Source organism: Nisaea sp. (assembly GCF_039990255.1).
In the GTDB taxonomy this organism is placed as follows: Bacteria; Pseudomonadota; Alphaproteobacteria; order Thalassobaculales; family Thalassobaculaceae; genus Nisaea.
In genome coordinates this window covers 114,512-172,182 of record NZ_JBDXGG010000023.1, presented here as the reverse complement: position 1 = coordinate 172,182, position 57,671 = coordinate 114,512, and the positions used below count along the sequence as shown (strand labels likewise).

The following is a 57,671-nucleotide window of genomic DNA, read 5'->3' as shown; positions in this document are numbered from 1 at the left end:
GTCGACAAAAGACGCCGGTCTACGTTTATCCAGGTCCCGGCTCTCCGTCCGGGATGACGACATTGATGAATGGCTGGAAGGGTTTCGACTCAAACTGGCAGCGCCGCGCTCTCCTTAGGAGATTTCAACGCGATCACCGTCTGGCTACGCGTCACGCCGGGCAGCAGCTTGATGCGGTTCGAAATCACGTCTTCCAGCGCGTCGTTCGAGCGGGTGCGGATTTTCAGCAGGTAGGACCAGTCGCCTGTGACGTGGTGGCATTCGAGCACTTCGGGCATGGCGAGGACAGCGTCCAGGAAGGCGTCGTTATGGGCGCTCCAGTCGATCAGTACGGAGACATAGGCCAGCACTTCGAGGCCTATTGCTGCCGGCTCCAGAATGGCTCCGTAGCCGCGGATGGCACCGGCGTTTTGCAGCTTCTTCAAGCGCTCGTTGACAGCGGAGACGGAAAGCCCTGCATGGGTGCCGATATCGGCATAGGCGGCGCGGCCGTTGCTCTGAATGAAGGTCAGGATGGCGCGGTCGATAGCATCGAATTTCGGCTCATTCATCTCAGCGTTCCGGAGGGCGCAGCGAGAGGGGCATAGAGCGCGCGTTCGCCCTTCACACCACGCAATTCAGTGCGGGTCAGCAGCCGGGTCTGTTCCGGCAGCAGCTCGGCGATCGTCTCCGACAGGATGATGTCGGTGCCCAGCGAACGGCAGAGGCTCTCCATCCGGCTGGCCTCGTTCACGGCGGGGCCGATCACCGTGAAGTCGAGCCGGTCGCGCGAGCCGACATTACCGAACATCACCTCGCCCAGATGCAGCGCCACGTTGAGGCCCATGGCAGGGCGGGCCAGATCCGCTTCGGTCTCGGCCAAGGCATCCACGGCAGTGAGTGCCTCGGTCGAGGCCTGCAATGCCTTGCGGGCGGTTTCCCGCTGCATGCCCGGATCGAACGGGAAGATGGCGAGGAACCCGTCGCCGAGGAATTTCAGCACCTGTCCACCAGCGGCCTCGACCGGTGCCAGCATGGCGTCAAAATGGCGGTTCAGCGCCGAGACCATCTCCTCTTTCGAGACAATGTCGCTGACGCTGGTGAAATCGGAAAGGTCGGCGATCATCAGCACGGCGTTCAGGCTCTCCGCCATGCCGCGCCGGATCTCGCCCTTCAGGATGCGTTCGCCGACCAGCGGGCCGACATAGGCATCAAGCAGGTTGGCTGCAATCTCCTGGTCGAGATGGGCTTGAATGGCCGATGTCAGGGCCGGGACGATGCTGTCGATGAAGGCGATATCATGATCGGAAAAGCCGTCGGGATGGCGGGTCAGCCAGCGCAGGAGCGCTCCGCAACTGCGTTCCCCGTCCCGGATAAGCTTCAGTGCCTCCTTGCCGCCGAACATGCAGGCGTAATAATCGGTGAAGCCCTCGTCATGATATTCTGCGAGTACCGGGAAATCGACTTTGGCATCGGGACCTGTCAGCCGCCGCCGGAACTGCATGGTGCCGGTCGCCATCATGTGATGCAGCGGGCTTGCTCTCCATTCCTCGGAATCTCCGTCGCTATAGGCGATCTCGTGGCGATGTCCGGACTGCGGCGCGTTTTCGGCACGATCCCAGTCGAACAGCAGCGAGCCGGTTTCCGGGTGCAGCGTGTACATCGCCACCCGGCAGCGATCGACCGGCACGCCGGCCTCGACGATCCGCTCGGCAGTCGCTGCAACCAGTGCCTCGTTTGGCGCTTTTTCCCATGCCTGATAGATCAGCCACTGGATCAGCTGCATTGCTTTTTCGTTCGGGATCGTGGGGCTCGCGAACATAATCTTCTTTCCTCGCTTCGGGCGGCGACAGAATGCAGGTTCGAAGCACTTCTGGCAAACCCGGCGCGGCCTTGATAAAGGGAGGGGATGACCTCCTCCGAGCGCGAGATTCGTATACCCTCATTGCCGAGCCTTGTCCTCGCCCCGCGTTTCGCGGTGTGGCTCGGGACGGACGGCGATCTGGAGCAGATCAGCCATGAGGAAGCGGCTGGCCGGCTGCGCTCGGGGCCGTGCCTCGTGGCCCATGCCCGTGCGATATCCCGGCGGCTCCGGCTCGACGGAATCGCGGTGGTCGATGTCCTTGAGCTCTTCGCCTTCGTCCGCCCCGCCCAGTTCTGCCTGCCGACACCGCGCGGCCTCGCCGAAGCGCTGATGCTGGCGCCTCCACAGGATCATGAGGACGAGGCGCTGGTGCTGTCATCTGCTGCCGCCTCTCTGTTGGCGGAACTTGCCGACAGGGACCGGGACCCGAGCGCGCGCCCGATTGCCGAGACCATGCGCAATTGCGGCTGGGGCTGGGGCGATGCGGTGCTGCATGCGCTGGGCGCCGGGGAATTGCCGCCGCCGGGCCCGGTGCGGCCGAGTGGGTTGCAGGTCTGGCGCCGGCTGGAGGAATGGTCCGAGCATGCGCCTGAGCCGCCCGCTGGAAACAAGCCCGTGGAAGATGCGGAAGCGCGCGAACGGCTGGCGGGATTGCTCGGAGACGGCGCTGAAGCGCGGCCGAGCCAGGCGGATTATGCCTCCGCCGTCTCCGGCGCCTTTATGCCGCGCGAGGAGGAACGGCGTCCGAATGTGGTGCTGGCCGAAGCGGGCACCGGCGTCGGCAAGACCCTCGGTTATATCGCGCCCGCCAGCGTTTGGGCGGAGAAGAACGAGGGGGCGGTCTGGGTCTCCACCTACACCCGCAACCTGCAGCACCAGATCGACGGAGAGCTTGACCGGCTTTATCCCGACCCAGTGCGAAAGGCGCTGAAGGCGGTGGTGCGCAAGGGGCGGGAGAATTACCTCTGTCTGCTCAATCTGGAAGAGGCGGTGAACACCCTGCCGACCATGCCGCAATTCGGCACCGCTCTCGGCCTGATGGCGCGCTGGGCCGAGGCAACGCGTGATGGAGACGTGCAGGGCGGCGACTTCCCGGCCTGGCTGTCCGACCTTCTCGGGCGCGGGCGTACTGTCGGGCTGGCGGACCGTCGCGGCGAGTGCATCTATTCCGCCTGCCCGCATTATTCCAAATGCTACATCGAAAAATCCGTGCGAAGGGCGCGGCGGGCGGAGATCGTCGTCGCCAATCATGCGCTGGTGATGATCCAGGCCGCGCTTGGCGGCATGGACGACGGCGCGCTGCCGACCCGCTATGTGTTCGATGAGGGTCACCATGTCTTCGATGCGGCGGACAGTGCTTTCTCCGCGCATCTGACGGCTGTTGAGACGGTGGAGTTGCGGCGCTGGCTGATCGGCGCCGAGGGCAGGCGTTCCGGCCGGGCGCGGGGCCTGAAGAAGCGCGTCGAGGATCTGATCGCGGATGACGAGAAGGCACTGGAAGCACTGGAAGCGGTGATGCATGCCGCCCGCGTGCTGCCGGGTGAGGGCTGGCTGACCCGGATCGCCGAGGGCGAGACTAAGGGCGAGACGGAGCATTTTCTGGCGCTGGTTCGCTCCCAGGTCTATGCCCGCACCGAGCAGCCGGACAGTCCCTATTCGATGCAGACGGATACGCATCCGCCGGTGGATGGTTTGCTGGAAGCGGCTGAAGCGCTCGACGCGGCGCTGGCCCGCATTCTGACACCGTTGAAGGAGCTGAAGAAGCGGCTGGAGAACCGGCTGGACGAGGATGCGGAGGATCTGGAAAGCGCTATGCGTTTGCGGCTTGAAGCCGTCGCCCGCTCCCTGCAGCGGCGGGGCGAGATGACGCTTGGCGCCTGGCGCGACATGCTGAAGGCTTTGGCGCACGAAACCCCGGCGGAATATGTCGACTGGCTGGAGATCGACCGGATGGACGGCCGGGACATGGATCTCGGCCTGCACCGGCACTGGATCGATCCGGGCCGCCCCTTCGCCGAAGCGGTCGTGAAACCGGCCCAGGGTGTGGTCATGACTTCGGCCACCCTGCGGGACGGCACCGGGAACGATTTCCGCGACTGGCAGGCGGCGGAGGAACGGACCGGAGCCGTCTGGCTCGACGCACCGGCGGTGCATGCCGCTGTTGCCTCGCCGTTCGATTATCCGTCCCGGACGCGTGTCTTCATCGTTAACGATGTGCGCAAGGATGATATGGCACAAGTCGCCTCGGCCTACCGGGAGCTGTTTCTTGCTTCGGGAGGTGGTGCGCTTGGCCTGTTCACCGCGATCCAGCGGCTGCGCGAGGTGCATCGCCGGATCGGCGGCGCCATCGATGAGGCGGATCTGCCGCTCTATGCCCAGCATGTAGACGGGCTCGACCTCTCCACCCTGATCGATATTTTCAGGGCGGAGGAGCATGCCTGCCTGCTCGGCACGGACGCGGTGCGGGACGGCGTGGATGTGCCGGGTAACGCGCTGCGCCTGATCGTTTTCGACCGGGTGCCCTGGCCGAGGCCGGATATCCTTTATCGCGCCCGCCGATCGGCCTTCGGCGGAGGTAGCTACACGGACATGCTGACCCGGCTGAAGCTGAAACAGGCCTTCGGGCGCCTTGTGCGCCGGGCGGACGACCGGGGCGTCTTCGTGCTGCTCGATCCGATGATGCCGACCCGGCTGCTAGGGGCCTTTCCGGACGGTGTCGAGGTGCGGCGCTGCGGCCTCGCCGAGGTGGTAGGGGAGACCCGTGCCTTTTTCGGGACGGCACCTGTTCCAACGCTGTCAGTTGACGCGCACGAGGTGCCGTTCTAACCCCATAATCAATCAATAAGGCCGTCCTCCCGGACTTGATCCGGGATGACGACCGATAAAATGATGGAGGAAGTGCGCGTGTCGGAACCAGTCGACGCAGTGGTGATCGGGGCAGGTGTGGTCGGTCTTGCGGCGGCGCGGGCGCTGGCCATGGCCGGGCGCGAGGTGATCGTGCTGGAGCAGCATGATCTGATCGGCTCCGAAACCAGCTCACGCCATTCCGAAGTTATCCATGCCGGTATCTACTATCCGCCGGGCAGCCTGAAGGCGGATGTCTGTGTGCGCGGCAAGGCCCTGCTCTACGATTTTGTCGAGAGCCATGGCGTGCCTAACAAAAAACTCGGCAAACTGATCGTTGCCACCTCCGAGGACCAGATCCCGGCGTTACAGCAGATCAAGGAGCGGGCAGACAAGAACGGCGTCCACGATCTCGAATTCCTGTCCCACAACGAAGTTACCGCGCGGGAGCCTGACCTGCGCTGCGTCACCGCGCTCTGGTCTCCCTCTACTGGCGTGATCGACAGCCATTCATACATGCTGGCCTTGCAGGGCGACCTTGAGGAGCATGGCGGCATGATTGCCTTCCTTTCCCCCGTCGAGGGCGGAAGGGTAACGGAAGAGGGTGTCGAGCTGCGCGTCGGCGGCCTGCACGGCATGACGCTGACCGCGAAGACTGTCGTGGTTGCCGCCGGTCTGCACAGTCAGAGCATCATGCGCACCATCGAGGGTTTCCCTGTGGAAGCGATCCCGGCGCAGCATTTCTGTAAGGGCAATTACTACCAGCTGACCGGCTGCACGGCGCCTTTCAGCAGCCTGATCTATCCGGCTCCGGAAGCGGCTGGCCTCGGCGTCCACCTAACCCTCGATCTCGGCGGACAGGCCCGGTTCGGCCCTGACGTCGAATGGATCGACGAGATCAATTACGATGTCGATCCACGCCGCTCCGACAGCTTCTACGCAGCGGTTCGGAAATACTGGCCGGGTCTGCCGGACAACAGCCTGACCCCTGCCTATTCCGGCATTCGCCCGAAAATTCAGGCCGAAGGCGAGCCTGCCGTCGACTTTATGATCCAGGGACCCGCCGACCACGGCGTGCCCGGACTGGTCAATCTCTATGGTATCGAGTCGCCGGGGGTTACCTCTTCACTGGCTATTGCCGAAGAGGTGATAGAACGGTTGCGCTGAAAGTGCCCGTTAATCGTAACACCCTATACCTCCCCTGGTCGTGGGGCGCATCCAATGGAGCGCTGTGACTAAGCCCACGCGACGGCGTTATGCGGGTGGAGACTTTCTAAATGACGCACATAAACACTTGCATGCCGATAGTCTCCGATCACTGCTTCAATACGCCGTGCGGCATCCTCGACAAACATCAGATTTTGTCCGTTGAGTGCTGCAAAGGCTTGCTCGTCAACACGCTTCACCGCCGTTTGCACCGGTGTATTGATCGCGGCCTCGACCCGCTCGATCAGCGCCAATAACCCAAGATCGATTGCATCACCTTCAATCTCCGCCGAGACATGGGCCTCGCTGCGCTGGCTGTGAGGGGTCGCTAGTGAGGCATTATCCCTGAGCCAGGTTGCAACATCATCCGGCGCAACATTGGCCTGCCTGTCAAACGCCTTGAGAAACGCTTGCTCAACCACCTGTCGTGACAGCGCGGCCGAGCATGGGCAGGTTGAGGAATAGCTAATGTTGACCTTGATCAGGCAGCTAAACACACCATCCATCAGAGCCGTGTCGATCTTGATCGGGTAAGACTTCCAGCCGGAAAGACCTTCCGTCAGAAGCGCGGATCGGCGCACGAGCAGATCGGTGGAGATGCGCAGGCGTGCATTACGGCTTCCGCAATCTTTCTGACTCTCGATCATCTTTTCGAGCAGTTGTTTAAGCGCGCCGGGGGTTAAAGCCCCGTTCTGGGAAATCGTGTCGAGCAACCGGTAGAGCCGGGACATATGTATGCCCTTGACCTCTGGTTTTGGCATATCGACCTGGACATCCACCCTGGCGTGGTGTTCACGCCTGTATCCGGCCTCGGCAATCTCAATTGGCAGGTCAATTCCCTGCATGCCAACCCACTCCAATGGGCTGTTGCCGGGTGCGGTTTCGGAGAATGAAACGTCGGGAAGTTCTGCAGTCATAATCGGTTCCGGTGATGCGTTTGTTTTGTGATCCGTGTGCGGAATTTCATGTCGCACGGCAAAGTCCGGAGGGCTCAAACTGTCTTTGTTGCCCAGTTGTGGGAAAGCCTGTCGCTTTGTCTGCGTCAGGGTGTTGATTCCATATGCTGATGACGCTCTTGCAGGCTGGTGCTTTCCTTGCCCTGCGCTTGTCGGGTTCGAAAATCGGCACTGAGATCGGCAAGAGTCACTTCACTGAAGCGTTGCAGCATGAGCGCCTCGACCGCTTCGAAGGTATCGGCCAAGGACGAATTCACGGCCTGCTCCATTACACAATCAGGCGCGTTTCTGCGGTTCCGCATGGCAATGATTGCCGGCTGGCCGAGTGCAAAATAGATATCTTTTAGTGTAGTGCGAGCGCAGTCGCATGTGATTGTCCAGCCACCACCGTTTCCGCGTTCTGCGCGCACATATCCCCGCTCACGTAACCCGGCCATCGTGCGCCGTATTGCTGCTGGATTAGTATTCATCGCACGCGCCAGGGCCTCTGAGGTGTGAGGCCCGGGGGCTTCGGCCATGTGCAAGAGGACATGGAGGATTCCGGACAGGCGGCTATCTTGGCTCATTTGTAACTAATTATGTTACAATAAATGGAGCGTCAAGATTACCGCCTGCTGTTCTCTTGTTTTCGATCATGAGAGATCGGTGAGTACGGCTGTTTAGGCTGCCTCCGTCCGGGCCCAGCGGGGAAAGGGATCGGTGAGGGAAGAGAGTGACGCGAGGTCGGCTGGATCTTGACAGATCTCTTCCGGAACCAGGCAGGCATCAAGTTGCTCCTTCAGCATCGCCCAGTCGATTCCGGTACCGATGAAGACGATCTCCTGGCGCCGGTCGCCAAAGGGTTCGGACCAGTTTTCCCGGATGTAATTTCGGAAGGGTGCACTCTCCGGCCAGCGTTTTTTCGGGACCGATGCCCACCAGGTACCGAGCGGGGATGTGCTCGAAAGGGCGCCGGCGAGCGAGAATTCAGCCAGCCAGTCCGGCCGCGTGGCGATCCAGAAATGACCTTTGGCACGTATCACGCCCGGCAGCGGACCGTTCAGCAGTTCGTGGATTTCGCTTGGGTCGAACGGCCGTCGCGCCCGGTAGACAAAGGAGGCAATGCCATATTCTTCGGATTCCGGAACATGGTCGGCGAAACCATAAAGCTCCTTGGCCCAGAGCGGATGATCCTGTGCCTTTTCGAAATCGAATAGGCCGGTATCGAGGATATCTTCCGGTGCAACGTTCGCGAAATCAGTCTCGATCAGCCGCGCATCGACATTAAGGCTCCGTACGATCTGGCGCGTCGCTCTGAGCCCATCCGGCCCGGCGTCGTGGACTTTGTTGATGACGATCACATCCGCGAATTCGATCTGGTCCGTCAGCAAGTGAACGAGGGTCCGTTCGTCCTCCTCTCCAAGTACTTCACCTCGGTCGGCGAGTGCATCGTGGCTGGCGAAATCCTTGGGCAGGTTAACGGCATCGACAACCGTGACCATTGTGTCGAGCCGGGAAATGTCGGAGAGGCTTTGTCCGGACTCGTCGCGGAAATCGAAGGTGGTCGCAACGGGTAGCGGCTCTGAAATGCCGGTGGATTCGATCAGGAGATAGTCGAACCGTCCTGCTTCAGCGAGTTTCCGAACCTCAAGCAGCAGATCGTCCCTCAGCGTGCAGCAGATGCAGCCGTTCGACATTTCCACCAGCGTTTCTTCGGTATGGCTGAGCTCGGCGCCACCCTCCCGCACCAGATCCGCATCGATATTCACCTCTGACATATCGTTGACGATCACAGCGACGCGGCGGCCCTCGCGGTTGTTCAGGACGCGGTTCATCAGCGTAGTCTTGCCGGCGCCGAGAAAGCCGGAAAGCACCGTCACGGGAAGACGGGTGTCGGGCACGGGAATCTCCAATATGTTATGTTATAATATAACATTATCAATTTCACGACTTGTGCGCAACCCGATACTTCGCGGTTGCGGGTTCCCCGTACCGTTCTGAGGCGTGGAAACGTATGCTGATCGCGTTTACTGTTCTCCGGTACCTTCCTCGTTTTCTCAAACCATACGGGATGGAAGCCGATGAGCAGGATGGCGGAAATCGACGCCAGCTCCTTATTTTCCCGCTGGATCACGGATCTTAATGCGGCGCTGTCGGCACCCGGATCCGGCGCTCTGACGGCGTGTTTCGATGTGGAGGCGCGCTGGCGTGACGTGCTGATCCTGTCGGGACGGCAGAGAACGATCCCCGGCGCCGAAGCAATCGCAGAAAGGCTGCTTTTCGAAGCGGCCAGTTCCGGTCTTGGGGCATTCTCGATTGCCGAAGGCCGTGCCGCTCCCCGGATTGTCGAGCGGGCCGGAACATCCGTGATCGAAGGAATTCTCTCCTTCGAAACGGCGAAGGGAATAGGCGTCGGTCTGGTTCGGTTGACATATTCAAGTGACCGGCCGCGCGCCTGGGTCTTTATGACGGCGCTGGAAGACCTGAAGGGGTTCGAGGAGGCGCGCTTGTTCGAACAGCGGGACGAACCCGCCTTCAATCCGGCATTCCATGGCCCCAACTGGGCTGACAAGCGTGCGGAGGAACGGGCCTATACGGGCCGTGACCCGGAGGTGTTGATCGTCGGCGGCGGCCATGCCGGGCTGACGGCGGCGGCCCGGTTGAACCGGCTGGATGTAGACACGCTCGTCGTCGACCGGATGAAGCGGGCCGGGGATAACTGGCGGCTGCGCTATCACGGCCTGAAGCTGCACAATTACATCCACAGCAACCATCTGCCCTACATGCCCTTCCCGGAGGGCTGGCCAACCTATATTCCCAAGGACCGCATCGCCAACTGGCTCGAGTCTTACGTCGACGCGATGGACATCAATTTCTGGACCGAAACCAGTTTCGAAGGCGCGGAATACGACGCGGATGCCGGATGCTGGATCGCCCGGCTGAAACTGGTCGACGGATCGGTGCGGGAAATGCGCCCTCGCCATATCGTCATGGCAACCAGTGTCAGCGGCACGCCGAACATTCCTGTCATCCCGACCCTCGATCAATTCAGCGGGCCGGTGCTGCATTCCAGCCAGTTCACGGCAGGCGCTGACTGGGCCGGCAAGCGGGTCACCGTGATCGGCACTGGTACCAGTGCGCACGACATCTCGCAGGATCTGGAAGGTAATGGCGCGGAGGTCACCATCGTGCAGCGCAGCCCGACCTTGATCGTCAATATCGAGCCGAGCGCGCAGCTCTATGACGGCATTTACTGGGGTGAGGGGCCGAGCTGGGAAGACCGCGACCTGATCAATCTCGCGACCCCCTTCGACATGATCCGCACCGCCCACAAGATCATTACCGACAAGGTGAAGGAGATCGACAAGCCGCTTCTTGATGGTCTGGAGAAGGTCGGCTTCCGGCTTGATTTCGGTGAGGGCGGCACCGGCTGGCCATTGAAATACCGGACCCGTGGCGGCGGTTATTATTTCAATGTCGGCGCCTCCGACCTGATGGCGGCGGGCCGGATCGGCCTGATCCAGCACAGCGACATCGACCATTTTGAAGCGGGCGGTCTGCGCATGAAAGACGGCGCGCGGCGGTTGGCGGACCTGATCGTGCTCGCCACTGGCTACAAGGGCCAGGACCACATGACCCGTGTGCTGTTCGGCGACACGGTGGCAGACCGGATCGGCACGGTCTGGGATATCGACCCTGAGATCCAGGAATTGAACAACATGTGGACCCCGACCCCGCAGCCCGGCCTCTGGTACACCGGCGGCAGCTTCGCGCAGGCGCGGATCTATTCGAAGTTCCTGGCGCGGGCGATCAAGGCGGAGCTGGTGGCATGATCGGCGGTTGAGTAGCTTGCCGCTTGTTCAGTTCGCTCTTCTGGTTAACTGACTGTCATCAGTTAACGCCTTCAAAAATATAGCCGTTTTCATCTTTTCTGTTGATCTGTGTCAAAGCCGCCAGCGAAGGCGGGGCGCAATTTGCCGCCATCATTATTGATACAAGAGGACGGACTGATGACATTCTCCGGGAAATTGATGGCGGCGGCAGCCACATTTGCTTTACTGGGCTCACTCATGACTGTCAGCGGTGCGGCACAGGCCCGGTCTGACGAATACAAACCCAAGCAGGCTGGTGACATCGTTATCCGTGCCCGTGGCATCGCCATGGTTCCGGATGAAGAGACGTCTTCCAATCAGCTTACGACCGGCGGTGGCGAGCTGAACAATGACTATGTTCCGGAGGTCGATTTTTCCTACTTCATCACGGATAACATCGCGGTGGAACTGATCGCGGCAACGACCAAGCATGATCTGAAGTGGCAAAACCCGGACGTCGATCTCGGCTCCGTCATGCTGCTGCCGCCGACCCTGACGCTGCAATACCACTTCATGCCCAAAGAGCGCTTCAGCCCGTATCTGGGTGCCGGTATCAACTATACTTTTTTCTATGACGAGAAGCCCGGTGCGGCGCAGTCGATCTCTTACGACGATGGCTTCGGCTACGCACTTCAGGCTGGTTTCGACTACGCGATCTCCGGCCCGTGGTCTCTGAACGTCGACGTCAAGAAAGTGTTTCTCAATACCACGATCACGACGAATGTCGGCAGTGGCCCGATCAATGTCGACGCGGACCTCGATCCGTGGGTGTTCGGTATCGGTGTCGGTTATCGTTTCTGATTGAGGCGCAGCCGCTTGATACGAAAACGGCCCTGCCAAGCAGGGCCGTTTTTATGTTCAGGGAGGCCGCGCTGCTTAAGCCGCCAGATCCTCACCAGCCAAAGCGCGTCCGATCAGCGTTACCGTTTCATCCCGTCCGTAGAGAGCGATGAAGCTGCCGAAGCGCGGGCCCTGGTCCTGGCCGAGCAGGACCTGGTAGAGCGCCTTGAACCAGTCGCGCAGGTTCTCGAAATCGTGGCGTTTGCCGACTTCATAGACCTGTGTCTGGATCGTCTCCGCATCGGCGTCTGCGGCGAGGGCTTGCAGCTCACCGACCAGATCCTCGAACGCGGCGCGTTCCATCTCAGATGGCGCGCGGTAGGTTTTGTTCGGCCGGGCGAAGTCCTGATAGTAATTCACCGCATAGCCAGCCATTCGGTCCAGAGCCGGGTGGCTTTCCGCTGTTGCGCCCGGCGCGTAACGGGCGATATAGCCCCAGAGGACAGAGGTGTCCTCCGCATGGCAGACCGATGCGAGGTTCAGCAGCAGGCCAAAGCTCAGCGGCACCTTCTCCTCGTTTCCGCGCCCGCGTCCCTGGGTGATGTGCCAGGCCGGGTTCTCGACCTTCTTGGCCTCGTCACTCTCGCCTTCCAGCTTGTCGAGAAACTGGAAATACTCGTCCGTGTTCTTCGGGATGACGTCGAAATAGAGCCGCTTCGCCCTTTTGGGCTGCTGGTACATGAACAGCGACAGGCTTTCCGGTGAGCCGTAGCGCAACCAGTCCTCTACGGACAGGCCATTGCCCTTCGACTTGGAAATCTTGCCGCCTTCCTCGTCGAGGAACAGCTCGTAGCTCAGGCTTTCCGGCGGCTTCGAGCCGAGGGTGCGGCAGATCTTGGATGACTGCTTGACGCTGTCGATCAGATCCTTGCCGGACATCTCGTAGTCGACGCCGAGCGCGTGCCAGCGCATGGCCCAGTCGCACTTCCACTGCAGCTTGCAATGCCCGCCGGTGACCGGCACCTCGACCTTGCCGCCGCCGTTCGGGTCTTCATAGATCACGGTGCCCGCATCAGTGTTGCGCTCGCTGATCGCGACCTGCAGGACGTTGCCTGTGGTCGGGCAAACCGGCAGGAAAGGTGAGTATGTCGCCTGACGCTCCTTGCCGAGGGTGGGCAGCATGATGGCCATGATCTCGTCATAGCGCTGCAGGGTTTCGAGCAGCGCCTTGTCGAACATGCCGCTCTTGTAGCATTCGGTCGAGGACAGGAACTCGTACTCGAAGCCGAAGCTGTCGAGGAATTCCATCAGCCGGTTGTTGTTGTGTGCGCCAAAGCTCTCATGCGTGCCGAAGGGATCGGGCACCTGGGTCAGCGGCTTGTTCAGATATTCCGCCAGCATTTCCTGGTTCGGCAGATTGGTTGGAACCTTGCGGAAGCCGTCCATATCGTCCGAGAAGGCGACCAGCTTGGTCGGCACGTCAGGCATGAGCTGCTCGAAGGCGCGGCGGACCATGGTTGTGCGGAACACTTCGCCGAAGGTACCAATATGCGGCAGGCCGGACGGGCCGTAGCCGGTCTCCAGCACAACATGACCTTTTTCCGGTTTTTTGCCCCCGATCCGCGCAACGATCTTTCGCGCTTCCTCGAACGGCCAGGCACGGGCGTTCTCGGCGATCTCGGTCGGGATAAGGGAGGTCATGTGTTTGATCCTTAGCTTGCGATAGTGCGCGGGAAGCTAGGGCGGTGCGTAGAGAAGGTCAACGATTCCCGGCACTCCACAGATGCATGACCGGTATCAAATACAGGCCCGGCTCCCGGATTGGGAGGTTGTTAGATCGGCGAAGTGACAAACTGCATTTCAGGCAATAGAAGTTAGCGATAAAGATTCTGTCCCATTCAGGACGGCGCCGGGGTCTGTGGCCCTTTCAAATATATCAAGGAAGATGAGATGACGGTCGGCCTCTGGCGTTCCGCTTTGGTGCTTGGATTGCTGTCTTTGGTCGGGCCGTTTGCGATCGACATGTATTTGCCGGCCATGCCGGAGATCGTTGTGGATCTTGCTGTTGACGAAACGGCGATCCAGGCGACGATTACGGCCTATTTCATTGGTTTTGGTCTGGCACAGATGCTCTATGGGCCGTGGTCGGATCAGGCCGGGCGGAAACTGCCGATCTATGTCGGGTTGGTGGTTTTCATTGTCGGTGCCGTTGGTGCCGCACTGGCCGGAACGGCGGTGGAGCTGACTGGCTGGCGGTTCCTTCAGGGATTAGGCGGCGCCGCGCTCATGGTGTTGCCGCGCGCCATCATCCGGGACCTGCATACCGGCCCGACGGCGACCAAGCTGATGGCGCTGATCATGCTGGTAATCTCGATCTCGCCGATGCTGGCGCCGCTGGCGGGCAGTGTCGTCGTGCCGGTTTTCGGCTGGCGGGCGATCTTCTTCATTCTCTGCGGCGGCGCCCTTCTGAGCCTGTTGTTGGCGGGAACGACGCTGCCGGAGACCCTGGCGAGGTCTGACCGGGTACCGTTTAATTTTCGGGCGTTGTTAATGGGAATGCGCACGCTCATCCTTGACCGGCAGTTCCTGGCGCTGACCTTCGTGGGCGCTTTCGGGATGGCAAGTTTCTTTGTCTTCATTGCCTCGGCCGCTTTTGTCTATCGCGATCAGTATGGCCTTGGCCCGACTGAGTTCGCGCTGGCCTTCGCCGTGAATGCTATTGGCTTCTTTGCCGCGTGCCAACTTGCCGGGCCACTGGCGGAGCGGTTTGGCCTGACTGTCGTGATCCGCCTGGGGGCGGCTTTCTTCGCCGCATCCGCGTCTATCCTGCTTGTCCTTCTGCTGACGACGGAAACACATTTGTTCGTGCTGATCGGATTTCTGCTGTGCGCGAATGCAGGCTTTGGTCTGGCCTTGCCGACGACGATGGTCATGGCGCTGGACGAACATGGCGCGATTGCCGGACTTGCCTCCTCCTTCGGGGGAACCTTGCAAATGCTGACAGGCGGTCTGATGATCGTTGCTACAGGACCGTTCTTTGACGGAACGGCCATCCCGATGGTCGCCGTGATCGCGATTTGTGCGTGTGCTTCCTTCGTGCTCACACTGGTTGTCCGTACGCGGCTCTGATCGAAACACTTCCTAGAACGCGCCATTGTGCGGAAGGACGGATCGAAAATGCCTGTATGTCTGCTTGTTGGCGCCGGTCCCGGGGTCGGTGAAGCCATTGCCAGGCGATTTACCTCTGGTGGTTACTCTGTCGGCTTGATCTCGCGCGATGCCGCCAAGCTGGAAGCGATGGCGGGCCGGTTGTCCGAAGCAGACGCCACTGTTGCCTGGCATGCCGCTGATGCGGGCGATGCTGTTGCTCTCGAAGGCGCGCTGATGGCTTTAACGGATTCGCTCGGCCCGTGCGATACCCTGATCTACAACGCCGCCGTTCTGAAGCCCGCGACGGTTTTGGAGCTGGAGACGGACCGGATCGAAGCCGAGCTGTCGGTCAATCTGTTGGGCGCGCACCGTGCGGCAAAGCGCGTCGCGCCGGGGATGGTCGAGCGGGGCAGGGGCGCGATCCTCTTTACCGGTGGTGGTCTGGCGCTGGAGCCATTTCCGGAATGGACCTCGCTTGCGCTCGGCAAGGCGGCGCTGCGTAGCCTCTCGCTCTCGTTCTACAAGGAACTCGCACCGCAAGGCGTGCATGTCTCGGTGATTGCGATCTGCGGGATCGTGGCGCCGGGCGGCCCGTTCGATCCGGAGCGCATTGCGGCCGAATATTGGCGTCTCGCCACAGTGCCCGGCGGTATCGAGGACAGGGAGGTGATCTTGCAACCGACCGGTACCGATCCGTTCTATAACGATCCGGAGCGGCGGTATGCGGAGACATCGAGATTGCCTGAGCATGCCCGCTGACGAGCAGGCAGATATGCGTGGCTCACAGACCGCTTGATTCTCCCGTTCCCGCTCTGTATAAACCCGCCTCCCCATGAGCAATCTTGGGGCAGCGCCGCGTCATGGCTTGTAGGGCATGCCAGACCGGCAGGTAGTAACCGCTAAAACGGAGATCGAAATGCCCAAGATGAAGACCAAGAGCGGCGCCAAGAAGCGGTTCCGGCTCACGGGCAGCGGTAAGGTGCGTGGTAACGTCGCCTACAAGCGCCACCAGCTGTCTAACAAATCCCAGAAGATGAAGCGCAAGGCTCGGGGGACGATGATCCTGTCCGATGCCGATGCGAAGATCGTCAAACAATTCCTTCCGTACGCTTAAGAAAGGGCACCAGAGATGGCACGTGTAAAACGGGGCGTCACGGCTCACGCCCGTCATAAGAAAGTCACGGACAAGACCAAAGGCTATTACGGCCGCCGGAAGAACGTCTTCCGCGTTGCTGTACAGGCGATGGAGAAGGCGGCTCAGTACGCCTATCGCGATCGTCGGGTCCGCAAGCGCGACTTCCGCGCTCTCTGGATCCAGCGTATCAATGCCGGTGCGCGCAGCTACGGTCTGACCTATTCGAAGTTCATGAATGGTCTGAAGAAGGCCGGTATCGAGCTCGACCGCAAGGTGCTCTCGGATCTCGCGATCCACGAGCCGGCGGCGTTTAAAAGCCTGGTCGATCAAGCCCAGGCCGCGCTCGGAACTGCCGACTAATACGAGGCCTGCCGGATCATCCGGCAGCCTATCGGTAAAAGAGTTGAAAAGGGGTCTGGCCTTAGCCGGGCCCCTTTTGCTTTGAGGAACCCGCGCTGGACCGGAACCGGCACCGATTTGGGGTGAAAAGAACATGCAGGACGTTGAAACACTGAGAGCGGAACTTGCCGCCGCCGTAGATGGCGCGGGAGATCTTGGCGCACTCGAAGAGCTCCGTGTCGGCGCTCTTGGCAAGAAAGGCCGCATCACCGGCCTGATGAAGCAGCTCGGCGGTCTCGATCCGGAGCAGCGCAAGGAAGCCGGGCAGGCCCTGAACCGTCTGAAGGACGAGATCCAGGCCGCCATCGAGGCGCGCAAGACCGGGTTTGAGGATGCGGCGCTCGATACCCGGCTGCTGGCCGAGAGGATCGACGTCTCCCTGCCAGCCCGCCCCGAGGCGACCGGCCGGGTTCACCCGCTCACCCAGACCACCGAAGAGCTGATCCAGATCTTCGCAGAGATGGGCTTCTCCGTTGCCGAAGGGCCGCATATCGAGAGCGATTATTACAACTTCACCGCGCTCAATATTCCGCCCGAGCATCCGGCCCGTCAGGAACTCGATACTTTCTATCTGCCGCCGGACGAGAGCGGCACGCCGCGCGTCCTGCGCACCCATACCTCTCCAGTGCAGATCCGTACCATGGAGAAAAAGACCCCGCCGATCCGGATCATCTGCCCGGGCCGGACCTTCCGCTCGGATCACGACGCCACGCACTCCCCGATGTTCCATCAGGTCGAGGGGCTGGTGATCGACAAGAGTACCCATATGGGCCACCTGAAGGGCTGCCTGATCGATTTTTGCCGCGCCTTCTTCGGCGTCGACGATCTGCCAGTGCGCTTCCGGCCGTCCTACTTCCCGTTCACGGAGCCATCGGCAGAGGTCGATATCGGCTGCACCCGCAAGGGCGGCGAGTTCAAGATCGGCGCTGGCGACGACTGGCTGGAGATCCTTGGCTGCGGCATGGTGCACCCGAAGGTACTGGAATATTGCGGCATCGACTCGACCGAATATCAGGGCTTCGCTTTCGGCATGGGGATCGAGCGGATCGCAATGCTGAAATACGGTATCCCCGATCTGCGCCCGTTCTATGACAGCGACCTGCGCTGGCTGAAGCATTACGGCTTCATGCCCTTCGATGTTCCCAATCTGGCCGGAGGGCTCAACCGATGAAGTTCTCTCTGTCCTGGCTGAAAGAACATCTCGAGACCGACGCCACGCTCGAGCAGATCTGCGACACGCTGCCGATGCTCGGGCTTGAGGTCGAGGAGCTGATCAATCCGGCTGAAAAGCTGTCCCCCTTCACCATCGCCCATGTCATCGAGGCTGTGCAGCATCCGAATGCGGACCGGCTGCGCGTCTGCAAGGTCGATACCGGCACGGAGACCATTCAGGTGGTCTGCGGCGCCCCGAACGCGCGCACGGGCATGAAGGGCGTCTTCGCCCCGTCCGGTAGCCATGTTCCGGGCACCGGAGTCGATCTGAAGAAGGGCGTCATTCGGGGCGAGGAGAGCAATGGCATGCTCTGCTCCGAGCGCGAGCTGGGCCTTTCCGATGAGCATGATGGCATCATCGATCTGGCCGAAGACGCGCCGGTCGGTATGTCCTATGCCGAATATGCCGGGATGGACGATCCGGTGATCGATATTGCCATCACGCCGGACCGGGCGGATTGCCTCGGCGTGCGCGGTATCGCCCGTGATCTCGCCGCCGCCGGTCTCGGCACCCTGAAGCCGCTCGATACGAGCGAAGTCAAAGGCACCTTCGCAAGCCCGATTACCTGGGATGTGGACGTGCCGGAGCCGTCGCTGGTGCCCTATGTGGTTGGCCGCTACTTCAAAGGTGTGAAGAACGGCCCGAGTCCGAAATGGATGCAGGACCGGCTCGTTGCCGTAGGCCTGCGCCCGATCTCTGCCCTGGTCGATATCACCAACTACATGATGCTCGATGTCGGCCGTCCGCTGCATGCCTATGACGCGGACAAGCTCTCCGGCGGCGCCATCCGCATCCGGCTTTCCAAGGCGGGTGAGAGCTATGAAGCGCTGAACGAAAAGACCTACACTTTCGAGGACGGCATGCTGGTGCTCGGCGACGAGAACGGCATCGACGACATGGCCGGGATCATGGGCGGCGAACGCACTGGCTGCGGCGACGAGACCGTGAACATGTATCTCGAGGTCGCGATCTTCGATCCAATTTCGGTCGCGATGACGGGCCGGAAGTTGAACGTGCTGAGCGATGCCCGTTACCGTTTTGAGCGCGGCCTCGACCCGACCGGCCCGACCTGGGGCGTGCATCTGGCCTCAAAGCTGGTGCTGGATATCTGTGGCGGCGAGGCGAGCGAGCTTGTCGTGCATGGCCAGGAAGAGGACTGGCAGCGCACCATCACGCTGCGTCACTCCCGGATCAAGGGCCTCGCGGGCATCGATGTTCCGGAAGAACGCGCAAAGGACATCCTGACGCGGCTCGGCTTCGAAGTCTCCGGCAGTGGTGAGGCGATCAGCTCGGTCATGCCACCTTGGCGTTATCGCGATGTCGAGGGCGAGGCCTGCCTCGTTGAGGAAATCATCCGGATCAACGGCTATGACGAGATCCCGGTGGTCTCTCTGGAAACCGGCCATGTCGTGCCCGAACCGGCGCTGAGCAAGGCGCAGGTCCGCGAAGGCACATCCAAGCGCCTGCTGGCCTCCCGGGGCATGATGGAGGCGGTGACCTTCTCCTTCCTGTCACAGGAAGAAGCCGAACTCTTCGGCGGCGGCGCCGACGAGCTGAAGCTGGTCAACCCGATCTCCAGCGAGCTGGATGTGATGCGCCCCTCGGTCTTGCCGAACCTGATCGCGGCCGCTGTCCGGGGCGCGAATATGGGCATTGGAGATGCGTCCCTGTTCGAGGTCGGCCCGCAATATGCGGACGCGACGCCGAAGGGCCAGTCCACGGTGGTGGCTGGCCTGCGCACGGGTCGTACCGGCCCGAAGGACTGGGCAGGCTCGACCCGTGCCGTCGATGCCTTCGATGCCAAGGCGGACGTTATGGCACTGTTGGAAGCTTTGGATGCGCCGGCGGGTAATCTGCAGGTCTCGACCGATGCACCTGCCTGGTATCATCCGGGCCGCTCCGGCGCGCTGCGCCTCGGCCCGAACGTGCTGGCGACTTTCGGGGAGCTTCATCCCAAGGTGCTGAAGGCGATGGACCTGAAAGGCCCGGCGGTGGCCTTCGAGATTTTCCTCGCCAAGGTGCCGACGCCGAAAGCCAAGGGTCCGGCCAAGCCGTTCCTGAAGCTCTCCCCGTTCCAGCCGCTGACCCGTGACTTCGCCTTCGTGGTGGAGAAGGACGTGCCGGCGGAAAAACTGGTCAGGGCGGCAGCCGGTGCCGACAAGGCGCTGATCGCTGGCGTGCATCTGTTCGATGAATATCAGGGCAAGGGACTGGAGGAGACGGAGAAATCCATCGCCCTCCAGGTCACCCTGCAACCGGTCGATGCGACCCTGACGGAAGAGCAGATCGGGGATGTAACCCGAAAGATCGTCGCCCAGGTCGAGAAGGCCACGGGTGGACGCATTCGGGGCTGAGAACAGCTTTCAACTGAATACAAAAAGGCCGGGCTTATGCCCGGCCTTTTTGTGTAGCCAGTCTTTCAACCGCCGCAGGGCAGTCTTACGCGCTGACTGTATCGGCTGTTTCTTGAGGAACTTTTTCGTCCGCGATCTGCTCGGGCGGGCTTTCGGCCTGCGCGTCGGTTTTTTCGATCTTTGGCGCTGTGTCGAGCGGTTTGGCCAAAGTCGGACCCTTTGCCTTCACACCGCCCGTGAACATAGCGGTTTCGAGCATAAGCTCGCACTTTTGTTTGAATTCCCGAGATGCCTTGTACTTCATGGCACCGGACAGCTTTGTCCGCGCTTCCTTGATCTTCTCCGACCGTTTTTGATGATCGTCTTCCATGGCTGCATCAATCGCGGCTTTTGCTGCGAGAGCGGTAGCCTTCATGTAGGCGTTGAGCATCATTTTATTGACGCCAGCGCGTGCGAGCTTTTCGAAGTCTTTTGGTAGTTTGGGATTTTTCAATATCTCGATCAGGTATTTAGACACTTCCTCGCAACGATCGGAAAGACCAATTTCTGCCAGTTTTTTCATTTGCAGGAGCGCGCTTTCGATGGTGATCTTCATCTCGTCTATGAGACGTTGCTCAGCTTCATCTTCAGCGCTTAAATTTTCTTTTGATTCAGGCAATTTTAATTTTATCCTCCTTAATATTTAATTCTATCTAATTAGTTTTCAGATATTTTACTATTCTGGAGTCTGAAATCCAGAAAAAAATAATATGTATTTTATTTTTTATTTGATATTTTTCTAATCGTTTTGAGAAATATTAATAGGCATCAATTATTTATTTATTGGGTCGGTGAAATTCGTGTTAACGGAAATATTTTCGATCTTAGTCTGCGGCTATTACTGTCTTTAGTTGCGGGTCTTGCTGTCGGGGACAGATAACTGATCCCAGACGTCGCTACATCATCCCGTTTCCAGCTTGGGTTTGATGATGACGAAGTTTGCGCAATTGGTCTAAGCATGTCGTGCGGAATTAAGGCGTCTAAATCGCCAATACGGGTTTTGCGCAATTCTCCACTGGTGGAGTGTTGTCGAGCGGTTTTGCTTTTGTGGGACCCTTTGCCCTTATGCCGCCGGAAAATAGCGCTGTCTCCAGCATGCGTTCACACTTTCGCTGGAAGCTCTTCGGTGCCTTGTATCTCATGGCACCAGATAAGTTTTCGCGTGCTTCCTTGATTTTCTTTGTTCGCCGGTCGATCTCGTCTTCCAGGCCAGCCTCAATCGCGGCCATCGACGCTTCGGCTGTTACCTTCATGTATGCGTGCATCATCAGGGCATCTAGGGCACCGGTGGTCTCGTCGGTATAAGCGTTCGGCAGTTTTGCGCTCCTGATCACTTCTTTCAGGCTTGTAGCTGAAGCCTCGCAGCGGCGGGTGAGACCGCTTTCCGCTTGTTTCTTGATCTGGAACAGAGCTCCGTTGACCGCTGGTGCCAACTCATGGATCCGGCGGATCGCCGCATCATCCTCGACAGTTCTGGTTTCCGTGTTACCGAACATCGGCAGCCTCCAACTTTCTGTTGATGGTGCATGATTAATGATCGGTAAATATTAAAATGCTTTTTATGTAATTGCTACATAAAATTACAAAATCAGGTAAAACTGGCGGATTTCAAGCAAAAAATAGCCTATCAATATTTTTGTCGCAAAGAAATTGGCTACACGACTGTCCGGCGTTCCTTGGAATCAGCATGTGCGTACGGTCGATTTCCGAGCACTAAGCGCCAACAGGTTTAGCATAGTTCTGGAGCGACTTTCCCGCTTTGGCTTTCGGCGAGGAGTCGATCGATTTGGCGCGGTTTTCTACCTTCGGTGCTGTGTCACGTGGTTTCGCCTTTGTGGGGCCCTTTGCTTTCACTCCGCCGGAGAACAAGGCGACTTCAAGCATACGCTCGCACTGCAATTTGAAATCTTTGGGAGCCTTGTATTTGATGGCGCCTGACAATTTCTCGCGCGCCTCCTTGATCTTCGCCGAACGCGTTTCAAGATCATCGGCCATGGCAGCGTCAATAGCCGCCTTGGAGGCGAGAGCGGTAGCCTTCATGTAAGCGTGCAAAAGTAACGCGTCAGAACCGTCACGAATTTGTTTGACGAATTCTTTCGGCAATTTCGGGTTCTTGAGCATTTCTGTCAAACGTTTGGCGCTGGCTTCGCATCGGTCCGTCAGAGCAGCCTGCGCCTGTTTTTTCATCTGCATTAATGCGGCCTCGATCGATGCCTTAAGTGCCTCGATCTGGCGCTGTTTTGCTTCTTCCTCGGCGCTTTTATCTTTTCCAAAACCGAACATGAGCGTTTCCTATCCTCGCTTCTATGGAGGAGCCGTGTTTATGCGTAGATATAATAGTGTGATTTTTGAAAGTATCCATAAAAAAGAAATTTGAATACTTGAGTGTTTGCGGGAAATTTTTATTGGATTTAGTGTTTTTGATTTCTAATTTTAAAATAATGTCCGGATTGTTTCGCCTGAGTTGAAAAATGGAAATTGGTCAGCTCAAATAGTGTTTGGGTCGATCCACTCGCTGTAAAATCTCGAATGCGACGGGATTTTCTCACTCGTGTGGTTCGAGATCAGCCTGGCAATCGTATAAGCCTTCAAATAGTCGAAAGCGGCTTTCCGATCTACGGAAGGGGCCCTTGGCAAAAGCGTTGTTCGGGAGTGTTCGTGTGACAGGGAGCTAAGCCTCAGATCCAGCCTTGTAGCTCTCGCGTCACCACGGCTTCAATCGCCTTCATCCCGTCATCGCTATCGTTCAGGCACGGGATGTAGGTGAAATTATCGCCACCTGCCTCGGCAAAAGTTTCCCGAATACCGATATTGATCTCCTCCAGTGTCTCGACGCAGTCGGAGGAGAAGCCTGGACAGATAATGGCAAGGTTCTTCACACCCTTGGTTGGCAGGTCCTCGACCGTGTCCTGCAGGTACGGTTTCAGCCACTCTTCCTTACCGAAGCGGGACTGGAAAGCGACCATCATCTTGTCATTGGCCCAGCCAAGTTTCTCCCGGACCAGCCGAGTGGTCTTGAAGCAATGGCAGTGATACGGATCCCCATTCAGGAAGTAGCGTTCTGGCAACCCGTGATAGGAGGTGATGAGTAAGTCGGGAGTCCAGTCGAGACCCGCTAGGTGAGTCTTGATTGAGTTGGCGAGGCCGTCGACATAGGCCGGCTCGTCATGATAGGCGGGAGCGGACCGGACGGCCGGCTGCCAGCGCAGCTTCATGAGTGCCTCAAAGGCCTTGTCGTAGGCCGTAGCAGTCGTGCTGGCAGCATATTGCGGGTAGAGCGCGACCAACAGGATACGCTCGCAGCCCTTGTCCTTCAGTTCCCGGATCTTGCTCTCGGTGCTCGGATTGCCATAGCGCATACCCCAATCGACAACCACGTTTGGGTATTTGTCCGCGAACATGTCGGACAGTTTGTTCGATTGGTTTCGGGTATAGAGGCGCAGTGGTGACTCGTTCGTTTCCTTGATCCAGATCTGCTCATATGCATGACCGGTCTTGGCTGGCCGGGTCGGCAGAATGAACAGATTGAGGATGATCTGCCACAGCAGCGGATTGACTTCGATAACCCGTTCGTCCGAGAGAAATTCTCTCAGGTATCGCCGTATGGACTTCGTATCCGTCGCGTCCGGCGTGCCAAGATTCAGCAGCAAAACACCGATCTTCTCGGCAGGCAGAGTGGGATGGTCGGAGGGAAGTTGTCTGGGGGCGAGGGCCATGATGTGGTCCGTTGTTATTCCTGGAACGGTCCCAACATAGGACGCATGGAGCCGGAAACCAGTCCTGTTTCATCCCTAAATGCCAAGGCCCCGCCAGAGCGGGGCCATCGGACCATATGGGCGACGGGATGTCGCGAAGAGAAGCGCGGTTAGCGGGGCGCGATGACCATGATCATCTGCCGGCCTTCCATCTTCGGATAGGACTCTACCTTGGCCGCTTCTTCCATCTCGTCGCGGACCCGGTTCAGCACGTTCATACCGAGGTCCTGATGCGCCATCTCACGGCCACGGAAACGCAGGGTGACCTTCACCTTGTCGCCTTCGCCGATGAATTTACGCACGTTCTTCATCTTTACCTCGAAATCATGCGCGTCGATGTTCGGACGCAGTTTGATCTCTTTGATCTCGATGACTTTCTGCTTTTTCTTGGCTTCGTTCTTTTTCTTCTGAGCTTCGTACTTGAACTTGCCGTAATCGAGGATCTTGCAGACGGGCGGGTCGGCGTTCGGCGAGACTTCCACGAGGTCGAGGCCAAATTCCTCAGCCTTCAGAATGCCTTCGCGAACAGTCAGCACACCAAGCATTTCACCTTCGGGATCAATGCAGCGGACTTTTTCAGCGAGAATATCACGGTTCACCCGCGGGCCATCCTTGGCCGGCGGTTGATTGAATGGTGGTCTGGCGATCTATCGCCTCCTTCGTTATCTGTTTCTGGTGTGTGGGCAGGAGCCGGTCCGGATCAGATGTGATCCGGAGCCAGAGCCTCTTCCTTAAGTCTAGTAATGGCGTCGTCGAGTGCAAGCACTTCTTGCGCTTTTCCGCCGAGTCGTCGCAACGCGACCTTGCCTTCTTCCGCCTCGCGGCGGCCAACAACAAGGATTGCCGGGATCTTGGCTTCGCTGTGCTCGCGGATCTTGTAGTTGATTTTCTCGTTCCGGCGATCCATCCCGACCCGCAGACCGGCGGCCTTGAATTTCTCCATCACCTCCGCCGCATACTCATCCGCATCGTTGGTGATCGTGGCGACCACCCCTTGTACAGGGGCGAGCCAGAGCGGGAAGCGGCCAGCATATTGCTCAATAATGATACCGATCCAACGCTCCAATGAACCCAGAATCGCCCTGTGCAGCATGACCGGGCGCTTTCGGCTGCTGTCCTCGGCGATATAGGTGGCGTCTAGCCGCTCCGGTAAGACAAAATCGACCTGCAGCGTACCGCACTGCCAGTCCCGGCCGATCGCGTCGGTCAGCACGAATTCCAGTTTGGGGCCATAGAAGGCGCCTTCGCCCGGGTTGAGCGTTGTCTTGAGACCCGCTGCGTCACAAGCATCGCTCAGCGACTTCTCAGCCTTGTCCCAGGTCGAGTCATCGCCTGCGCGGACTTCCGGGCGATCGGAGAATTTCACCCGCACGTCTGTAAATCCGAAGTCTTTGTAAACCGCCGAAAGCAGTTCACAGAATTTTACGCTTTCTTCTGTGATCTGATCCTCGGTGCAGAAAATGTGAGCGTCGTCTTGGGTAAAGGCGCGCACCCGCATGATGCCGTGCAGTGCGCCCGAGGGCTCATTGCGATGACAGGCGCCAAACTCGGACAGCCGATACGGCAGGTCGCGGTAGCTCTTCAGACCCTGCTTGAAGATTTGTACATGGCCCGGGCAGTTCATTGGTTTTAGCGCGAGAACCTTGTCGTCCTCGGCATTGGCCGTGAACATGTTCTCGCGGAACTTGTCCCAATGTCCGGAGGCTTCCCAAAGGGCGCGATCAATCAGCTGTGGTGTCCTTATTTCCTGATACCCGGCCCGGTCGAGCTTCTTGCGCATGTGGTTCTCTATGATCTGATAGAGCGTCCAGCCATGTGGGTGCCAGAAGACTGAGCCAACCGCCTCTTCCTGCACATGGAAGAGGTTCAATTCGCGGCCGAGCTTGCGGTGGTCGCGCTTCTCTGCCTCTTCCAGCATGTGCAGATGGGCATCGAGCTGCTTCTGGTCCGGCCAGGCCGTGCCGTAGATGCGCTGGAGCTGCGGCCTGTTGCTGTCGCCGCGCCAATAGGCGCCAGCCACACTCATCAGCTTGAAGGCGTGACCGGTATATTTCGTCGATGGCATGTGCGGGCCACGGCAGAGATCGAGAAAGTCACCCTGTCGATAGAAGCTGATGGTCTCGCCCGAGGGTATTGTCTCGACCAGCTCCACTTTGAAGGGCTCGTGTACCTTCTTGTAGTGCAGGGCGGCTTCGTCCCGGTCCCATTCCTCGCGGGTGATGGTCTCATCGCGATCAACGATCTCATGCATCCGCTTTTCGATCTTTTCCAGATCGTCCGGCGTGAAATGCTCCTCGCGGAAGAAATCGTAATAGAAGCCATTCTCGATGGAGGGCCCGATAGTGACCTGTGTCTCGGGATACAGCTCCAGCACGGCCTCGGCCATGATGTGCGCGCAATCGTGCCGGATCAGATCAAGCGCTTCCTGGTCCTTCTTGGTGACAAGGGCGACCTGACTGTCTTCGGCGATGGGCAGGCTGAGATCGCTGAGCGCACCGTTGATGCGGATGGCGATCGCGGCTTTGGCAAGGCCAGGGCCGATATCGGCTGCTATTTCCGCGCCGGAAACGGGGGCATCGAAGGAACGGACGGAGCCGTCGGGTAGTGTAATGGCAGGCATGATGTTTGACCCATTTGAGGGAGAGATTTCGTGACAGATTTTTCGCAAGGCCTTGGGACGGGAGGATTCCCGATCCGTATGCCGTCCCGGCCGGCCAGGCCGAAACGGCTAACTAGTCACGATTGTCTGGGTCGGATGCCACATGGGTCCGTGAAATCTGCCGTTGCGCTTGGGTGGCTGTGTAGCGCCAGAACCGCCTTGCCGCAAGGAAAGACTAAGCTTTGGGCTGGATGCGTCGCTTTTTCTCGATCTCATCCCATACGCTTTCGGCAGCAAGGTCGTTTAGATTTTCTTCAACCAGCAGGCTGACATTCTCTCCGCGAGGGGCTGCTTTATCCGGGAAGCTTTTGGTCGAGAAGATCGCGATGGTCGGGCAACCCGAGAGCGCGGCCATATGCATCGGGCCGGTATCGTTGCCGATGGTAATGCAAGCCGCCCGGGCCAATGCCGGGATATCGTAAAGCGTAGTTTTGCCGGAGAGATCCCGTGCTTCCGGGCAAGTCTCCGTGATTATCCGGATAGCGTCCTGATCTTCCTTGCCGCCCATTAGCACCGGCGTGATTCCCGCCTTGTGCAGGCGTTGTGCAATTGCGCCATAAGAGAGGGCGGGCCAGCGTTTTATCGCCATTTTCAGCGACGAGCCCGGGATCAGCAGAGCGAAATTTTCCGGCAGATCGAACTGCCGAATTTCACTGTCCATGAAGGCGAGATCAGACGGTCGAACATCCGTGATCCCGGCTATTTCGAGTTGGGTCCGCTGCCGGTCCTGGGTATGGGTCAAGGTCGGGCGTTTGTAATGGTGATAATGGCTGCAACCGGGGACGATGCCGGACCACTCGGGTTTCGGGCCCGGCCAGAACAGCCGGTAATAAAATCCGGTCCGGTCCGATGTCTGCAGGTCGTATACCCGATCGAATGCTGCGCCGGTTAGTCTGGCGCGCAGGGAAAGCACTGCCGGTAAATTGAAGAGTTTGGGCTCTCTGTCGGTCCATACGCTGTCGAACAGTCCGCTGCGTTCGCCGAGCTCGGCATAGGCTGAGCGCGTCAGAAGGGTGATTTCTGCCTCAGGGTGATGACGGCGGATCGCCTGCATCGGGCCGAGCGCGTAGATAAAATCACCGAGCGCGCCGAGCTTGATGACCAGGAGGCGCCGGTGTTCCTGGCTTGCGCCAGTTGCAGCTTCCGAATTATCCGGCATTTGGCGAGAGCGGCAGGACTTCTTGATAAACAGAAAGGGTGCGGGCGCACATGTCGCTGGTCGTGTAGTTCTCGCGGACATGCGCAACGGCTGTCTTGGTAACCACGGCCCGCTGTGCGGCCGTAAGTGCGAGTGCGGTGCGAATTCCTTCCGCGAGCGCTTCTGCATCGTTCGGTTTGACCAGGAAACCTGTCTGTCCCGGAAGCACGGATTCTCGGGCGCCGCCATGATCTGTCGCGACAATGGGTCGGCCCATGGCTTGAGCCTCAATCATCACCCGGCCGAATGGTTCGGGGTCAATGGACGCGGATACCACAACGTCGGCGATCTGATAGACGCAGGGCATATCCACAACAGCACCGGAGAACATGACCGATGCGTTGAGGCCGGCCCTGGCAATTTTCTGCTCAAGTTCCGCCTTGTAGCTCTCTTTGCCTTCATATGATCCAGCCATAATGCAGTGGATCGGCTGATCGCCTAGTTTGGACAGCGCATCGATCAGGATGTCATGCCCCTTCCAGCGCGTGATCCGGCCGGGCATGACGATAACCGGCACACCGTCTGGCAGACGCCACTCGCGGCTGAGCTTGATCATCCGCTCGGCGGAGACTGCGTCAGGATTGAACAGGTCGACATTTACCCCGCGCGGGATGATCCGCAGCTTGTCGCTGCCGGTGCCGAAGCGAGTTTCGATCTCGTGCGCGACGAAATGTGAGATGGCAATCACTCTGTCACCTCGCACCATCACCGAATTATAAAGCTTTTTCAGTGGGTTGGTGTCCGGGAAGCGACCGTGAAACGTGGTGACGAACGGTATCTTGTTCTTGCGCGCCGCGCGCCAGGCAATCCAGGCCGGCATGCGCGAGCGAGCGTGGACGATGTCAACGTTTTCCTGATGGATGACATCGACCAGCCAGTCGAAATTCTGCCGCCAACTGAGCGGGTTCTTTGAGCCGAGAGGGTGTTGGATGTGACGCGCGCCGACTCGGGTCAGGTCATGTACCATCGGCCCGCCTGCGGAAATCACCAGAGCGTCCCAGCCCGCTTCGACAAGCGCGCGCGCGACGTCAATGGTGCCGCGCTCCACACCGCCGGACACCAGGGCGGGAAGAATCTGCAGCACGACCGGCTTCTTGTCTTCGGGTGGTCGGCGGAACATATCGTAATCACCGCTCGATTGGCGGAGGTTCGGTATGTTAGGCCTCATGGAGGGGCCGTCGTTCACCGGCGTTCCAAGCATGTTGTTTTCATTGTTATGAAGTTTACCACAATGACCGAGCAAGCCCAGCAGTCGCCGGACCCCACGCCCCTCTACATTGAAAAGCCGGATGGCGCACGCCTCGCTTATCACAAACTGGACGGGCGCGGACCCACAATTGTCTTTCTTGGCGGCTTTATGTCCGACATGACGGGCACCAAGGCCTTGAAGCTTGGGGCTCTGGCGCGTGAACGGGGGCAGTCGTTCCTTCGATTGGATTATCAGGGACATGGCCAGTCTTCGGGAAAGTTCAAGGATGGCTCTATCGGGCTCTGGCTTTCCGACGCGCTCTACCTGATTGACCAGGTCACAGACGGCCCTCTGGTTCTCGTCGGCTCCTCAATGGGGGGCTGGATTATGCTGCAGACCGCCCTGCAACGGCCGCAGCGGCTTGCCGGGCTGGTCGGTATCGCTGCCGCGCCGGATTTTACCGAGGATCTGATGTGGGCAACATTCTCCGACGAGATCAAGGAGACGCTGCAGCGTGACGGTGTTTATTACGAGCCCTCCGAATACAGCGACGAGCCCTATACGATCACCATGAAGCTGATTGAGGATGGCCGGGACCATCTGGTGATGCGTGAAAGAATGCCGATCAATGTGCCCATCCGCCTATTGCATGGCATGCGCGACGAATCGGTGCCGTACGAGCTTTCACTGCGCATCGCCAAAAATGTTGAGAGCGAGGATGTCCAGGTCCGTTTCGTGAAGGACGGTGATCATCGGCTTTCGACCGATCGCGATCTTGAAATTCTGTCGCAGACCGTGGCGTCGTTGTGCGACGCAAGCGTTTGAACTTCACCGGCGCACTGCTCGCCGGAATTGCATTCCTCGTTACGATCCCGGTAGCGGCCGCTGCCGAGGTCGATCACCAGAAGGAATATCAAGCCTGTATGGCGCTTACCCGGGAACAGCCGGAGGAGGCCTATAGCAGCGGTATTGCCTGGTACAAGAAAGGCGGCGGCATTCCAGCGCGGCACTGTCTTGCGGTCGCTTTGCTGCAGCTGCACCAATATGACGAGGCCGCATCGCGGCTGGAGCGTCTGGCAACAGATCTCGGCACAGCGCGAACGGCTCTGCTCGGCAGTATACTGATGCAGGCGGGGCAAGCCTGGTATCTCGCCGGACGGGCCGACAAGGCGTTCAAGTTGCAGAGCGAACTGCTGGACCTGGCGCCGGGCGACCCGGAGCTTTGGGTGGACCGTGCTGTCACGCTTATGGAGCTGGAAAAACACGATGCAGCTCTCGCCGATCTTGACGAAGCGATCCGGCGGGATCCGGACCTGGCCGAAGCTCATATCTACCGGGCGGTGACATTGCGTCAGCTAGACCGGTTGGAGGATGCAGCACGAGAGGTCGAGATTGTTCTGGAGCTTGCACCGTTCAATCCGGATGCGCTGCTTGAACGGGGAATCCTTCGCCAGTATCAGGGCGATCTGGACGGTGCCCGTGATGACTGGCTGCAGGTCATCAGGCTTGCACCCGACTCGGGTGCTGCAGCTGCTGCACGCGGGCGTATCGAAGAGATGGACGTGGTCGTCCGCTAGCTGGATTCCGGCGGCTCAGAAATCCAGGTTGGCGTAGTGCGCCGGTGGGCGAACGCCGGGGATGTGGTCTGACAGCAAGGGGCGGAAGCTCGGGCGGGACTTGACACGGGCGTACCATTCCTTGGCTTCGGGATACTTTTCCCACGGCACGTCGCCGATATAGTCGACGGTGGAGATATGGGACGCGGCGGTGATGTCGGCGAGGCTGAAATGGTCTCCGGCGAGCCAGTTCCGCCGCTCCGCGAGAAAGCCTATATAGCTCAGATGGGTGGCGATATTCGTATGCCCAGCACGGATCGCCGCGCTTGAGGGTTCACCGGTGCCGAGGAAGCGTTTCATCAGCTTCTCTCCGACCAGCATCTCGGTCACTTCCGTATTGAACTTGTGGTCGAACCAGGCGACCAGACGGCGGATCTCGGCGCGCGCTGCGGCATCGCCGGGCAGAAGTGGGACATCCGGGCGCGTTTCCTCGATATATTCGGAGATTGCGCCGGAGTTGGCGACCACGGTTCCATTATCGTCGACGAAGACTGGCACCGTGCCGTCCGGGTTCATGGCAAGGAATTCCGGGCGCCGATCCCAGATCTGCTCGACCTTGGTCTCGGCCTCGATTTTCTTCTCGCCAAGGGATACGCGAACCTTCCGGCAGAAAGGAGAAATCCAAAGGTGATAGAGGGTCGGCATTCAATTCACCGTTAGGTCTGGGGGATGCCCTGTGGTTGGCGGCGCTAAACTAACAGAACCTTACCGATGCCGACAATCGCGAGTACACCGAGCAGGATAATCGCCGCCAATTTGACCGTTTCAGGTTGGGCAAGGCCATACAGCCGGTGTCCTATTGACGTGCCAATGGCCATGAGTGGGAACAAGAAAGCGCATCGCAGGAGCATGTCTATGCTCATCAGGTCCTTGTAGGCGGCGAGGCCGAGGGCGAAAATATCGACAAATATAAAAAAGGCGATTGCGGTCGCGCGCGTGGTCGAGACAGGTAGTGGAGACGACAGATAAAGCAGTATCACTGGAGGGCCGGGGACGCCGGACGCTCCAGACATGAGTCCCGCGACCACACCCGTTCCTGCCAGCATGCCATTGCCGGGCACAGACGCCAGCTTGAAACCCTTGGCGATCAGCAGGACTGAGGCCAGGATTCCGAAGTAAATCGCAATTTTCATCGGCTCCGGCGCCACCAGAAGAAGGCAGGCGAAACCGACTGGCACGCCTACGGCAGACCCGATGAGAAGCTGCCGGATTCCGATCCAGTGTACTTGCCGGAAAGTGCGCGGCAGCAGGGTAAAACCTGCGAGCAGATCGAGGATCAGAGTCAGGGGGACGACGGCAACCGGATCGGCGACCAGCAGCAATGCGCTGATCAGAATCAGCGCGAACCCGAATCCCGTGAATCCTCGGATGACCCCACCGATCAGTGTGGCTGTGATGGCGACCGCCCAGATATGCAAGTCCCACCCGATATACGCGCTCTCGAACATTACGTGATGAAGCCTTGGTTCACTGGGGAAATCAGGCTGCGCAGGATGCGCCCCGCGCTCCTTGTACGTCACTTGTCTTGCCGCTCCTAGGCAGCACTTCGCGGATTATCGGTTTATCCGCGAGGGATTGCAGCAGGTTGGGGGCGGCTCGAACCTGGAAGCGCGGTTGGTCGACTGGTCCAGGTAGTTCGAACCCGTAAGGCTCGGCCAGTACAAAGCCGTAGGGACTGTAATAGGAAGCTTCGCCGACCACGAGGCAAAGATCCCAGCCTTCCTGGTCCGCTTCTTCCAATGCCCTGGCGACAAGTGTGCGGCCGAGGCCCTTGCCTTGCAGGGCCGGATCGACCACCAGCGGGCCGAGGACCAGCGCGGGCATCACCGTATCCCCGTTTTCTACGTCGCAGCGCCAGAACCGGATGGAGGCGCCGATTTTGGCATCAAACCCCGTGCGGGCAACGAGGCTGAGGGATGGCACAGACGGACCCTGCCGCAGCTTGTAGACGGTCTTGGAGAGGCGTTCCTCGCCGAAACCAGTATTCAGCAGAGACTCAATAGCAGCCGCGTCGGCGGCGTTTTCTTTTTCGATGACGATCATTGTCGGGATTTCCGGCCTTGGGGTGGCCGTCCCGAAAAGGGAAGCGGCCTAGAGCGTGATGACGGACAGCGCACTACGCGCGGCGATACGTCGTCGTCGCGGGTTTGCTCGTCGCAAATCGTTGGCCTTCAGAATCATCTCGGTTCATTTCCCTAAGAGGAAATTTGCAATTACACGATGCGGCACGGCGATGCGAGAAAAAATGCCTGAAGAGTTGCCTTTAATCCCGCACAACACTTTTGAAGGCAGCCTTGAGAGCAAGCAATGCATCGCGTGGGCGCTCCTCGGTCACGCGGGAATGCAGCACCAAGGGTAAACGTGGTAAGTCGGGAAGGCCAAGTTTTGGACCAACATCGACGGCGCCGAGTGGCAGCATTCGGGGGGAAAGGGCGGCAATGCCGAGGCCGGCCATCACCGCCGCCGCAACCGTGGCGACGCCTCCACCGACAAAAGTCTCTCTCCATGTGACCCCGGCCGCGTCGAGCAGGTCGCCAGCCATCAGGCGCACGCCGCACGGCTCGGGCATGCTGGCGACGGGTATTGCGTCGTCGGGGCGATGCTGCCACCCGATGGCCGCGAACCAATGGAAACTCTCCTCGGCGAACGTTTCGCCGTCGTCGCGTCCGGTATCTACACGGGCAATGACAGCATCCAGTTCCCGGCTGTCGTATTGCTGAAGCAGATCGCCCGATGACCCGATCCTGATTTCAATCAGCAAATCGGGATTCTGGGCGTTCATGTGCCTGATCAGGGCTGGGAGTTCTGGCCCGGCGACATGGTCGCTTATGCCGATGGCGATGCGATGGCGTGTTTCGTCAAGCGCGTTCAGAGCCCGATCCTGTGCGTCCAGCAATCCGCGGGCGTGGCCAAGGAAAGCAGCCCCGCGCACTGAAAGCTTCACATGCCGAGGCGTCCGTTCGATCAACCTGCAGCCGAGCCTGTCTTCGAGGCGCTTCACTTTCAGGCTTACGGCCGATTGCGTCGTTCCTGAGATTTCCGCAGCTCGGGTGAAACTTCCGAGTTCCGCTACGCGGACAAATGCCTGAACAGCATCCAGGTCGAGTGTGTGACGTATCATTTTGAATTGTTATGATAGTTATAGAGATTGATAGGGTTTTTAAATAACACACGCATCCGCATTGTCAAAGTCCCATGAAAATGAAAGGACAATTGATGCCGATCGCACAAATCCAGTTACGCAAAGGCAAGCCCGAGGCCTACAGGCAGGCTATTTTCGACTCTCTCTATCGCGCATTCCGGGAGGTGCTGAATGTTCCTGAGGATGACCAGTTCATGACTATCACCGAGCATGAGGAGGCAAATTTTCGTACAGGCTCGGCATTTGGCATCAAGCGAAGCGAAGACACCATTTACATGCAGATCACCGTGTTCGACACGCGAATGGCCGAACATCACAAGTCATTGTTCAAGAGACTCGCGGATCTGCTGGGGGAAGATCCTGGGATCAGGCCGGAAGATCTATTCATCAATATCTACACGACGCCGAAGGCGAACTGGTCTGTCGGCAACGGTGTCCCCGTCACGCTCTAGCGCGTCAACGCGGACGGCCACTCAATCAGTCGAGTGGCCGTCCGTGACAGTAATATCAAGCGAGTTCCGCCAGCCGAGCCATGATCGCGGCGTTGGAGCGGATACCCCGGTGGAAGCAGACCATTTCGAACTTCTCGTTCGGGCTATGCACACGGTCATCTTCCAGGCCAAAGCCGACAAGCAAACTGTCGAGACCCAGAATGTTCCGGATCGAGCCCGCCGCCGGAATGGAGCCGCCCATTCCAATCAAGAGTGCGTCCCGGTCATACTCGTCGCGAAGCCCTGCCTGCGCTGCGCGCAGATAGTCCGAGTCGGTCGGTACCCGCAATGCCGGGAAACCTTCGGAATAGACGATCTCTAGTGTGTAGCCCTTCGGTAATCTGTCCTCGACGAACTTTTTCAGGCCTTCGATGATCTTTTCGGGGTCCTGGTCCGGCACCAGCCGGCAGGTAATCTTGGCCGAGGCCTCGGCGGCGATGACGGTTTTTCCGCCCGGATCCTGATAACCGCCGGTAATGCCGTTCACGTCCAGGGTCGGCCGCGCCCACAGCCGTTCGAGCGCGCTATAACCTTCTTCGCCGCCCGAGACTTCGAGGCCGACTTCCTTCAGGAAAGCTTCCTCGTCGAAGCCGAGCCCTTCCCATTGTTTCAACTCGTTCTCACCGACCGGCAGCACGTCTTCGTAGAAATCTTCGATCTTGATCCGGCCGGTTTCATCATGGAAATCGCCCAGGATTTTTGCCAGCAGGTTGATCGGATTGATGACACCACCGCCATACATGCCGGAATGCAGATCCCGGCTTGGTCCCGTGATCTTGACCTCGGTGGAGACAATGCCACGCAGCATATAGCTGATCGCCGGCTGGTCGACTGACCACATGCCGGTATCGCAGACCATGCAGGCATCGGCTTTTAGCTCATCCTTATGAGCATTGAGGAAGGGCTCCAGGCTTTCACTCCCGCTTTCCTCCTCGCCTTCCAGCAACACCGTGACGTCGATGGGAAGCGTGCCATGCACCGCGATCCAGGCGCGGAAGGCTTCGATGAAGGTCATCACCTGGCCCTTGTCGTCCACAGCCCCGCGGGCGACGATGCGTTTTCCGCGCTCCGCCTCGACGATCTTCGGCTCGAAAGGATCACTGTCCCAAAGCTCATAGGGATCCGCCGGTTGGACGTCGTAGTGGCCATAATAAAGCAGATGAGGCGCGCCTTCTGGCCCCTTGAAGTGGCCCACCACCATCGGATGCTTCTTGGCGTCGCGGACGGCTGCGTCGAAGCCGATTTCGGTAAGTTGGCCGGCCATCCATTCGGCGGCTCGACGCACATCCGGCGCATATTTCGGGTCAGTACTGATGCTGGGTATACGCAGCACGTCGACAAGCCGTTCGACTGACTGGTCCAGGCCGGCATCGATACGAGTCAGCACGGGGGCGAGAAGATCCTGTGTCATGTGTCACCATGTTCGCATTGAGGGCAATCCGCGCAGGCTGTTTTTCCGAGAGTGGAAAGCGCGAAGATTGATTGTCGCCAGTCTGGCTGGGTATCGTCCCCGGAACAAGGGCTTGAACTTAAGACTGGCCCGAGATTTTTGGAGGAAGCGCCGTGACGCGGCTATTGGACCTGATCAAGCCGGGTAAGCTTTTGATTGCCCCCGGTATCTTCGATGGTATTTCCGCGCGCATAGCCGACGAGTTTGGCTTTGAAGCGCTCTATATGACCGGTTACGGCGCTGTCGGCTCTCATCTCGGGCTGCCTGATGCGGGGCTAGCCAGTTACACCGACATGGTTGGCCGGGTGAAGGTGCTGGCGGATACGGTCTCGGCGCCGCTGGTTGCGGATGGTGACACCGGCTATGGCGGTCTGCTGAACGTGCAGCACACGGTGCGCGGCTACGAGGCAGCGGGTGCGGCCGGTATCCAGCTTGAGGATCAGGAGTTCCCGAAGAAATGCGGGCACACTCCGAACCGGAAGGTGATCCCGCTCGAGGACATGGTGCAGAAGATCAAGGTCGCGGTGGAGAGCCGGGACAATGCGGATTTCGCCATCGTCGCCCGCACAGATGCGCGCACGAACTACGGGCTCGACGAAGCCCTGCGCCGGGGTGAGGCCTTCGCCAAGGCGGGGGCGGATGTACTCTTCATCGAGGCCCCGGAAACGGTTGAGGAAATGGAGAAGATCTGCGGCAGTTTCGACAAACCGCTTTTGGTCAACGTGGTCGAAGGCGGGAAGACACCGGTCCTGAGCGCTGAAGAATACACCGATCTCGGTTATTCCATGGCGATCTATCCGGGCACTGGCTTCCTGGCCATGGGCGCGGCGCTCCGTTCTGTCTATGGGCGGTTGAAAGAGACTGGCTCCAGCAAAGGAGCGTCCCAGAAGCTGGACGATTTCGGTGCTTTCTCCCGCACCATGGGTTTCGGCGATGTTTGGGATTTCGAAAAAACCCACGCGCAGGACTGATATGCGGTGTGGTGCCGCATTGTGGAAGTCGATTTGTCATGGTGGAATAATTCGCCAGACTCCGCACACAGTTTTTGTCAGGAGTTAAGTGATGGCCGCCGTGTCGCCAAGAGATGGGGATCTGGCCGCGCGCCTTGAGCGCGCGTTGCAGGGAGAGGTACTTTTCGACCGCTTTTCCCGTGGCCGCTATGCGACCGATGCCTCGATCTATCAGGTCGAGCCGGTCGGCGTTGTCATCCCACAGAACCAGGCGGATCTGATTGCGGCGATGGAGATCGCGCGGGAGAACGGAGTGTCTCTGTTGCCGCGCGGAGGCGGTACCAGTCAGTGCGGGCAGACGGTGAACGAGGCCCTGGTGCTCGATTGCTCGAAGCACCTGAACAGGATCATCGAAATCGATCCGGAAAACATGCGTGCGGTGGTTGAGCCGGGCATTGCGCTTGACCATCTGAATGCTGCGCTGAAGCCTTATGGCCTGTTCTTCCCCGTCGATGTTTCGACAGCCAGCCGGGCCACCATTGGCGGCATGACGGCGAACAATTCCTGCGGCGGCCGGTCCATCCACTACGGCATCATGGTGGACAATGTGCTCTCCATCGATGCCGTGCTGCCGACCGGAGAGCAGCTTCATTTCGGATCGGTGCCGGGCAATCTCGGTGCCATCGAGACAGAGCCGCGCTACCGGGATCTGGTACAGGAAATGCGCGCTATTGCCGACCGTGAAGGTGGCGAGATTGCTGCGAAGTTTCCGAAGCTCATGCGCCGGGTTGGCGGCTACAATATCAACACGATCAATCCCGCCGGGCACAATATGGCGAGCCTGCTGGTCGGCTCAGAAGGGACGTTGACTGCGTTCCGCCAGGTCGAGTTGAAGCTGCACCGTATTCCGACCCACAAGGTCATGGGCGTTTGCCATTTCCCAACCTTCTACAAGGCGATGGACGCGACCCAGCATATCGTCAAGTTGAAGCCGCACGCGGTCGAGTTGATCGACCGGAACATGATCGAGCTTGCCCGCGAAATCCCGATCTTCAAACCGATGATCGCGGAATTCGTGAAGGGTGAGCCGGATTCGGTTCTTGTGGTCGAGTTTGCGGGTGAAGACCATGCGGCCTGCGTCACCCAGTTGCGCCAACTCGAAGTGCTGATGGCCGATCTCGGCTATCCGGATGCGGTGGTGGATGCGACTGCGCCAGCCCTGCAGGCCACCATCGGGGAAGTCCGGCGCCAGGGTCTCAACATCATGATGTCGATGAAACAGGCCGGAAAACCGGTCTCGTTCATCGAAGATTGTGCTGTTCCGCTGGAAGATCTGGCCGAATTTACAGACCGGTTGACCGAGGTGTTCGAGAGGCACGGGACGCACGGCACCTGGTATGCCCATGCCTCTGTCGGGTGTCTGCATGTCCGCCCGGTGCTGAATATGCGGGAAGAGGGCGATGTGAAGCGCATGCGCGCTATCGCCGAGGCCGCTTTCGACATGGTGCGGGAATTTAAGGGTTCCCATTCCGGGGAGCATGGCGACGGCATTGTCCGGTCCGAGTTCCATGAGAAGATGTTCGGCAAGCGGCTGGTCAATGCCTTCGGCGAGGTGAAGCGCGCGTTCGATCCGGAGTGTCTGATGAATCCGGGCCGTATCGTCGATCCGCCGAAAATGGACGACCGTTCCCTGTTTCGCTTCAAGCCTGGTTATGCGCCAGTTCCGATCGAGACGGCGCTGGACTGGTCGGAGTGGGGCGGCCTCTCCGGTGCGGTGGAGATGTGCAACAACAACGGTGCCTGCCGCAAACGGGATGCGGGTGTGATGTGCCCGAGCTTCCGGGCAACGAACAATGAAAAAGACCTGACCCGAGGCCGGGCAAACACGCTCCGGCTGGCGCTGTCCGGTCAACTCGGCCCCGAGGCGCTGGTTGCGCCGGAAATGAAAGAGACCATGAATCTCTGCGTTTCCTGCAAAGGCTGTAAGCGGGAATGCCCGACCGGCGTCGACATGGCGCGCATGAAAGTAGAGTTCCTGCATCACTACACGAAGAAGCATGGTTTAAAGTTAAAGGACCGTCTCGTATCCTACCTGCCGCGCTATGCGGAGGCGGCGTCCCGTTTTGGCTATCTGGCGAATGCGCGGGATGTGGTGCCGGGGCTGAAAGGCTTGTCCGAGGCGCTACTCGGTTTCAGCGCCAAGCGCAGTCTGCCGGTCTGGAGCGACGTGCCGTTTTCCGGTGGCGAGGCTGACGATATCGATCCGGATGAAAATGACGGGCGCGACGTGGTGTTGCTGAACGACACGTTCAGCACCTATTTCGAGCCGGAGAACCTGCGTGCCGCGCTGCGGGTCCTGAAGGCTCTGGGCTATCGCGTCCATGTCGTCGATCCACGCGGCGAGGGCGGACGCCATCTCTGTTGCGGACGAACCTTCCTGGCCTCCGGCCTCGTCGATAAGGCGAAGGAAGAAGCCCGGCGCATGATCGCGGCCTATCTGCCCTATGCACGACGCGGTATTCCGGTTGTCGGACTGGAGCCGTCCTGTCTCTTCACATTACGGGACGAATTCAAGGCGATGTTGCCGGGTGCGGACACGGACCTGATCGCTGAACATGCCCTGCTGTTCGAGGAATTCATCGCCCGGGAGCAACAGGCCGGAAAGATCGCCGCAGCCTTCAAGCCGGTTGCCGCAAAAGCGCTGGTGCATGGCCATTGCCATCAGAAGGCTTTCGCTGCGATGGGCGCGGTCGAGACTGCGCTACGGCTCGTGCCGGACATGGACGTTGAAGTCATCCAGTCGAGCTGCTGCGGCATGGCCGGGGCGTTCGGCTATGAAGCAAAAAACCTTGAGGTGTCGATGGCCATGGCGGAGCGCGATTTGCTACCCGCCGTTCGCGCGGCCGACGGGGACACTCTGCTCGTCGCCGACGGCACCTCCTGTCGCCATCAGATCAAGGACGGTGCCGCCCGCGAGGCGGTGCATGTCGCAACTATTCTGGACCGAGCGCTTGCGTAACGGCCAATCAGAGGAGACGTTTCATGACCTATAAATCCGGCCCGCATTTCTTGCAAATTCCCGGGCCGAGCCACGTGCCCGGCCGTATTTTAAGCGCTATCGGACAGCCAACGATCGACCATCGGGGCCCGGAATTCCAGACTCTCGCGAACGAGGTGCTGGCAAAGGTGAAGCCGATCTTCCAGACGGAATGCCCGGTTGTGATCCTGCCGTCTTCCGGCACCGGTGCCTGGGAAGCGGCATTGGTCAACACCATGAATGTCGGCGACAAGGTGCTGATGTTCGAGACCGGCCAGTTCTCCTCGCTCTGGGCAGAACTCGCCACGCGTCTGGGGCTGCAGCCGGAAGTGATCTCCGGTGACTGGCGCCATGGCGTCGATGCGGCGGCCATCGAGGCACGGCTGCTGGAAGACAAGGGGCATGAGATCAAGGCTGTCTGTGTCGTCCATAATGAGACCTCGACGGGTGTGACCTCGCAGATCCAGAAGGTCCGCAAGGCCATCGACGCGGCGAACCATCCGGCGTTGTTCATGGTGGATAGCATCTCCGGCCTCGCTTCGGCCGAATACAAGCACGACGAATGGGGCGTGGATGTCACCGTCAGCGGCTCCCAGAAGGGCCTGATGCTGCCACCTGGACTTGGCTTCAATGCAGTCGGTCCGAAGGCGCTGAAGGCAAACGAAAATGCGCGCATCAATCGTTCCTACTGGGACTGGAACAGCCAGATCGGCATGAACGCGGATGGCTGGTTCCCCTACACCCCTTCAACCAACCTGCTCTACGGCCTGAACGAAGCCTGCGACATGCTGATGGAAGAGGGGCTGGACAATGTCTTCGCCCGCCATGAACGCTTCGCCGAGGCGACCAGACGTGCCGTCCGGACCTGGGGGCTTGAAGTGCTCTGTCAGTCCGCCGACGAATACAGCCCAGTCCTGACCGCCGTTGTCATGCCGGAGGGGCATAGCGCGGACAGCTACCGGGCCACCGTACTGGACAAGTTCGACATGTCTCTCGGCTCCGGCCTCGGCAAGGTAAAGGATACGGTCTTCCGCATCGGTCACCTTGGTTACTTCAATGACTTGATGCTGATGGGCACCCTCTCTGGCGTCGAGATGGGCTTTGCCGTTGCCGGTGTGCCGCACAAGAAGGGCGGCGCCCAGGCTGCTATGGAGTATCTGACCGGCAACGCCTGACGGTTTGAACTCAGGGCAGGGTCGTTACATCGAGAACACCGTCGGCGCGCATCCGCCAGTCCGGATGATCGCCGGCGATCGCCGCCGCGAAACGATGATGATATAGCGGTAGCCACGGCGGGTCCTGCCGGAGAGCAATGTAGCTCTGCCGGTGGATTTCTTCGCGGGCGACTGGATCAACGATGCGCCGGGAGCGGTCGAGCAGAGCCTCCACCGCGTCGTTGCGATATCCTTCCCACCAGGAACCACGGACCCGGCTGTCGATCTTTTCGTACAGCACGCGGAACGTGCTCATCGGGCTGGAATCGAAAACGCACATGTCGTGGATTTTCTTGTCCCGGATCTGCTCCGCATAGGCCACTCGATCCTCTACCGTGTGAACAATGAGCGTGACATTGATGAGCGCCAACTGACGGGCGAGGGCGCTGGTCAGGGCCTGCGCTTCGTCCGGTAGTTTTGTCGGGCAGTCTACATTCAGCATGAGACCGTCGCCATACCCGGCTTCGGCAAGAAGGGCCCGAGCTGTCCCGAGGTCGGGTATAATATCTGCCGGCTCGGCTGCGGCGCCGATATGGGCACTGCTGATAAAACCGCCCAGCGGCGCTCCTGCGCCGTCGAGCACCTCTGCGATAAGCGCCTGCCTGTCGACAACGAGCGCGATCGCGCGCCGTACCCGGGGATCGCTGAACGGCCCCGATGCGGCATTCAGCAAGTAGATGATCGCTGTCGGGTCGAAATAATCGTGCTGCGTGATGCTGTCGCCAAGCAGCGCTGCATCTACCGGTGAGAGTCGGGTCGCTATCTGTGCTCGACCGGCTGCGATCGCTCCCGCTCGCGCTTCTGACAACGGCACACAATGCCAGATCAGTTGTTCTTGTGGCCGGGCACCACCCCACCAATGTGGATTGGCTGTCATGCGAACCTCCCGACCGGCCTCGGCGCCATCGAACTGGAAAGCCCCGCTGCCGACAGGATGGTGCAGAAAGTCGGGGCGGTCTGCCAGATGGGGCGGCAGGGCATAGCCGGAGACCAGAATATCAAGCAGATCAGCAGTCGGCTCTACCGTCTCTATCGTCAGGGTCAGAGGGTCGGGGGCAGTGATACGGGCGCCGCCGAGATACTGCCCCCAGACAGCCGGTGCGCCGAGGGTTGCGCCGATGTCGGGCCGCTGCATTCGTTCGATGGAGTATTTCATTGCCTCCGCATCAAGCGGACTGCCGTCGTGAAAGCGTAGCCCCGGCCGGAGCCGGAAGGTCCAGCGGCAGGCATCGTCAGCCAATGTCCAGCTCTCCGCGAGAGCAGGTATGAACCGTCCGTCTGCACCTCGCCGGACGAGTGCGTCGAACATGGCCTCCAGCATGGCTAAAGTGTCTGAGTTGTCGGTGCAGTCCTGCGGATCAACAAGTTCGATGCGTGACTGCAAAATCGTTGTGGTCGGCGTCATTGTTCTCTCCCTCTACGAAGAGCATATCGTGCAGGGGACGCGGAGTTAATTGTGAGCGTCTCGCTCAGCGAAATGCCTCGATCAATCTTCCCGAAAACCGCGGAAAAGGATTTGGGAGATAGGTCCGAGCACGTAGTCGGTTGCTGTCCGGGCTTCAGTCAGAAGAGCAATGTCAGCGGCCATTCCGACCTTCAGGGCCGATATGGCCGCGGATTGACCATTGCTGGAATCGAGCCGCAACCTTGCCTCATAGAAAGGCTGTCCGGTTTTCTCGTCTTCCAGCAGGTCCGCTGAAATCCGGACGACCCGCGCATGCAGCGGCGGCCTGTCTCTCCAACGGTGGGACCTGATACGGATTTCTGCAAGTTGGCCGCGATAAACCGCGTCGATATCCGCCGCGCGGACGCGGGCGTCGACAACCAGCTCATCCTGCCTCGGCACGATGCTCAGTATCGGTTCACCCGGCTGCACCACACCGCCGATCGTATGGAAAGCGAGATCGACAATCTCGCCCGATGCGGGCGCACGTATTTCCGTGTTGCGGAGCCGGTCACGGGCGCTTTTCAACTTCTGGCGCAACGTTGCGATCTCGTTAGAGGTTCGGGTCAGGGATTCGGCGAGTTCCGTCTGGCTCTGGCTTCGGAAGGCCAGGAGGTTGAGCCGGGCTGCTGCGAGATTTTCCTCTGCCTGGGCGATCTTGCTCCGGAGTGTGTTCCGCTGGCCGAGAAGGGCTTCGCGGGCGCGCTTCAGGGCCAGCAGCCGGGGTTTTCGCTCCAGTCCCTTGCTCAGCAAGGTGGAAACATCTGCAGCTTCCTCCTCGATCATCGGAAGCTGCCTATTCGTGGATTGAACTTGTGCCTCCAGGGAGCGCACCTCTTCCTCTATTTCTGCAATCCGGCGTGCCAGCACCAGCTCCTTGCCTTTCTGTTCCTCTCTTGCCGCGGTGAACAGTGTCTGCTCGATTTGCATCACTCGCTGGGCATCGGCGTCTGTTGCGTTCCCGGTCAGAGCCGATGGCCAATCCGGCTTGTCTGCGCCGCGCAGGGCAGCCGATAGCCGCGCCTCCCTGCCACGAACCTGCATCAGCTGATTGCGTGTCGTGTCATGCTCAGTCCAGGCTTCTGACGGATCGAAGCGTAGCAGCGGTTGCCCAAGGGTAACGCTGTCTCCTTCCGAAATCAGAAGCCGCAATATTCGTCCCCCGTCGCGGCTCTGAACGGTTTTTTTATAGGATTGAACGAGCACGCGGCCCTCAGCCAGCACCGCTGCATTGATTGGAACGAGCCAACTCCAGAGCATTGCTCCGATCAAGAAGAGTGAAATCGCGGAGAGGGCGGACAGGCCAATGAAACCGATGCGGGGACCGGCATCGAACTTCCCGGTTCGGCAATCTGCGAGCGTACTCATGATGGAGCCGGTTCGGGCAACGGAGGTGAAAGGTCGGCTGCTGGTAGCGGAGCCGGGACAGCGATTTTTGCGATGGCTCCATTATCCAGCAGGATCACCCGGTCCGCACTGCGCAGCATCTCCTGGCGATGGCTGGTGACAATGATCATCCGGCCTCTCTCTTTCAGCCATTTGAGCGTGGTTAGCAGGGCTTTGAGGGCGCGTGCGTCCAGATTACTATCCGGCTCGTCCAGCAGGATCAGCGCGGGATCGCCGTAAAAGGCGCGGGCAATGCCAATCTGTTGCCTTTGCCCGCCTGTAAGCGTGTCGATTGGGCTGTCATAAGCATTGGACAGTCTGCCGATCACGTTGTGAATACCGGCAAGCTTTGCGGCTTTGACCGTTGCGTAGGGATCGCCCTCCGAATTCCGGGAAATAATCGTGCTAACAGATCTGCCGAAAAGCTGGACCGATTGGGGCAGATATCCGACATGATGACCGAAATCGTCCCTGCTCCAGCTATGGGTTTCGTGGCCGTCCAGCGTGACGAAGCCGGCGGTTGGTTGCCAGAGGCCCGTCATGAGCTGAAGGAGCGTGGTTTTTCCAGACGCCGCAGCGCCTGCGATACAGACGAACTCTCCGCTGCCGAGCTCGAACGAGATGCCTTTCAGGGCTGGCCGCGATGCACCTGCGGGAACAAAAGAGACATTATCGAGACTTAGTCTGGTGCACGGACGGGGTTGGGGCATCCAAGAGCGCTGCAACCGTCCGGGTTCATCAAGCGTCGCCGCAATGCGCTGGATCGCGTCTGCCGCCGCATTCCAATGACGCCAACGGTCGAGAAGTTGCTCAAGCGGGGCGAGCGCACGCCCGAGGATGATGGAGCTGGCGAGCAACGTGCCGAAATTGGCGGCCTGTTCAAGAACAAGTAATGTGCCGCCACCGAACACGGCCAATTGTACGGCGAGACGGAAGCCTCTCGCCGTACTCAGAATGATAGCCTGGCGTTCAGCTCCGCGCATGTTTGCGGCGATCATTGCGGCGTTTTGAGCGCGCCATCTCCGTGCGACGTTGCCAAGCATTCCCATAGCATCAATGACTTCGCCACAGCGCAGGGCATCGCCGATCTCGCGGTAGGCGGCCTCAGCTGAGTCTCTGCTTTGCCTGGCTGGCGCTCTGGTCAGGAGATCGTTCGCAGCGGCCATGACGAGGAGAACAAACCCCGCGCCGAGTCCGAGCCATCCGAAATAGGGATGCATAAGGAAGAGGGCTCCGAAGAACATTGGTGCCCAGACCATTTCCAGTCCGGCGGTTAAAGCGCCACCTGAAACAAAATCGCGCAGCAGCCCGATATCCTTAAGCAACTCGGCCGGTCGTTCGCCGCCACTGAGAGAGAGCGCCGAGATCGGCGCGATTGCGACGTCGCCAAGTCGCTCCGCCAGCCAGCCGGAAAGACGTTGATAGGTCAGGCTGCGTAGGTAATCGAGGATGGCATAAAGAAGAATGGCTCCGCCGGCGAGGATCGACAACCCGGCGATGGTCGCAACGCTGCCGCTTGCCGTTACGCCGGAGAACAGTTTCAGCATGTAAAGTGGAGGAACAAACATAGTGAGTGAAATTGCAAAACTCAGAACAATGCAGAGTATCAATCCCGGGACGCACTTCAGAAGTATTGACTGAAAGCGCTGGGATGAGGGCGAGGCTGCACTGTCTTGCTTTGGCATCATTCTTGATTTCGCATAAATACAACCAAAAAGTTTGTAAAATTGACTGCATCTGTGTGCGAGCCGTCTGGTCTGTATTTGTTTTCAACACTTTCCGGCGAAGTTCGAGAGTCTCAATCTGCGCTGGGTTCTATGTCAGCCCACGCTGATGAAGGAGCTTATGTCGCCAAGCAGGTCGTTTGCACTCAGGCCATCGATGGTAACGACATTGCCGTTGCCGAAATCGATCACTGCATTTCCCTGCGCGTCGCTGGAAATGCGGCTGGCAAGATCGCCTGGTTCCGCGACCGATAAGCCATTAATCCCGTTAGCAACCCTGATCGTGTCGGTACCGGCGACAAAGTCATAGATGACATCGACGTCGCTATTGGTTCGAAAGACAAATTGATCGCCACCGAGATTTCCGTGCAAGACGTCGTCCCCACGCCCGCCCTCCAGGGTGTCGTCGTTTTGACCGCCATAGAGAGTGTCACTGCCAGCGCCGCCGTAGACCACATCATTCTGCTGGTTTCCGTAGATGATATCGTCACCGGTATTTCCGTAGACGATGTCAGCGCCCTTATTCCCCATGAGGAAATCGCTGTCGTCCCCGCCAGATATACAATCTTCTCCCTGGCCGCCGAAAAGGCTGTCCGCACCGTCGCCCGCGAAGAGCGTGTCGCTTTCCGTGTTGCCGTAAATGATGTCATCGCCGAGGCCGCCGGCCAAGTAATCGGAGCCGACTCCGCCGCGAACAAGATCGTCGCCACTGCCTGCGTGAACCTTGTCACCACCGCTTCCGCCGGTAATCAGGGCATCGCCGACGCCCTGCACGATCAGGATCTGTCCGGCTGCGGATTCCGGATCAAGTGAGATCGAAATCTGCTCTCCATCAGGAGCCAGAACGGTCGCCGCGGGCGTCGCTTCAGAGATGACGAATGGTTGCAGGTTTTCGATGCCGGACGAGTTGTCAGATGACTCAATAGCAACTGTCTCAATCGCCCCTTCCGACACGCCGATTCTATCGAGGAAGTCGCGAATGAGCGTGCTTTGCTCCGCGTCTATGTTCTGATTTTCTATCGGATCAAAACTTCCCCCTACTATGGATGCCACGAGATGTTCCTCCTTTGCGGTCGGGTCGATGTCATGGCCAATGTCAGTCCTTTCGATACCCTTGAGGTACGACCATGAAAGTGTCCTGATAGTGCAGGGCGCCTGGTTTTTCGGCCCATTTCCCGGGGTCGAACCCCACGACTCTGAGGCCACTGTCCTCCAGCATCCGGGTCCAGGTCGCGCTGGTGTAGCCGGCGAAGAAATCCTGCCCCTGATAGGCGTAATAGCACCCTTGCTCCTCCTGTGAGACGGACCGGTGCAGGCCGGTCCGGCGCACGAAATCGAAGAAGAATTCGTCAATGATGAAGCAGGTCAGATACGCACAGCCGCCGGGCTTCAATACGCGGGACAGTTCCGAGAAATAGCTGATGCAATCCTGTTTCTGGAGATGGGTAAAGAGAGAGACGGCGAAAGCGAAATCGACCTGCTCACTTTGCAGCTCTGAAAGGTGATAGCGGTTGGCGGCACCAGCATCGCGGGGCTCGAAATAGTAGTTATTAACGGCTTCTCGCTGAATGAAGCGGATGCTGCCAGTGTCGGAGGTTATGTTGTTTCGGCACCAATTGATCCCTTCTAGCCAAACGTCGACTCCGAAATAGGCTCCTGCGTCCAGATGCTCGGCCAAGGGGATCGCCAGCCGCCCGCAACCGCAACCGAGGTCGAGGACTGTGTGCGTCCGGTCGATGTTGCCGCGCTGTACCAACTCGCCAAACAGATCGCACATCGTCGCTCGGAAATGGGTCTCGTCCGGACTCCCGACGACGTTCATCATGGCTGCTGGTGGGAGCGCGCTTGTCGCCATGGACCAGCAGGATTCGATAGTTTGCCGCACCCGCTGCGCCTTTCCCGCGTTGGCATTGATTTCTGTCTGCAAGGCGCTGATATAGGCGCTGGTCGCTGGAAGTGGCTCAGTCATCGGCGGATATCCGTTGCTCGTCGACATGCTCCACATGTGGCCGCTGCCGACCCTGGTGCCGGCCAAACTTGGTGAAGTGGTCAAAAGCGGTTTTGAAGCGTCCCTCGGCAATCGCCCGGGCGATATCAGGGTTTTCCATCCGGTACGCCATCTCGTCGAAGTCCGGCGGCGATTGGATCACGGTCGACTGGATATATTGATCGGCCAGGCCTGAGATCTGCCGGATCAGATCGCCCGCCTCGACGGACAGGCCCCGAGTGCGGATGATCTCTGTTACGGTCATTTGCAGGAGAACCCAGCGCCGGTCGAGTTCCTGTTGCTGGTCGTCACAGCGTGTTTTCAGTCTTTCCGTTTCCACTCCATCTGTTCTGCCGGATACATTGATCGGGGCTGTCTGGAGACGTGATCGCAAGTCTCCTAATCCATATGCGTGTCCCATCAGCCCTGCGAGCGTGGCAAATCCCGGCTCGCGCGCTGCACGCCGGAGATAGCGGTTTCTCAATATGGCACTGAAGGCGACATGCGGATTTTCACGTCCGCTGTCGGAATTCGCGTAACTGCCGCCCGTGTCTTCACCTTCATCAGAACGGTGATGATATTTAGCCAACGGCAATGGCAGCACACCGATATCGGCTTCCATCAGAAAGCGCAGATTGAAATCCCAATCCCCCAACACCGGGAGTGTCTCGTCGAACCCGCCAAGGCGCTCCCATAATGTGCGGCGGAACAGGAAAGAAATCGGTGGGAACACATTGCCGGCCGCCATTTCAGCGATCTGCACATTCTGGAGCCAGTTGTTGAAGGGGCGGCGGCCGCATTCAAGGACTGTGGTGCCGGAGATAACCTCTTCGATATGAATGCTGTGGCAGACGACGCCGTCGTAAAGACTTTTATGCCGATTCAAGAAACTGACGGATTGCTCGAGGAAATCCGGCTCCCAGCTGTCGTCGTCGTCGTGGATGACAATCAGATTGGAGGAAGAGGCGCGGATACCGGCGTTGGATGCCGCTTCCATACCGAGGCTTTCCGGGTGCGAGAGGAAGATAACCCGGCCCGGATCGACCAGAGATCCTTCCAGAACAGTGCGCACCGGCTCCGGATCGCCGCCATCGTTTACAATAACCCAGCGGACATTTTGATAGGTCTGCCTGGCAACGCTGCGGGCGGCTCTTTCCAGAAGGATGGAGCGATCCTTGGTGCGGGTGATGATCGCAACGGATGGCTCATCCGCGCATGGCGACCGTGTAACCTTCGCTTGCAATGTCCGTTGGGCGCGTTCCCGACGTTCTCCGTCAAACTCAAGTGTCGCTTGACCCGATCCCCAGAGTGCCTCTTCGATCCGCTTTTCTGGCGTATCGCCTGGATAGCGGTCCTTTGCCGGCAGCAGGACGGAAACCGAGCCTGTGCGCCCAAGATCGAGAGAGCGCGGTTTTAGCGCGAGCTGTTCCAGGTCTGCCGGGGTGGGGGACGCGATCATGTCTGGGAGGCGGGTCATCGCCATCGCGTAAGCGGCTGAAATCTCCAGCGGATTGTCCGATGCGCGGGCTTCGATATGCTCGATGACGCCTTCATAGGCCAGGTCGGGCAATTCCTGGCTCTGGTTTTCTGTCGCTGCTCCGTGTGCCACGGCGTCGATGTCCTTGCGGTCGAGTTGCTCGATCGAAGGTAAAGAAGGCTCGAACAGGTTTTCGATCAGGTGACGGTGAAGGACGAGGACCGAGGCAAGGTTTTCTGGATCGATGTCCGGGCTGTCGAACATCAGCCCGGACATTCTCCCGGGACGGGCCCCGAGAATATCAGCGCGCCCGATACAGCCAAAATACAGACCACTCCAGTCTTTCTCAGGGAAGGTCCGTTCGAGCAGAAGTTGTTGAGTGCCGCGCCATCCGGTATCGATCAGAACAAGCCTCTCCGCCGGTCCTGCGATGACATCGAGATAGTCACCGAAGAGGTGCGCCTGTTGGTTCAGATGGCGCCGTACGCGCTTTGCTACTGGAATGTCCCTGCGCAGGAACTCGTGAAGTGGCTGTTGCCGGATCTGGGGAATGTCTCGTTTCAGGTGGCTGGTTGGAGACTCCGTACGGAGCAAGGCTCGGACGATGGTGTCGAGGCTCTCTCCATCAAGTTCCTGGGCGAGAGCGGTCAGGGCTAGGTCCGGGGCTGCTTTGAAGGCTGCCTTGACTGCCATGAGGCGCGAGGTCTTGAACAGAACGGCATGATCGGGAAGGGTCGAACCACGCTGCTCCAGCCATTTGCTGTAGAGGGAGCGTATACGAAGGCCGGCACGGAGCCCGAACAGAATACGGTCGCGCTTTGGATCGGTCTGTAAAAGATGCGCGTGCAGCCTCAGTAGGTAGAGGTTCACGAGCGGACCGAGAAGGTCTCGTCCGATCTCCCGGGGGCCTCTTTTTCCTTTGGACCGTTTTATCATGGCGCGAACCTGCATTCATGCGCGAAACCGGCATCCAGTGTGGTGATCTCCGCACGGGTTTCGGCAAAACGGGTTCGTCGTTGGTGAAGCTCTTTGTCCGGCAAGGGAAGATGCAGCGCATGCCAGCCGCGACGCTTTGCGCCGCGGTAATCGTGCTCCAGATTGTCGCCGATATGCAGGGCATGACTCGGTTCAACGTTGAGTGCCTTCGAAACATAGTCGAACAGGCCACCGTCAATCTTGCTACCGTTGCCATCCGCTGAGGAATAGATCTTTGGGGGAGATCCGGAATGGTGTTTTGCCGCGAGAATTTGTCCGATCCGCCGACTGTCGAGATACATGTCGGAGAGAAACACAGTGCGAAGCGAGGGGAATCGCTCTCTGAGCTCGGGGACCAGCGGATTGAGCGAAACATCCTCGATCTCACATTCTTCCTCAGTCCGGATGTAGTGTTCCGTCAGATCCGGTCGATTGAGAAGTGCGCAGACGGTTCCGGCAATTTCGTCGAGCGACGGATCGCTGCCAACGATGGAGTGCCGCTGCATTCCGTAGGCGGCGCGCATCGCGGCGATGCGGACAAGCAATGTGTCTTCCGGCGTCGGATCAGGCCCGGTGGCGCGTTCCGGAATGGTTTCATAGAAGCGCTTTGAGAGAGACCAGAAACGGCCAAGTTCTGATCCCGGTGACCGGAGCAAGGCTGTATCGAAGACGTCGATAGAAAGCAGAGTGATCTTGTGGGCTGCGATAGTCCGGCCTATTGCCTCAAGGAGCTGTGTTCTGTTAGCCGGATCGGCATAAAAGGACCGCAGGCTGTTGGCCTCTTTCTGAATGCTAAGATAGGGAAATAGCGCATGATCTGTAGGCGCACTATTCCCCCGCTCGGCATCGCTATCGATTTTCCCGTGCCCGTCCATCGATCCCGGTCCTGCGTCGCCGCGGAACTTTGCCCACAGCAAAACGGGATCGTGCCACCAATCAATTTGCTCTCAAAGCTATATTTTTACGCTTTAAAATTCGCCATATAAGTTTACTCAATATGTGCTGTGATGACAAATCTTGTCTTCCTAATTCAGAAAATCGGGCTCTTCTTTTTCCAGCATCCGGCGCAGCGCCTTAAAATGACGATCGGCAACACGCGCGTTTTCGGTTGAGGCTTGCTGGCGTGTATGGGAGCGAACCCGCTCCGAGATGGTCCGCATTTTCTGGCCAGTGGACTTCGCAAGTACCTGAACCTTGGCGGCGCGTTCCAGGTAATAAAGATCGTTGAACGTGTCCTGCACCGTCGCCCCGGTGGTGATGATGCCATGGCAGGCAAGGAACAGGATCGCATTATTGCCGATCTTGCTCGCCATCCGCGCGCCTTCATCTTCATCCAGCGCCAGACCTTCATATTCGTCGTCATAGGCGATGCGGTCGTCGAACATCAGTGCGTTCTGTTCGCACATCTCCAGCCGACCACCATCCAGCAGCGTGAGGGCGGTGGCATAGGGCATGTGCGTGTGCATGATGCAAACGGCGCTCGGTACGTTCTTGTGCATCTGACTGTGAATGAAGAAGGCCGTGTCCTCGACCGTTTCGGAGCCTTCCAGGACCTTGCCGTCGCCGTCGCAGAGAACCATTGAGGAGGCGGTGACTTCCGACCAGTGCCAGCCGAACGGATTGATCAGGAAACGGTTGCCGCGCATGACGCCGTCATCATCGGGCAGGGCCAGAGAGAAGTGATTGTCCACACCTTCGTTGAGGCCCATGCGGGCGGACCAGCGAAGTGAGCAGGCAAGGTCGATGCGGGCTTGCTGAATGTCCGTGGTCATGGCGTCTCTCTCCAAGTGGGCTTATCTGCGCTTAAGAATTTGTTGTTTTGCCGACGATAGACCGGGCGTTAGGGTCCCGTGAAGTGCCTACTGGTGCAGGGTACCGGCTCGGGTCGGCGTTAATTATCAGAAAGTAACGGGGGCGGAATGGCCGAGAGAAGCTGCGCCGATGCGATTGTCGGACTGATGGAAAACTACGGGATCGATACGATCTTTGGCATTCCGGGCGTGCATACCGTGGCCTTCTACCGGGCGCTGGTATCGAGCGGTTTGCGTCATGTGACGCCTCGACATGAGCAGGGCGCAGCGCTTATGGCTTATGGATATGGCCTTGCGACCGGCCGTCCTGCCGCCTGCTCCGTTATCACCGGGCCTGGGCTACTCAATGCCGCGACAGGAATCGGTCAGGCTTATTCGGATTCCGTGCCGATGCTTGTCGTCGCCGCAGCGAACAAGAGCAACGAGCTCGGTATGGGGCAGGGCTTCCTGCATGAAATGCCGAACCAGAATGACGCGGCAAGGACAGTTACCGCGTTCAACCATCCGCTACGGGCTCCCGAAAACCTGCCGGAAGTGTTTGCGCAGACCTTTGCCCAATTCGACAGCGGGCGTCCCCGTCCCGTTGGGCTGGAGGTACCGCGCGATTTGTTCGACCAGCCTGCCGACGTCGATGCCGCTGCATGGCCAAGGACACCAAAGCCAGCCCCGGAATCTGGTGTCGTGACCAAAGCGGCGGAACTTTTGTCTAAGGCGGAACGGCCGGTGCTGCTTCTCGGCGGCGGAGCGAAATGGGCCGGCGCCGAAGCACTGGCACTGGCGGAGCGGCTTGGCGCCCTGGTCGTGACGACTACGGCCGCCAAAGGGACGATTTCGGAAACGCACCCCCTGAGCGCCGGGGCAACACTTGAACTTGAGCCGACCCAGCGGGCTCTTGCCGATGCCGACATCGTCCTCGCGGTGGGTTCCGAATTAGCGGAGACCAGTTTCTGGACGAGTGCTGAGAGCATCCGACTTGGAGATCGGCTGATCCGCGTGGATATCGATCCGGCGCAGCTTGTGCGCGGCTTCCGGCCCGATCTCGCGATCCTCGGGGACGCTGCGCTGACCATGGCAGCCCTGACGAAACACCTTGACGGTGCGCCAGCTCCAGGTGGAGAGGAGCGCGCGGCGAAACTTTGGAGCGAAAACCGTGCTGTGCATGAAACGCCCGAAACCATGAATCGGTGCCGCATGCTCAATATGCTGGCCGAATATCTGCCGGAGAATTGTTTCATCTCCCTCGATTCGACGCAGGTCGCCTATACTGGCGCTTCCTATTTCCAGATCGGCCACCCCAATGGCTGGCATTTCCCGAACGGCTTCGGAACGCTGGGCACCGGTGTGCCGACGGCAATAGGCGCCAAGCTGGGCGCGCCAAACAGGCCGGCCATGGCGATTGCCGGTGATGGCGGCTTGTTGTTTACGGCGGAGGAACTGATCGTCGCGGCGGAGCTGCGTATGCCTTTGCCCGTGGTTGTCTGGAACAATGGCGGATATGGCGAAATCCGGGATCACATGATTGATGCAGGGGTCCAGCCGCTCGGGACGGATTTGCTGGTGCCGGACTTCTCCGCACTCGCGGGGGCTTATCATTGCGGTTATGCCCGGCCCGAAAGTGCGGAAGGCTTCGGCAATGCGCTCGCCGAAGCTTTTGCGGCGGCAGGGCCGACTTTGATCGAGCTTCGGTCGGACGCCGCTTTTCTTAATGCGTGAGATCTAACGCCCGAGCAGCTCTTTAGCCTTTTCGAGAATTGGTTCCGGCAGCCGGGTCGGCTTGCGCGCATCGAGGTCAAGATGAACCCCGAACTGACTGAGTTCGGCCAATTGCACGTTCTTTGTTGTGTCCATCAATCGATGGACCATTCGCACAGAGGACGAGCCGACATGGGCAACTGTGCTATCGACATGCACGAGATCGCCGCTATCTGGCCAGTGATCCATCTTGATCTGGAATTCGAAGGTCGAGAAGCCACGACGTTTGTCGCGCAGATAAGCGGGGCTCATGCCGATGGTCGCAAGGGCATGGAAGCCGGAGCCGGAAAATTGGTGGATCAGCCCGCCCAAGCCGAGCTTACCTGCCCAGTCCAAGTCGCCCGGCCGTACTACATCCATTCCGGCGCGGATCCATTTAGCTGAGTCTGCTACAGGCGCCCGCTTTTCCCTCGGCGGTCCATCCCACTCGACTTTGGAGCCGGTCAATGGGGCGCCGTCCAGAGTCTGCTCCATGGTGGTGCAGAGCTTCCCTGTCTCTGAATTGAAGAGGTTGTGGGCGATGACGGGGCGCAGCCCAGTTTCGATCAGGCCGGTTTCTATGTGGAACAGATCGCCCTTTCGAAGTTCGGCATGGTAACGTGTGTAGCAGTCCACTGTGCGCGTTTTCCGAGGATCGACGCCGTGGTCACTCAGGAAGCGCCAGCCGGCCGCCTCGAATTTCTCGTAGTAAAATGCGACGGTGAAATGTTCGACGACGTCGCATTCCCAGGCTTTTACGTCGCCCCGAAAGGTTTCGGAGAATCCAGCACTCATGTCCATTGTCCGATTTTGCGATTCACGGTGCGACTATAGGCCGCCCCGAGCGATAATCGTCAATTCCCCTTTTTCAACGAACTTGTGTTTCTATTACTTGAAAAAAACGGTGAAACGGGCGATACGCGAAAGTCTTTGATGAACGACGCCTGAAAATTTCTCATTTGAAATCAAAGGTGGAATGAAGTGAATCTGAGCGGTAAATTCATAAAGTGTTAAAATATTCATGGTTAACGTAAAATTGTATTTTTATTTGTGTGAAGTCTTTGGGGGATAATTTGGCGGGCGATTGGCGGCAGAGCAAAGTGGTAAAGCGCGCCAAGCGCTTCTGGTACGATTTTTTGCGTACGCTCTCTGTCGACGAGACAAAACTCGATATCGATTTCGAGATTGAGGATGAGGAGCCTGAAGAGGAAGAAATTCTCGGCCCGTGGCACCCGAAAACCATCGAAATGATCGAGGCTATCTGGGGTAAAGGCTTCAACATGCCGGGCGGCGCGCAGCACGCGCTGACTCTGGCCAAGCCGTTTGCTCTCGATAACCAGATGAACCTGCTCGATCTGACCAGTGGGATGGGCGGTGGAACGATCGCGGTGGTCAATCAGTTTGGCTGCTATGCGACGCTGCTGGAGAACGTGCCGGAGCTAGCCGAGATCTCCAAACGCAATATCGACATGTCGCAGACCCGCTCGAAGGTCAAGTTGCAGGAGTATGACCCGGCCAAGATCACGCTCAAGGCGAACAGTTTCGACTGTATCCTGACCAGGGAGTTCATGTTCAGGACCGAGGACAAGACCCGGATGTTGCGTACTCTGAAGCGCGCGCTTCGAATGTATGGGCAATTGTCGCTCACTGATTTCGTGCTCCCGCCTGGCAAGGAGCCTTCAGCGGCCGTCCAGAAATGGATTAAAAACGATCCTTTCCCGATTCACCTCTGGACGATGGATCGTTACGACGCGGAAATGGCTGCGTTGGAAATGGATGTTCGGGTGTCCGAAAACATCAGCAAAGACTATCACGGCTACATGACCCGCGCTTTCCAAAGCTTCATCGACCGGTATCAGGAAGGCAAGATCACAGCCAGCCCCCGGCAACTCGAGATTCTGATGGGAGAAGTCGAGCGCTGGGCACGGCTGGCGGCGCTGCTTGAGGCGGGCGAGATTCGACTCCACCGTTATTTCGCTTTGAAGCCCGTAAAGGCCTGATCAGGGAAACAATTCCGTAAGGGCGTTTTTCGGGGATCAAGCGTTGACAACCCCCATCCTCCACCATATGTTCCGCGCTTCTCGAAGGCAGCGAGCCTTCCCGACGGAATTATTTGGACTCGTGTCATGAAAATCGCGAATTCGATCAAGACGCTGAAGAAGCGGGACCGTAATTGTCGCGTCGTTCGCCGCAAAGGCCGGACCTACGTGATCAATAAGCAGAATCCGCGCTTCAAGGCACGTCAGGGCTAATCGCCCCGGCCTGATCCGATCAAGGCGGCTGTCCGTAAGGACAGCCGCCTTTTTCATGTCTGGAAAAGTAATTCCGTATCGTGGTATCATATCTTCCCATGCGGAAAAATGACGTCAGATTGCCCCGAATGTCCGACGGCCTTATTGTGGTCGAAAAAGAACTCGGGAGAGCGCTATGAAGATGCCGGAACCGGACCGGTCGGTTATCGGTCGCCGCGAGGAGATCGCAGCCGCGCTTCGGGCAATCGTCCCTGGTGAGGGGGTGATCACCGAGACGGACTCGATGCGTGTCTATGAGACCGACGGTCTCTCCGCTTACCGCCAACTCCCGATGATCGTTGTGCTGCCGGAAACCACGCAGCAGGTGGCGGATATCCTGCGCTATTGCAAGGAAGCGGGTGTGAAGGTCGTGCCGCGCGGCGCGGGGACGGGGCTATCCGGCGGAGCCTTGCCGCTGGCTGATGGTGTCCTGCTCGGTCTTGGCAAGTTCAATCGCATTCTCGATATCGATTACGATAACCGCGCGGTAGTGACCCAACCCGGTGTGACCAATCTTGGCATAACTCATGCCGTTCAGGATGACGGTTTCTATTATGCGCCTGATCCATCCAGCCAGATTGCCTGTTCGATCGGCGGAAATATCGCGGAGAACTCCGGCGGTGTGCACAGCCTGAAATACGGCCTCACCACAAATAACGTTCTTGGCGTCGAGTTTGTCACCATCGACGGCGAGATCCTGCGCTTCGGAGGTAAGCATCTGGAAGCGGACGGATATGACTTCCTTGGTCTGATTACCGGGTCCGAAGGTCTTCTTGGCGTTGTGACAGAGATCACCGTGCGGATCTTGCGCAAGCCATCGACGGCGCGGGCCGTGCTGGTTGGTTTTCCGACTCCGGAAGAGGCCGGGGCTTGTGTCGCAGCCGTGATCGGCGCGGGGATCATTCCGGGCGGCATGGAGATGATGGACAATCCGGCGATCAACGCGGCGGAGGACTTCGTCCATGCGGGCTATCCACGCGATGTTGGTGCGCTCCTGATCGTCGAGCTTGATGGGCCTGAGGTCGAAGTCGATTACCTGATCGGCCGGGTGCGTGAGATTGCGGAAGCTAACGGTGCTAGCGAAGTCCGCGTCAGCGATAGCGAGGACGAGCGGAACACCTTCTGGGCAGGCCGCAAGGCCGCTTTCCCGGCAGTCGGACGGATCTCTCCTGATTACATCTGCATGGATGGTACCATCCCGCGCAAGCAGCTTCCGGAAATTCTCACCCGGATGAGTGCGATGTCAAAGAAGCACAATCTGCGGGTTGCCAATGTTTTTCATGCCGGTGACGGCAACCTGCATCCGCTGATCCTGTTCGATGCGAACAAGGAGGGTGAGCTGGAGCGGGCTGAAGCATTTGGCGCGGACATTCTGACAGCCTGCGTTGAGCTTGGCGGCGTTCTGACAGGTGAGCATGGTGTCGGAATCGAAAAGCGGGATCTTATGGGGGAGATGTTCACGGAGACGGACCTCAATCAGCAGCAGCGGGTCAAATGCGCTTTCGATCCGGACGGATTATTGAACCCGGGCAAGGTCTTCCCGCAGTTGCATCGGTGCGCCGAGCTTGGCCGTATGCATGTGAGTGGCGGCCAACTACCGTTTCCAGACATTCCGCGGTTTTGATATCGATCAATGATGGTGACGGATTTCGGGCGCCAGATGGTCGACCGGGTGGGACCGGTTGATCAGGGAGAATCGATATGACAGACATGACAAAGCCTGCCGCAGCCAAGCGGAGAACACGGTCCGCGGCCAGGAGCAAAGCCGTTCCTGTGCCTGCCGAGGGCGTTGTATCTGACAATGTAGCGCAGAAAGAGGCGACCGATGCCGCCGGGCAAACGCTTCATCACCTCTCCGAAATGCGGCATAGCCAGGAAGAGATTCACCGCATCTTCGAGACCGGGGAATACCCCTATCATGAGAAGATAAAGCGGGCAGTCTATGAGCGTCAGAAAGCCAGTTTGCAAGCCGAACTGCTGAAAGCGCAGCGCTGGATCCAGGATACCGGCCAAAAGGTCGTGATCCTGTTCGAGGGCCGCGACGCTGCCGGCAAAGGTGGAACGATCAAGCGGTTCATGGAGCATCTGAACCCTCGCGGTGCCCATGTTATTGCTCTCGATAAACCGACTGAGCGGGAAAAGAGCCAGTGGTTCTTCCAGCGCTATATCGAGCATCTGCCGACGGCGGGCGAGTTGGTGATGTTCGACCGCTCCTGGTACAACCGCGCCGGTGTCGAGCGGGTAATGGGGTTCTGCACGCCCGCCGATTACCTTGAATTCATGCGCCAGACGCCGGTGCTGGAACAGATGCTGACCCGCTCCGGAATCCGTCTCTTCAAATACTGGTTCTCTGTCACCCAGGACGAGCAGAAGC

General features: G+C 59.0%; 49 protein-coding genes (1 of these 49 cut by a window edge). 21 read left to right on the top strand and 28 right to left on the bottom strand.

The genetic code is table 11. From position 1 onward, the window contains the following. Positions 1-89: 89 nt before the first annotated feature. Complete coding sequence (locus tag ABJ076_RS21925; protein ID WP_348195056.1) at positions 90-551, bottom strand: Lrp/AsnC family transcriptional regulator; 462 nt, start codon at positions 549-551, stop codon at positions 90-92. Beyond that, the gene (locus ABJ076_RS21920) at positions 548-1,801 is read right to left on the bottom strand and encodes an adenylate/guanylate cyclase domain-containing protein (protein WP_348195054.1); all 1,254 of its coding nucleotides are present in this window, start codon (positions 1,799-1,801) and stop codon (positions 548-550) included. The genes ABJ076_RS21925 and ABJ076_RS21920 overlap by 4 nt, the downstream gene beginning before the upstream one ends. A gap of 87 nt (positions 1,802-1,888) precedes the next feature. On the opposite strand from ABJ076_RS21920, the gene ABJ076_RS21915 reads away from it, so the two are divergent. Together ABJ076_RS21915 and ABJ076_RS21910 are read left to right on the top strand one after the other, a co-directional pair. Next, entirely contained in the window at positions 1,889-4,669 is a 2,781-nt protein-coding gene (locus tag ABJ076_RS21915; protein ID WP_348195051.1) for an ATP-dependent DNA helicase, read from the top strand. A gap of 45 nt (positions 4,670-4,714) precedes the next feature. Continuing rightward, positions 4,715-5,854: an NAD(P)/FAD-dependent oxidoreductase gene (locus ABJ076_RS21910; protein WP_348195049.1), complete on the top strand. Its 1,140-nt coding sequence runs from the start codon at positions 4,715-4,717 to the stop codon at positions 5,852-5,854. A gap of 68 nt (positions 5,855-5,922) precedes the next feature. On the opposite strand, the gene folE2 is transcribed toward ABJ076_RS21910, so the two are convergent. From folE2 to ABJ076_RS21895, 3 genes are all read right to left on the bottom strand, one after another. Further along, positions 5,923-6,810, bottom strand: coding sequence for a GTP cyclohydrolase FolE2 (gene folE2, locus ABJ076_RS21905; RefSeq protein WP_348195047.1), 888 nt, complete (start codon positions 6,808-6,810; stop codon positions 5,923-5,925). A 125-nt stretch (positions 6,811-6,935) separates the two neighbouring features. Beyond that, a complete protein-coding gene (locus tag ABJ076_RS21900; RefSeq protein WP_348195046.1) occupies positions 6,936-7,415 on the bottom strand; it encodes an Rrf2 family transcriptional regulator in 480 nt (159 codons plus the stop codon). A gap of 93 nt (positions 7,416-7,508) precedes the next feature. Further along, positions 7,509-8,729: a GTP-binding protein gene (locus tag ABJ076_RS21895; protein ID WP_348195044.1), complete on the bottom strand. Its 1,221-nt coding sequence runs from the start codon at positions 8,727-8,729 to the stop codon at positions 7,509-7,511. Positions 8,730-8,909: 180 nt separating this feature from the next. Between ABJ076_RS21895 and ABJ076_RS21890 the strand changes: the two genes are divergently transcribed. Further along, a complete protein-coding gene (locus tag ABJ076_RS21890) occupies positions 8,910-10,661 on the top strand; it encodes an NAD(P)/FAD-dependent oxidoreductase (protein ID WP_348195042.1) in 1,752 nt (583 codons plus the stop codon). Between the two features lie 177 nt (positions 10,662-10,838). Further along, positions 10,839-11,501: an OmpW family outer membrane protein gene (locus ABJ076_RS21885; RefSeq protein ID WP_348195039.1), complete on the top strand. Its 663-nt coding sequence runs from the start codon at positions 10,839-10,841 to the stop codon at positions 11,499-11,501. A gap of 75 nt (positions 11,502-11,576) precedes the next feature. Here the strand turns inward: ABJ076_RS21885 and ABJ076_RS21880 are convergent, their stop codons facing one another. Next, positions 11,577-13,181, bottom strand: coding sequence for a lysine--tRNA ligase (locus tag ABJ076_RS21880; protein WP_348195037.1), 1,605 nt, complete (start codon positions 13,179-13,181; stop codon positions 11,577-11,579). A gap of 249 nt (positions 13,182-13,430) precedes the next feature. Between ABJ076_RS21880 and ABJ076_RS21875 the strand changes: the two genes are divergently transcribed. From ABJ076_RS21875 to pheT, 6 genes are all read left to right on the top strand, one after another. Further along, positions 13,431-14,609, top strand: a complete 1,179-nt coding sequence (locus tag ABJ076_RS21875) for a multidrug effflux MFS transporter (RefSeq protein WP_348195035.1) — start codon at positions 13,431-13,433, stop codon at positions 14,607-14,609. Positions 14,610-14,657: 48 nt separating this feature from the next. Continuing rightward, positions 14,658-15,389 (top strand): SDR family NAD(P)-dependent oxidoreductase, encoded by a 732-nt coding sequence (locus ABJ076_RS21870; protein ID WP_348195033.1) that lies wholly within the window; start codon positions 14,658-14,660, stop codon positions 15,387-15,389. A 157-nt stretch (positions 15,390-15,546) separates the two neighbouring features. Continuing rightward, positions 15,547-15,744 carry a 50S ribosomal protein L35 gene (gene rpmI, locus ABJ076_RS21865; RefSeq protein ID WP_028467118.1) on the top strand — a complete coding sequence of 66 codons (198 nt, stop codon included), beginning with the start codon at positions 15,547-15,549 and terminating at the stop codon, positions 15,742-15,744. A gap of 15 nt (positions 15,745-15,759) precedes the next feature. Continuing rightward, positions 15,760-16,125 carry a 50S ribosomal protein L20 gene (rplT, locus tag ABJ076_RS21860; protein WP_193172694.1) on the top strand — a complete coding sequence of 122 codons (366 nt, stop codon included), beginning with the start codon at positions 15,760-15,762 and terminating at the stop codon, positions 16,123-16,125. 133 nt (positions 16,126-16,258) lie between these two features. Continuing rightward, the gene (gene pheS, locus ABJ076_RS21855; RefSeq protein WP_348195030.1) at positions 16,259-17,335 is read left to right on the top strand and encodes a phenylalanine--tRNA ligase subunit alpha; all 1,077 of its coding nucleotides are present in this window, start codon (positions 16,259-16,261) and stop codon (positions 17,333-17,335) included. Next, a complete protein-coding gene (pheT, locus tag ABJ076_RS21850) occupies positions 17,332-19,731 on the top strand; it encodes a phenylalanine--tRNA ligase subunit beta (protein WP_348195028.1) in 2,400 nt (799 codons plus the stop codon). The genes pheS and pheT overlap by 4 nt, the downstream gene beginning before the upstream one ends. An 85-nt stretch (positions 19,732-19,816) precedes the next feature. On the opposite strand, the gene ABJ076_RS21845 is transcribed toward pheT, so the two are convergent. The 8 genes from ABJ076_RS21845 to ABJ076_RS21810 all read right to left on the bottom strand — a co-directional run bounded on the left by ABJ076_RS21845 (position 19,817) and on the right by ABJ076_RS21810 (position 28,502). Further along, positions 19,817-20,389, bottom strand: coding sequence for a hypothetical protein (locus ABJ076_RS21845; RefSeq protein ID WP_348195026.1), 573 nt, complete (start codon positions 20,387-20,389; stop codon positions 19,817-19,819). Positions 20,390-20,750: 361 nt separating this feature from the next. Continuing rightward, positions 20,751-21,266 (bottom strand): hypothetical protein, encoded by a 516-nt coding sequence (locus ABJ076_RS21840; protein WP_348195023.1) that lies wholly within the window; start codon positions 21,264-21,266, stop codon positions 20,751-20,753. A gap of 217 nt (positions 21,267-21,483) precedes the next feature. Beyond that, a complete protein-coding gene (locus ABJ076_RS21835; RefSeq protein ID WP_348195021.1) occupies positions 21,484-22,053 on the bottom strand; it encodes a hypothetical protein in 570 nt (189 codons plus the stop codon). 395 nt (positions 22,054-22,448) lie between these two features. Beyond that, positions 22,449-23,486: a ferrochelatase gene (hemH, locus tag ABJ076_RS21830; protein WP_348195018.1), complete on the bottom strand. Its 1,038-nt coding sequence runs from the start codon at positions 23,484-23,486 to the stop codon at positions 22,449-22,451. 149 nt (positions 23,487-23,635) lie between these two features. Next, on the bottom strand, positions 23,636-24,124 hold the full coding sequence (gene infC, locus ABJ076_RS21825) for a translation initiation factor IF-3 (protein ID WP_319025097.1): 489 nt from the start codon (positions 24,122-24,124) through the stop codon (positions 23,636-23,638). Between the two features lie 101 nt (positions 24,125-24,225). Then, the gene (thrS, locus tag ABJ076_RS21820; RefSeq protein ID WP_348195015.1) at positions 24,226-26,145 is read right to left on the bottom strand and encodes a threonine--tRNA ligase; all 1,920 of its coding nucleotides are present in this window, start codon (positions 26,143-26,145) and stop codon (positions 24,226-24,228) included. A gap of 214 nt (positions 26,146-26,359) precedes the next feature. After that, positions 26,360-27,343: a glycosyltransferase family 9 protein gene (locus tag ABJ076_RS21815; RefSeq protein WP_348195013.1), complete on the bottom strand. Its 984-nt coding sequence runs from the start codon at positions 27,341-27,343 to the stop codon at positions 26,360-26,362. Continuing rightward, positions 27,333-28,502 carry a glycosyltransferase family 4 protein gene (locus ABJ076_RS21810; protein ID WP_348195011.1) on the bottom strand — a complete coding sequence of 390 codons (1,170 nt, stop codon included), beginning with the start codon at positions 28,500-28,502 and terminating at the stop codon, positions 27,333-27,335. Before ABJ076_RS21810 ends, ABJ076_RS21815 begins: the two co-directional genes overlap by 11 nt. A gap of 111 nt (positions 28,503-28,613) precedes the next feature. Here ABJ076_RS21810 and ABJ076_RS21805 point away from each other — a divergent pair, with 111 nt between their 5' ends. Both ABJ076_RS21805 and ABJ076_RS21800 read left to right on the top strand, forming a co-directional pair. After that, complete coding sequence (locus ABJ076_RS21805) at positions 28,614-29,396, top strand: alpha/beta hydrolase (RefSeq protein ID WP_348195009.1); 783 nt, start codon at positions 28,614-28,616, stop codon at positions 29,394-29,396. Beyond that, a complete protein-coding gene (locus ABJ076_RS21800) occupies positions 29,378-30,148 on the top strand; it encodes a tetratricopeptide repeat protein (RefSeq protein ID WP_348195007.1) in 771 nt (256 codons plus the stop codon). The genes ABJ076_RS21805 and ABJ076_RS21800 overlap by 19 nt, the downstream gene beginning before the upstream one ends. Positions 30,149-30,163: 15 nt before the next feature. On the opposite strand, the gene ABJ076_RS21795 is transcribed toward ABJ076_RS21800, so the two are convergent. From ABJ076_RS21795 to ABJ076_RS21780, 4 genes are all read right to left on the bottom strand, one after another. Then, positions 30,164-30,832 (bottom strand): glutathione S-transferase family protein, encoded by a 669-nt coding sequence (locus tag ABJ076_RS21795; RefSeq protein WP_348195005.1) that lies wholly within the window; start codon positions 30,830-30,832, stop codon positions 30,164-30,166. 44 nt (positions 30,833-30,876) lie between these two features. Then, positions 30,877-31,635, bottom strand: a complete 759-nt coding sequence (locus ABJ076_RS21790) for a sulfite exporter TauE/SafE family protein (protein WP_348195004.1) — start codon at positions 31,633-31,635, stop codon at positions 30,877-30,879. Between the two features lie 31 nt (positions 31,636-31,666). After that, positions 31,667-32,230, bottom strand: coding sequence for an N-acetyltransferase (locus ABJ076_RS21785; protein WP_348195002.1), 564 nt, complete (start codon positions 32,228-32,230; stop codon positions 31,667-31,669). A gap of 220 nt (positions 32,231-32,450) precedes the next feature. After that, positions 32,451-33,308: a LysR family transcriptional regulator gene (locus ABJ076_RS21780; protein ID WP_348195001.1), complete on the bottom strand. Its 858-nt coding sequence runs from the start codon at positions 33,306-33,308 to the stop codon at positions 32,451-32,453. Positions 33,309-33,403: 95 nt separating this feature from the next. Between ABJ076_RS21780 and ABJ076_RS21775 the strand changes: the two genes are divergently transcribed. Further along, entirely contained in the window at positions 33,404-33,781 is a 378-nt protein-coding gene (locus tag ABJ076_RS21775) for a tautomerase family protein (RefSeq protein ID WP_348194999.1), read from the top strand. A gap of 55 nt (positions 33,782-33,836) precedes the next feature. Here ABJ076_RS21775 and ABJ076_RS21770 read toward each other — a convergent pair whose 3' ends face one another. Continuing rightward, positions 33,837-35,231 carry a dipeptidase gene (locus ABJ076_RS21770; RefSeq protein ID WP_348194997.1) on the bottom strand — a complete coding sequence of 465 codons (1,395 nt, stop codon included), beginning with the start codon at positions 35,229-35,231 and terminating at the stop codon, positions 33,837-33,839. Positions 35,232-35,383: 152 nt separating this feature from the next. Between ABJ076_RS21770 and ABJ076_RS21765 the strand changes: the two genes are divergently transcribed. The 3 genes from ABJ076_RS21765 to ABJ076_RS21755 all read left to right on the top strand — a co-directional run bounded on the left by ABJ076_RS21765 (position 35,384) and on the right by ABJ076_RS21755 (position 40,432). Continuing rightward, entirely contained in the window at positions 35,384-36,241 is an 858-nt protein-coding gene (locus tag ABJ076_RS21765; protein WP_348194995.1) for an isocitrate lyase/PEP mutase family protein, read from the top strand. A gap of 91 nt (positions 36,242-36,332) precedes the next feature. Then, positions 36,333-39,239 (top strand): FAD-linked oxidase C-terminal domain-containing protein, encoded by a 2,907-nt coding sequence (locus ABJ076_RS21760; protein WP_348194993.1) that lies wholly within the window; start codon positions 36,333-36,335, stop codon positions 39,237-39,239. A gap of 23 nt (positions 39,240-39,262) precedes the next feature. Next, complete coding sequence (locus tag ABJ076_RS21755; protein ID WP_348194991.1) at positions 39,263-40,432, top strand: aminotransferase class V-fold PLP-dependent enzyme; 1,170 nt, start codon at positions 39,263-39,265, stop codon at positions 40,430-40,432. 10 nt (positions 40,433-40,442) lie between these two features. On the opposite strand, the gene ABJ076_RS21750 is transcribed toward ABJ076_RS21755, so the two are convergent. From ABJ076_RS21750 to ABJ076_RS21715, 8 genes are all read right to left on the bottom strand, one after another. Further along, on the bottom strand, positions 40,443-41,876 hold the full coding sequence (locus ABJ076_RS21750) for an ABC transporter substrate-binding protein (RefSeq protein WP_348194989.1): 1,434 nt from the start codon (positions 41,874-41,876) through the stop codon (positions 40,443-40,445). An 81-nt stretch (positions 41,877-41,957) separates the two neighbouring features. After that, positions 41,958-43,283, bottom strand: a complete 1,326-nt coding sequence (locus ABJ076_RS21745; protein ID WP_348194987.1) for an HlyD family type I secretion periplasmic adaptor subunit — start codon at positions 43,281-43,283, stop codon at positions 41,958-41,960. Then, positions 43,280-44,986: an ATP-binding cassette domain-containing protein gene (locus ABJ076_RS21740; protein ID WP_348195074.1), complete on the bottom strand. Its 1,707-nt coding sequence runs from the start codon at positions 44,984-44,986 to the stop codon at positions 43,280-43,282. Before ABJ076_RS21740 ends, ABJ076_RS21745 begins: the two co-directional genes overlap by 4 nt. Positions 44,987-45,121: 135 nt before the next feature. Beyond that, complete coding sequence (locus ABJ076_RS21735) at positions 45,122-46,078, bottom strand: calcium-binding protein (RefSeq protein WP_348194985.1); 957 nt, start codon at positions 46,076-46,078, stop codon at positions 45,122-45,124. 43 nt (positions 46,079-46,121) lie between these two features. Continuing rightward, complete coding sequence (locus ABJ076_RS21730) at positions 46,122-46,994, bottom strand: class I SAM-dependent methyltransferase (protein WP_348194983.1); 873 nt, start codon at positions 46,992-46,994, stop codon at positions 46,122-46,124. Beyond that, positions 46,987-49,425 carry a glycosyltransferase gene (locus tag ABJ076_RS21725; RefSeq protein ID WP_348194980.1) on the bottom strand — a complete coding sequence of 813 codons (2,439 nt, stop codon included), beginning with the start codon at positions 49,423-49,425 and terminating at the stop codon, positions 46,987-46,989. Before ABJ076_RS21725 ends, ABJ076_RS21730 begins: the two co-directional genes overlap by 8 nt. Next, positions 49,422-50,339: an HAD hydrolase-like protein gene (locus ABJ076_RS21720; RefSeq protein ID WP_348194978.1), complete on the bottom strand. Its 918-nt coding sequence runs from the start codon at positions 50,337-50,339 to the stop codon at positions 49,422-49,424. Before ABJ076_RS21720 ends, ABJ076_RS21725 begins: the two co-directional genes overlap by 4 nt. Before the next feature lie 150 nt (positions 50,340-50,489). Continuing rightward, entirely contained in the window at positions 50,490-51,236 is a 747-nt protein-coding gene (locus tag ABJ076_RS21715) for an aldolase (protein WP_348194975.1), read from the bottom strand. Positions 51,237-51,383: 147 nt separating this feature from the next. On the opposite strand from ABJ076_RS21715, the gene ABJ076_RS21710 reads away from it, so the two are divergent. After that, complete coding sequence (locus tag ABJ076_RS21710) at positions 51,384-52,988, top strand: 5-guanidino-2-oxopentanoate decarboxylase (RefSeq protein WP_348194973.1); 1,605 nt, start codon at positions 51,384-51,386, stop codon at positions 52,986-52,988. Between the two features lie 3 nt (positions 52,989-52,991). Here ABJ076_RS21710 and ABJ076_RS21705 read toward each other — a convergent pair whose 3' ends face one another. Continuing rightward, positions 52,992-53,801: a thioesterase family protein gene (locus tag ABJ076_RS21705; protein ID WP_348194971.1), complete on the bottom strand. Its 810-nt coding sequence runs from the start codon at positions 53,799-53,801 to the stop codon at positions 52,992-52,994. Between the two features lie 278 nt (positions 53,802-54,079). Between ABJ076_RS21705 and ABJ076_RS21700 the strand changes: the two genes are divergently transcribed. The 4 genes from ABJ076_RS21700 to ppk2 all read left to right on the top strand — a co-directional run. Beyond that, on the top strand, positions 54,080-55,006 hold the full coding sequence (locus tag ABJ076_RS21700; RefSeq protein ID WP_348194968.1) for a methyltransferase domain-containing protein: 927 nt from the start codon (positions 54,080-54,082) through the stop codon (positions 55,004-55,006). 126 nt (positions 55,007-55,132) lie between these two features. Further along, the gene (gene ykgO / locus ABJ076_RS21695; RefSeq protein WP_193172723.1) at positions 55,133-55,258 is read left to right on the top strand and encodes a type B 50S ribosomal protein L36; all 126 of its coding nucleotides are present in this window, start codon (positions 55,133-55,135) and stop codon (positions 55,256-55,258) included. A 175-nt stretch (positions 55,259-55,433) separates the two neighbouring features. After that, a complete protein-coding gene (locus tag ABJ076_RS21690; protein ID WP_348194966.1) occupies positions 55,434-56,921 on the top strand; it encodes an FAD-linked oxidase C-terminal domain-containing protein in 1,488 nt (495 codons plus the stop codon). A 77-nt stretch (positions 56,922-56,998) separates the two neighbouring features. After that, positions 56,999-57,671: the 5' portion of a polyphosphate kinase 2 gene (ppk2, locus tag ABJ076_RS21685; protein WP_348194964.1), read on the top strand. It continues 374 nt past the right edge of the window; the window shows 673 of its 1,047 coding nt (coding positions 1-673); its start codon is at positions 56,999-57,001; its stop codon lies beyond the right edge, outside the window.

Coding starts and splice junctions, on each gene's coding strand:
- rplT (WP_193172694.1), top strand. CDS start 15,760: ATGGCACGTGTAAAACGGGGCGTCACGGCTCACGCCCGTCATAAGAAA.
- ABJ076_RS21780 (WP_348195001.1), bottom strand. CDS start 33,308: ATGATACGTCACACACTCGACCTGGATGCTGTTCAGGCATTTGTCCGC.
- ABJ076_RS21870 (WP_348195033.1), top strand. CDS start 14,658: ATGCCTGTATGTCTGCTTGTTGGCGCCGGTCCCGGGGTCGGTGAAGCC.
- folE2 (WP_348195047.1), bottom strand. CDS start 6,810: ATGACTGCAGAACTTCCCGACGTTTCATTCTCCGAAACCGCACCCGGC.
- ABJ076_RS21835 (WP_348195021.1), bottom strand. CDS start 22,053: ATGTTCGGTTTTGGAAAAGATAAAAGCGCCGAGGAAGAAGCAAAACAG.
- ABJ076_RS21785 (WP_348195002.1), bottom strand. CDS start 32,230: ATGATCGTCATCGAAAAAGAAAACGCCGCCGACGCGGCTGCTATTGAG.
- ABJ076_RS21805 (WP_348195009.1), top strand. CDS start 28,614: ATGACCGAGCAAGCCCAGCAGTCGCCGGACCCCACGCCCCTCTACATT.
- ABJ076_RS21710 (WP_348194973.1), top strand. CDS start 51,384: ATGGCCGAGAGAAGCTGCGCCGATGCGATTGTCGGACTGATGGAAAAC.
- pheS (WP_348195030.1), top strand. CDS start 16,259: ATGCAGGACGTTGAAACACTGAGAGCGGAACTTGCCGCCGCCGTAGAT.
- ABJ076_RS21875 (WP_348195035.1), top strand. CDS start 13,431: ATGACGGTCGGCCTCTGGCGTTCCGCTTTGGTGCTTGGATTGCTGTCT.
- ABJ076_RS21720 (WP_348194978.1), bottom strand. CDS start 50,339: ATGGACGGGCACGGGAAAATCGATAGCGATGCCGAGCGGGGGAATAGT.
- ABJ076_RS21880 (WP_348195037.1), bottom strand. CDS start 13,181: ATGACCTCCCTTATCCCGACCGAGATCGCCGAGAACGCCCGTGCCTGG.
- rpmI (WP_028467118.1), top strand. CDS start 15,547: ATGCCCAAGATGAAGACCAAGAGCGGCGCCAAGAAGCGGTTCCGGCTC.
- ABJ076_RS21725 (WP_348194980.1), bottom strand. CDS start 49,425: ATGATAAAACGGTCCAAAGGAAAAAGAGGCCCCCGGGAGATCGGACGA.
- ABJ076_RS21730 (WP_348194983.1), bottom strand. CDS start 46,994: ATGACTGAGCCACTTCCAGCGACCAGCGCCTATATCAGCGCCTTGCAG.
- ABJ076_RS21925 (WP_348195056.1), bottom strand. CDS start 551: ATGAATGAGCCGAAATTCGATGCTATCGACCGCGCCATCCTGACCTTC.
- ABJ076_RS21915 (WP_348195051.1), top strand. CDS start 1,889: ATGACCTCCTCCGAGCGCGAGATTCGTATACCCTCATTGCCGAGCCTT.
- ABJ076_RS21705 (WP_348194971.1), bottom strand. CDS start 53,801: ATGAGTGCTGGATTCTCCGAAACCTTTCGGGGCGACGTAAAAGCCTGG.
- ABJ076_RS21770 (WP_348194997.1), bottom strand. CDS start 35,231: ATGACACAGGATCTTCTCGCCCCCGTGCTGACTCGTATCGATGCCGGC.
- ABJ076_RS21920 (WP_348195054.1), bottom strand. CDS start 1,801: ATGTTCGCGAGCCCCACGATCCCGAACGAAAAAGCAATGCAGCTGATC.
- ABJ076_RS21890 (WP_348195042.1), top strand. CDS start 8,910: ATGAGCAGGATGGCGGAAATCGACGCCAGCTCCTTATTTTCCCGCTGG.
- ABJ076_RS21750 (WP_348194989.1), bottom strand. CDS start 41,876: ATGACGCCGACCACAACGATTTTGCAGTCACGCATCGAACTTGTTGAT.
- ABJ076_RS21815 (WP_348195013.1), bottom strand. CDS start 27,343: ATGCCGGATAATTCGGAAGCTGCAACTGGCGCAAGCCAGGAACACCGG.
- ABJ076_RS21810 (WP_348195011.1), bottom strand. CDS start 28,502: ATGTTCCGCCGACCACCCGAAGACAAGAAGCCGGTCGTGCTGCAGATT.
- ABJ076_RS21910 (WP_348195049.1), top strand. CDS start 4,715: ATGACGACCGATAAAATGATGGAGGAAGTGCGCGTGTCGGAACCAGTC.
- ABJ076_RS21795 (WP_348195005.1), bottom strand. CDS start 30,832: ATGCCGACCCTCTATCACCTTTGGATTTCTCCTTTCTGCCGGAAGGTT.
- ABJ076_RS21690 (WP_348194966.1), top strand. CDS start 55,434: ATGAAGATGCCGGAACCGGACCGGTCGGTTATCGGTCGCCGCGAGGAG.
- ABJ076_RS21885 (WP_348195039.1), top strand. CDS start 10,839: ATGACATTCTCCGGGAAATTGATGGCGGCGGCAGCCACATTTGCTTTA.
- ABJ076_RS21900 (WP_348195046.1), bottom strand. CDS start 7,415: ATGAGCCAAGATAGCCGCCTGTCCGGAATCCTCCATGTCCTCTTGCAC.
- pheT (WP_348195028.1), top strand. CDS start 17,332: ATGAAGTTCTCTCTGTCCTGGCTGAAAGAACATCTCGAGACCGACGCC.
- ykgO (WP_193172723.1), top strand. CDS start 55,133: ATGAAAATCGCGAATTCGATCAAGACGCTGAAGAAGCGGGACCGTAAT.
- ABJ076_RS21755 (WP_348194991.1), top strand. CDS start 39,263: ATGACCTATAAATCCGGCCCGCATTTCTTGCAAATTCCCGGGCCGAGC.
- ABJ076_RS21760 (WP_348194993.1), top strand. CDS start 36,333: ATGGCCGCCGTGTCGCCAAGAGATGGGGATCTGGCCGCGCGCCTTGAG.
- ABJ076_RS21745 (WP_348194987.1), bottom strand. CDS start 43,283: ATGAGTACGCTCGCAGATTGCCGAACCGGGAAGTTCGATGCCGGTCCC.
- ABJ076_RS21790 (WP_348195004.1), bottom strand. CDS start 31,635: ATGTTCGAGAGCGCGTATATCGGGTGGGACTTGCATATCTGGGCGGTC.
- hemH (WP_348195018.1), bottom strand. CDS start 23,486: ATGGCCCTCGCCCCCAGACAACTTCCCTCCGACCATCCCACTCTGCCT.
- thrS (WP_348195015.1), bottom strand. CDS start 26,145: ATGCCTGCCATTACACTACCCGACGGCTCCGTCCGTTCCTTCGATGCC.
- ABJ076_RS21840 (WP_348195023.1), bottom strand. CDS start 21,266: ATGTTCGGTAACACGGAAACCAGAACTGTCGAGGATGATGCGGCGATC.
- ABJ076_RS21715 (WP_348194975.1), bottom strand. CDS start 51,236: ATGACCACGGACATTCAGCAAGCCCGCATCGACCTTGCCTGCTCACTT.
- ABJ076_RS21740 (WP_348195074.1), bottom strand. CDS start 44,986: ATGCCAAAGCAAGACAGTGCAGCCTCGCCCTCATCCCAGCGCTTTCAG.
- ABJ076_RS21775 (WP_348194999.1), top strand. CDS start 33,404: ATGCCGATCGCACAAATCCAGTTACGCAAAGGCAAGCCCGAGGCCTAC.